The organism is Mycobacterium sp. (assembly GCF_035697385.1).
Taxonomy (GTDB): Bacteria; Actinomycetota; Actinomycetes; order Mycobacteriales; family Mycobacteriaceae; genus Mycobacterium.
The window spans coordinates 1-49,678 of sequence record NZ_DASSCY010000034.1; the positions used below are offsets into that span (position 1 = coordinate 1).

The 49,678-nt window shown below is 65.9% G+C and carries 55 protein-coding genes and 2 pseudogenes; 25 read left to right on the plus strand and 32 right to left on the minus strand.

The genetic code is table 11. The features are described from left to right. Both VFH65_RS03275 and VFH65_RS03280 read right to left on the minus strand, forming a co-directional pair. Positions 1-1,139: ComEC/Rec2 family competence protein (locus VFH65_RS03275; protein ID WP_353319700.1), on the minus strand; the 1,139-nt coding region annotated here is incomplete at its 3' end. A gap of 5 nt (positions 1,140-1,144) precedes the next feature. Beyond that, a complete protein-coding gene (locus VFH65_RS03280) occupies positions 1,145-1,963 on the minus strand; it encodes a ComEA family DNA-binding protein (protein WP_353319701.1) in 819 nt (272 codons plus the stop codon). A 108-nt stretch (positions 1,964-2,071) separates the two neighbouring features. Between VFH65_RS03280 and VFH65_RS03285 the strand changes: the two genes are divergently transcribed. Then, complete coding sequence (locus VFH65_RS03285) at positions 2,072-2,764, plus strand: hypothetical protein (protein ID WP_353319702.1); 693 nt, start codon at positions 2,072-2,074, stop codon at positions 2,762-2,764. Here VFH65_RS03285 and VFH65_RS03290 read toward each other — a convergent pair. The 9 genes from VFH65_RS03290 to VFH65_RS03330 form a co-directional block, all read right to left on the minus strand. Next, positions 2,761-3,627, minus strand: a complete 867-nt coding sequence (locus VFH65_RS03290; RefSeq protein WP_353319703.1) for a phosphogluconate dehydrogenase C-terminal domain-containing protein — start codon at positions 3,625-3,627, stop codon at positions 2,761-2,763. The genes VFH65_RS03285 and VFH65_RS03290 overlap by 4 nt on opposite strands. Then, positions 3,624-4,421 carry a sugar phosphate isomerase/epimerase family protein gene (locus VFH65_RS03295; RefSeq protein ID WP_353319704.1) on the minus strand — a complete coding sequence of 266 codons (798 nt, stop codon included), beginning with the start codon at positions 4,419-4,421 and terminating at the stop codon, positions 3,624-3,626. The genes VFH65_RS03290 and VFH65_RS03295 overlap by 4 nt, the downstream gene beginning before the upstream one ends. Further along, positions 4,406-5,191: a triose-phosphate isomerase family protein gene (locus VFH65_RS03300; protein WP_353319705.1), complete on the minus strand. Its 786-nt coding sequence runs from the start codon at positions 5,189-5,191 to the stop codon at positions 4,406-4,408. The genes VFH65_RS03295 and VFH65_RS03300 overlap by 16 nt, the downstream gene beginning before the upstream one ends. After that, positions 5,192-5,668 (minus strand): ribose-5-phosphate isomerase, encoded by a 477-nt coding sequence (locus VFH65_RS03305; RefSeq protein WP_353319706.1) that lies wholly within the window; start codon positions 5,666-5,668, stop codon positions 5,192-5,194. A gap of 25 nt (positions 5,669-5,693) precedes the next feature. Continuing rightward, the gene (locus VFH65_RS03310; RefSeq protein WP_353319707.1) at positions 5,694-7,430 is read right to left on the minus strand and encodes a dihydroxyacetone kinase family protein; all 1,737 of its coding nucleotides are present in this window, start codon (positions 7,428-7,430) and stop codon (positions 5,694-5,696) included. Next, positions 7,427-8,812 carry an MFS transporter gene (locus VFH65_RS03315; RefSeq protein WP_353319708.1) on the minus strand — a complete coding sequence of 462 codons (1,386 nt, stop codon included), beginning with the start codon at positions 8,810-8,812 and terminating at the stop codon, positions 7,427-7,429. The genes VFH65_RS03310 and VFH65_RS03315 overlap by 4 nt, the downstream gene beginning before the upstream one ends. Before the next feature lie 185 nt (positions 8,813-8,997). Beyond that, complete coding sequence (locus VFH65_RS03320; RefSeq protein ID WP_353319709.1) at positions 8,998-9,945, minus strand: sugar-binding transcriptional regulator; 948 nt, start codon at positions 9,943-9,945, stop codon at positions 8,998-9,000. Then, the gene (locus tag VFH65_RS03325) at positions 9,942-11,639 is read right to left on the minus strand and encodes a dihydroxyacetone kinase family protein (RefSeq protein WP_353319710.1); all 1,698 of its coding nucleotides are present in this window, start codon (positions 11,637-11,639) and stop codon (positions 9,942-9,944) included. Before VFH65_RS03325 ends, VFH65_RS03320 begins: the two co-directional genes overlap by 4 nt. Positions 11,640-11,724: 85 nt before the next feature. Beyond that, positions 11,725-12,825, minus strand: a complete 1,101-nt coding sequence (locus VFH65_RS03330) for a hypothetical protein (RefSeq protein WP_353319711.1) — start codon at positions 12,823-12,825, stop codon at positions 11,725-11,727. Between the two features lie 117 nt (positions 12,826-12,942). On the opposite strand from VFH65_RS03330, the gene nthB reads away from it, so the two are divergent. Genes nthB through VFH65_RS03345 form a run of 3 tightly spaced genes read left to right on the plus strand, consistent with a single transcriptional unit; the run spans position 12,943 to position 14,448 of the window. Then, on the plus strand, positions 12,943-13,578 hold the full coding sequence (gene nthB, locus VFH65_RS03335; protein WP_353319712.1) for a nitrile hydratase subunit beta: 636 nt from the start codon (positions 12,943-12,945) through the stop codon (positions 13,576-13,578). Beyond that, entirely contained in the window at positions 13,568-14,161 is a 594-nt protein-coding gene (gene nthA, locus VFH65_RS03340; RefSeq protein ID WP_353319713.1) for a nitrile hydratase subunit alpha, read from the plus strand. The genes nthB and nthA overlap by 11 nt, the downstream gene beginning before the upstream one ends. Then, entirely contained in the window at positions 14,158-14,448 is a 291-nt protein-coding gene (locus tag VFH65_RS03345) for a nitrile hydratase accessory protein (RefSeq protein WP_353319714.1), read from the plus strand. The genes nthA and VFH65_RS03345 overlap by 4 nt, the downstream gene beginning before the upstream one ends. Positions 14,449-14,452: 4 nt before the next feature. Here VFH65_RS03345 and VFH65_RS03350 read toward each other — a convergent pair whose 3' ends face one another. From VFH65_RS03350 to VFH65_RS03370, 5 genes are read right to left on the minus strand one after another with little or no spacing between them, the layout of a single operon-like run. Then, positions 14,453-14,854: a hypothetical protein gene (locus VFH65_RS03350; RefSeq protein ID WP_353319715.1), complete on the minus strand. Its 402-nt coding sequence runs from the start codon at positions 14,852-14,854 to the stop codon at positions 14,453-14,455. A 16-nt stretch (positions 14,855-14,870) separates the two neighbouring features. Continuing rightward, a complete protein-coding gene (locus VFH65_RS03355) occupies positions 14,871-15,353 on the minus strand; it encodes a DinB family protein (RefSeq protein ID WP_353319716.1) in 483 nt (160 codons plus the stop codon). A 58-nt stretch (positions 15,354-15,411) separates the two neighbouring features. Then, positions 15,412-16,323: an SPFH domain-containing protein gene (locus VFH65_RS03360; RefSeq protein WP_353319717.1), complete on the minus strand. Its 912-nt coding sequence runs from the start codon at positions 16,321-16,323 to the stop codon at positions 15,412-15,414. 47 nt (positions 16,324-16,370) lie between these two features. Continuing rightward, positions 16,371-16,796, minus strand: a complete 426-nt coding sequence (locus VFH65_RS03365) for a RidA family protein (RefSeq protein WP_353319718.1) — start codon at positions 16,794-16,796, stop codon at positions 16,371-16,373. After that, complete coding sequence (locus VFH65_RS03370) at positions 16,793-17,824, minus strand: acetamidase/formamidase family protein (protein WP_353319719.1); 1,032 nt, start codon at positions 17,822-17,824, stop codon at positions 16,793-16,795. Before VFH65_RS03370 ends, VFH65_RS03365 begins: the two co-directional genes overlap by 4 nt. 191 nt (positions 17,825-18,015) lie before the next feature. Between VFH65_RS03370 and VFH65_RS03375 the strand changes: the two genes are divergently transcribed. The 7 genes from VFH65_RS03375 to VFH65_RS03405 all read left to right on the plus strand — a co-directional run bounded on the left by VFH65_RS03375 (position 18,016) and on the right by VFH65_RS03405 (position 25,420). Next, positions 18,016-18,342: a hypothetical protein gene (locus VFH65_RS03375; protein WP_353319720.1), complete on the plus strand. Its 327-nt coding sequence runs from the start codon at positions 18,016-18,018 to the stop codon at positions 18,340-18,342. 163 nt (positions 18,343-18,505) lie between these two features. Continuing rightward, entirely contained in the window at positions 18,506-19,369 is an 864-nt protein-coding gene (locus VFH65_RS03380) for an alpha/beta fold hydrolase (protein WP_353319752.1), read from the plus strand. A gap of 94 nt (positions 19,370-19,463) precedes the next feature. Next, on the plus strand, positions 19,464-20,645 hold the full coding sequence (locus VFH65_RS03385) for an acyl-CoA dehydrogenase family protein (RefSeq protein WP_353319721.1): 1,182 nt from the start codon (positions 19,464-19,466) through the stop codon (positions 20,643-20,645). An 18-nt stretch (positions 20,646-20,663) separates the two neighbouring features. Then, on the plus strand, positions 20,664-21,572 hold the full coding sequence (gene bphC, locus VFH65_RS03390) for a biphenyl-2,3-diol 1,2-dioxygenase (RefSeq protein ID WP_353319722.1): 909 nt from the start codon (positions 20,664-20,666) through the stop codon (positions 21,570-21,572). Beyond that, positions 21,569-23,038, plus strand: coding sequence for an FAD-dependent oxidoreductase (locus VFH65_RS03395; RefSeq protein ID WP_414688346.1), 1,470 nt, complete (start codon positions 21,569-21,571; stop codon positions 23,036-23,038). The genes bphC and VFH65_RS03395 overlap by 4 nt, the downstream gene beginning before the upstream one ends. Beyond that, the gene (locus tag VFH65_RS03400) at positions 23,035-24,582 is read left to right on the plus strand and encodes an FAD-binding protein (protein WP_353319724.1); all 1,548 of its coding nucleotides are present in this window, start codon (positions 23,035-23,037) and stop codon (positions 24,580-24,582) included. Before VFH65_RS03395 ends, VFH65_RS03400 begins: the two co-directional genes overlap by 4 nt. A gap of 31 nt (positions 24,583-24,613) precedes the next feature. After that, the gene (locus VFH65_RS03405) at positions 24,614-25,420 is read left to right on the plus strand and encodes an SDR family NAD(P)-dependent oxidoreductase (protein WP_353319725.1); all 807 of its coding nucleotides are present in this window, start codon (positions 24,614-24,616) and stop codon (positions 25,418-25,420) included. Between the two features lie 7 nt (positions 25,421-25,427). On the opposite strand, the gene VFH65_RS03410 is transcribed toward VFH65_RS03405, so the two are convergent. Both VFH65_RS03410 and VFH65_RS03415 read right to left on the minus strand, forming a co-directional pair. Continuing rightward, the gene (locus VFH65_RS03410) at positions 25,428-26,603 is read right to left on the minus strand and encodes an Nramp family divalent metal transporter (protein ID WP_353319753.1); all 1,176 of its coding nucleotides are present in this window, start codon (positions 26,601-26,603) and stop codon (positions 25,428-25,430) included. A 131-nt stretch (positions 26,604-26,734) separates the two neighbouring features. Further along, the gene (locus tag VFH65_RS03415; protein WP_353319726.1) at positions 26,735-27,673 is read right to left on the minus strand and encodes a dihydrodipicolinate synthase family protein; all 939 of its coding nucleotides are present in this window, start codon (positions 27,671-27,673) and stop codon (positions 26,735-26,737) included. Between the two features lie 170 nt (positions 27,674-27,843). Between VFH65_RS03415 and VFH65_RS03420 the strand changes: the two genes are divergently transcribed. Next, positions 27,844-28,890 (plus strand): LacI family DNA-binding transcriptional regulator, encoded by a 1,047-nt coding sequence (locus tag VFH65_RS03420; RefSeq protein WP_353319727.1) that lies wholly within the window; start codon positions 27,844-27,846, stop codon positions 28,888-28,890. Positions 28,891-28,948: 58 nt separating this feature from the next. Beyond that, the gene (locus VFH65_RS03425; protein ID WP_353319728.1) at positions 28,949-29,995 is read left to right on the plus strand and encodes a dihydrodipicolinate reductase; all 1,047 of its coding nucleotides are present in this window, start codon (positions 28,949-28,951) and stop codon (positions 29,993-29,995) included. Positions 29,996-30,001: 6 nt separating this feature from the next. Here VFH65_RS03425 and VFH65_RS03430 read toward each other — a convergent pair whose 3' ends face one another. Genes VFH65_RS03430 through nadD form a run of 8 tightly spaced genes read right to left on the minus strand, consistent with a single transcriptional unit; the run spans position 30,002 to position 34,764 of the window. Continuing rightward, positions 30,002-30,622, minus strand: coding sequence for a maleylpyruvate isomerase family mycothiol-dependent enzyme (locus tag VFH65_RS03430; RefSeq protein ID WP_353319729.1), 621 nt, complete (start codon positions 30,620-30,622; stop codon positions 30,002-30,004). Beyond that, on the minus strand, positions 30,619-31,110 hold the full coding sequence (locus VFH65_RS03435) for an SRPBCC family protein (protein ID WP_353319730.1): 492 nt from the start codon (positions 31,108-31,110) through the stop codon (positions 30,619-30,621). The genes VFH65_RS03430 and VFH65_RS03435 overlap by 4 nt, the downstream gene beginning before the upstream one ends. Next, positions 31,107-31,427 carry an ArsR/SmtB family transcription factor gene (locus VFH65_RS03440; RefSeq protein ID WP_353319731.1) on the minus strand — a complete coding sequence of 107 codons (321 nt, stop codon included), beginning with the start codon at positions 31,425-31,427 and terminating at the stop codon, positions 31,107-31,109. The genes VFH65_RS03435 and VFH65_RS03440 overlap by 4 nt, the downstream gene beginning before the upstream one ends. A gap of 50 nt (positions 31,428-31,477) precedes the next feature. Further along, the gene (locus VFH65_RS03445; protein ID WP_353319732.1) at positions 31,478-32,317 is read right to left on the minus strand and encodes a DegV family protein; all 840 of its coding nucleotides are present in this window, start codon (positions 32,315-32,317) and stop codon (positions 31,478-31,480) included. Between the two features lie 2 nt (positions 32,318-32,319). Beyond that, positions 32,320-33,057, minus strand: coding sequence for a diglucosylglycerate octanoyltransferase (octT, locus tag VFH65_RS03450; RefSeq protein ID WP_353319733.1), 738 nt, complete (start codon positions 33,055-33,057; stop codon positions 32,320-32,322). Beyond that, a complete protein-coding gene (gene gpgP / locus VFH65_RS03455) occupies positions 33,047-33,715 on the minus strand; it encodes a glucosyl-3-phosphoglycerate phosphatase (RefSeq protein WP_353319734.1) in 669 nt (222 codons plus the stop codon). Before gpgP ends, octT begins: the two co-directional genes overlap by 11 nt. After that, on the minus strand, positions 33,712-34,080 hold the full coding sequence (rsfS, locus tag VFH65_RS03460) for a ribosome silencing factor (RefSeq protein ID WP_353319735.1): 369 nt from the start codon (positions 34,078-34,080) through the stop codon (positions 33,712-33,714). The genes gpgP and rsfS overlap by 4 nt, the downstream gene beginning before the upstream one ends. Before the next feature lie 60 nt (positions 34,081-34,140). Continuing rightward, positions 34,141-34,764, minus strand: coding sequence for a nicotinate-nucleotide adenylyltransferase (gene nadD, locus VFH65_RS03465; RefSeq protein ID WP_353319754.1), 624 nt, complete (start codon positions 34,762-34,764; stop codon positions 34,141-34,143). Between the two features lie 89 nt (positions 34,765-34,853). Between nadD and VFH65_RS03470 the strand changes: the two genes are divergently transcribed. Together VFH65_RS03470 and VFH65_RS03475 are read left to right on the plus strand one after the other, a co-directional pair. Then, the gene (locus VFH65_RS03470) at positions 34,854-35,087 is read left to right on the plus strand and encodes an AbrB/MazE/SpoVT family DNA-binding domain-containing protein (protein WP_353319736.1); all 234 of its coding nucleotides are present in this window, start codon (positions 34,854-34,856) and stop codon (positions 35,085-35,087) included. Then, positions 35,071-35,499, plus strand: coding sequence for a type II toxin-antitoxin system VapC family toxin (locus VFH65_RS03475; protein WP_353319737.1), 429 nt, complete (start codon positions 35,071-35,073; stop codon positions 35,497-35,499). The genes VFH65_RS03470 and VFH65_RS03475 overlap by 17 nt, the downstream gene beginning before the upstream one ends. 214 nt (positions 35,500-35,713) lie before the next feature. On the opposite strand, the gene VFH65_RS03480 is transcribed toward VFH65_RS03475, so the two are convergent. From VFH65_RS03480 to VFH65_RS03490, 3 genes are read right to left on the minus strand one after another with little or no spacing between them, the layout of a single operon-like run. After that, positions 35,714-37,162: a vWA domain-containing protein gene (locus tag VFH65_RS03480; protein ID WP_353319738.1), complete on the minus strand. Its 1,449-nt coding sequence runs from the start codon at positions 37,160-37,162 to the stop codon at positions 35,714-35,716. After that, the gene (locus VFH65_RS03485; protein ID WP_353319739.1) at positions 37,162-38,037 is read right to left on the minus strand and encodes an AAA family ATPase; all 876 of its coding nucleotides are present in this window, start codon (positions 38,035-38,037) and stop codon (positions 37,162-37,164) included. The genes VFH65_RS03480 and VFH65_RS03485 overlap by 1 nt, the downstream gene beginning before the upstream one ends. Positions 38,038-38,049: 12 nt before the next feature. Then, entirely contained in the window at positions 38,050-39,297 is a 1,248-nt protein-coding gene (locus tag VFH65_RS03490; RefSeq protein WP_353319740.1) for a glutamate-5-semialdehyde dehydrogenase, read from the minus strand. Between the two features lie 105 nt (positions 39,298-39,402). On the opposite strand from VFH65_RS03490, the gene VFH65_RS03495 reads away from it, so the two are divergent. From VFH65_RS03495 to VFH65_RS03525, 7 genes are all read left to right on the plus strand, one after another. Continuing rightward, the gene (locus VFH65_RS03495; protein ID WP_353319741.1) at positions 39,403-40,284 is read left to right on the plus strand and encodes a ribokinase; all 882 of its coding nucleotides are present in this window, start codon (positions 39,403-39,405) and stop codon (positions 40,282-40,284) included. Continuing rightward, positions 40,281-41,108, plus strand: a complete 828-nt coding sequence (locus VFH65_RS03500) for an enoyl-CoA hydratase/isomerase family protein (protein WP_353319742.1) — start codon at positions 40,281-40,283, stop codon at positions 41,106-41,108. Before VFH65_RS03495 ends, VFH65_RS03500 begins: the two co-directional genes overlap by 4 nt. Positions 41,109-41,348: 240 nt before the next feature. Then, positions 41,349-42,389: a PE-PPE domain-containing protein gene (locus VFH65_RS03505; protein ID WP_353319743.1), complete on the plus strand. Its 1,041-nt coding sequence runs from the start codon at positions 41,349-41,351 to the stop codon at positions 42,387-42,389. A 42-nt stretch (positions 42,390-42,431) separates the two neighbouring features. Further along, complete coding sequence (locus VFH65_RS03510; RefSeq protein WP_353319744.1) at positions 42,432-42,758, plus strand: ArsR/SmtB family transcription factor; 327 nt, start codon at positions 42,432-42,434, stop codon at positions 42,756-42,758. Further along, positions 42,758-43,363 (plus strand): cation transporter, encoded by a 606-nt coding sequence (locus VFH65_RS03515; RefSeq protein ID WP_353319745.1) that lies wholly within the window; start codon positions 42,758-42,760, stop codon positions 43,361-43,363. Before VFH65_RS03510 ends, VFH65_RS03515 begins: the two co-directional genes overlap by 1 nt. Before the next feature lie 14 nt (positions 43,364-43,377). Beyond that, positions 43,378-43,983: a methyltransferase family protein gene (locus VFH65_RS03520; protein ID WP_353319746.1), complete on the plus strand. Its 606-nt coding sequence runs from the start codon at positions 43,378-43,380 to the stop codon at positions 43,981-43,983. Positions 43,984-44,032: 49 nt separating this feature from the next. After that, a complete protein-coding gene (locus VFH65_RS03525; RefSeq protein WP_353319747.1) occupies positions 44,033-44,224 on the plus strand; it encodes a hypothetical protein in 192 nt (63 codons plus the stop codon). Between the two features lie 6 nt (positions 44,225-44,230). On the opposite strand, the gene VFH65_RS03530 is transcribed toward VFH65_RS03525, so the two are convergent. Then, positions 44,231-46,273 (minus strand): NAD(+) synthase, encoded by a 2,043-nt coding sequence (locus VFH65_RS03530; protein WP_353319748.1) that lies wholly within the window; start codon positions 46,271-46,273, stop codon positions 44,231-44,233. A gap of 42 nt (positions 46,274-46,315) precedes the next feature. Between VFH65_RS03530 and VFH65_RS03535 the strand changes: the two genes are divergently transcribed. From VFH65_RS03535 to VFH65_RS03545, 3 genes and pseudogenes are all read left to right on the plus strand, one after another. Next, positions 46,316-46,855: a cysteine hydrolase family protein gene (locus tag VFH65_RS03535; RefSeq protein WP_353319749.1), complete on the plus strand. Its 540-nt coding sequence runs from the start codon at positions 46,316-46,318 to the stop codon at positions 46,853-46,855. 118 nt (positions 46,856-46,973) lie between these two features. Beyond that, positions 46,974-47,405: pseudogene (locus tag VFH65_RS03540) on the plus strand (Hsp20/alpha crystallin family protein); the annotation flags it as partial. A 125-nt stretch (positions 47,406-47,530) separates the two neighbouring features. Continuing rightward, positions 47,531-48,367: an NAD-dependent protein deacetylase gene (locus VFH65_RS03545; RefSeq protein WP_353319750.1), complete on the plus strand. Its 837-nt coding sequence runs from the start codon at positions 47,531-47,533 to the stop codon at positions 48,365-48,367. On the opposite strand, the gene proB is transcribed toward VFH65_RS03545, so the two are convergent. Both proB and VFH65_RS03555 read right to left on the minus strand, forming a co-directional pair. Further along, positions 48,364-49,467, minus strand: a complete 1,104-nt coding sequence (proB, locus tag VFH65_RS03550) for a glutamate 5-kinase (protein ID WP_353319751.1) — start codon at positions 49,465-49,467, stop codon at positions 48,364-48,366. The genes VFH65_RS03545 and proB overlap by 4 nt on opposite strands. After that, a pseudogene (locus VFH65_RS03555) lies at positions 49,464-49,678 on the minus strand (GTPase ObgE); the annotation flags it as partial. The pseudogene VFH65_RS03555 and the gene proB, both read right to left, overlap by 4 nt.

Below are 49,678 nucleotides of genomic sequence, written 5' to 3' on the forward strand. Positions count from 1 at the left end.
GTCACGAGCTGCGCGGCGACCGCGACGCTCACGGCGTCGGCCAGCGGCTTGGGCCAGCCGCGCCCAGTCAGGCGTCGCGACCACATCGGGGCGAGGACGACAAGCGCCGCCGTCGCCGATGCCGACAGTGCGAATCCCACATCGACGGCGAGCTCGGGCGCCGCGATCATCAACACGATCACGCTGGCGGACAGCACGGGGATGGCTTGCCGGCGACGATGGGACACCACCGCCATCAAGGTGATGCCGCCCATCACCGCGGCGCGCAGCACACTCGCGGACGGCTGGACCACGACGACGAACGCCACCAGTGCCAACGCCGCGAACGCGACCGCCACGCGCGGACCAACCAGCGCGGCGCTGAGCAACACCGCTCCGCACACGATGGTGACGTTGGCCCCCGACACCGCCGTCAGATGAGTCAATCCCGACGCACGGAACTCCGCGGTGGTCTGTCCGGTCAATGTCGAGGTGTCGCCCAATACCAGCGCGGGCAGCATGGCCGCCTGATCGACGGGCAGTGCCGCGCGCGCCGCATCGCCGAACCCAGTGCGGACGTGATCGGCGACCCGCAGAATCGGCGCCGCCTCCCCCAGTGTCGGTTCGCCGGTAGCCGACAACACCGCGACGGTCAGGTCGCGCCGAGTCGGTGCGCCGATGCGGGCGCGGAACCTCACCGGTTGGCCCGCAGCCAGGTTGGCGAAGCGGGCCGACGCGAAAACCACCGTGCGGCCGGATATTTCATGGCCCTCGAGCATCTTCAGTGTTGCGCGGAACATCGTCCGGCTACCGCTCAGCGAACGTGGACTCTCCGTGGGCGTGACGACCACGGTGGCGACCGTGCCATAGCGCTCGACAATCGGATGATCGCGCAACTCGTCAACGCGCAGCCCGATCGCGATGGCGAATCCGGCGCCGACCACGGCGACGGCCACGACGCCCGCACGAAGCGCCCGGATGTCGGCCTCGCCGTCGTGGCGGCCACCAAACCACCCTCCAGCGGCGGTGATCGTCGTCGCTGCGATCACCGCCGCAATCGAACCGCCTACCTGCCAGAGGATTCCTGCCGCGGTGACCGCCCAACAGGTCAGCGCGGCGGGAACCAGTCGTAGGTCGAGCCTGGCTGTGGCGCCGTCCACCGACGTCAGACATGGACGAGGTCGCGCAGCTTCTCCAGCCGCGCGGGCCCGATGCCGTCGACCTCGCCGAGTTGATCCACGCTGGTGAACTTTCCGTTGGCAACCCGCCACGCGACGATCGCCGCTGCGGTCACAGGACCGACCCCTGGCAAGGTGTCGAGCTGTTCCACGGTCGCGGTGTTCAGATCCACCAAACCGCCTGGCGCCGAGGCACTTCCAGTCGCCGACGGGCCACCGGCCGATGGAGCGGTGCCGGGCTCGGGACTGATCGAGCTTCCCATCGCGGCTGGCTGGCCCGGCGGCCCAGCGATTCCGACGATGATCTGCTCCCCGTCGGTGAGCCGACGCGCCATGTTCAGCCCCATCAGGTCGGCACCGTCCAACGCGCCGCCCGCCGCGGTCAGAGCATCGGCGATCCGCGCGCCGGGTTTCAGCGTCACCAGCCCCGGCTTGTGGACGAGTCCCACCACGCTGATCACGACCGACTCATCGAGACTGGGCGCAGCGCCCGGTGTCGGATTGGTAGACGAAACCATCTGCACCGGAGGCAGTTTGGCCGATACCACCGGCGGCGGTTTGTCACGCACCAGGGTGAACACCGTCACCAGCACAGCGATCACCCCAACGGCTGCCAACGCGATGACACCGGCACGGCCGGGGTCGGCCCGCACTCCCGCCATCCAGCTGGTGGCCCCTCCCGCCTTGTTGTCCGGTAGCCACCGCGACAACGAGGTGTCCGGGGGCTCGTCCTCGGCGCCCGGCTCGGAATCGGTTCCTCCGCCGAGACGACGATGCAGACGCTCGGCCGGCAGTTCGGTTCGCATGCGCTGAACGTAGGCTCGCGGCCAGACGGGATTGCACTCCTCCCGCGACGCGCCGACGGACCTGTGGATGAAATCGAGTCTGTGGATAGCGGTCTACGATCATTTGCTATGGATCGTCGTACTCCGATGATCGCTGGCATCGCATTTGCGGTTCTGTTCACCGCTGCGCTGCTGATGGTTCCGACGCTGCCCGGAATCGACAAACCGGGCTACGACATCGTCTCGTACTTCAGAGAGCATTCCGATGCGATGCGCACGCAGGCGCTGATGATGACGTTCGGGTGTTTGGCATTGGTGGTGGTGCTCGGTTATGCCCGTGACCGGCTGAGCGGCCCAGCGGCATACGTGTTCACCATCGGCTCGGCTGTCGTGCTGGTCGAAACGAGCATCGCGATGTGGTTCACCGCCGGCCTCGCGCTTCATCCAGACCAGCTCGGGTCGGCGACTGCCCGCACCCTTGCGGACATCGTCGCCATGTGGGGCCCGATCTTGACCGCAGCCGACATCATGGTGGCGGTGCCAATTCTGTTGGCAGCCAATGCCGCCCAGTTCCCGCGATGGCTCGGCATTATCGCCGCTGTCTTCGCGGTCCAGCAGCTGATCGAGACGATCACCATCATCGGTCCGCCAGGCAGCTTCATTTCACCCGGCGGCCCGATGAACTTCTACGTGGGCGGGCCGCTGTTCGTCGTGTTCTTCCTCGCCCTTGGCATCGCGCTGTCGTTGGAGGAAGAACCGGTCGAAGCACCGACGACGGCCGAAGACGAACCGGACGCCGCGCCAAGCGGTGATGAAAACTAGACCGCCGCGCGGTTTATCTGATCGATGCGCAACATCCGCGTGATGACTTTGTCGAGCTCGGAATCGTCGAAGATCTTTTTCCAATCGTCGCGAACAATGCTCTCCCGACCGTAGTCCATCGCGATCAGGCAGGCATCCGAGAACGGATTCGAGCCCCGAAGCGTGTTCGCCAGCGCAACTTGCACATGCCCGAAAAGCATTGCCTTGGCGGCCGCTTCGGGCACACCCACGGTATGCACCGTCTCGTGCAGGGCCTCCTTGAGCAGCCCGCCGACCATGCAGGCGACGGTTTCCACCAGCGTCGGTTCGAGTACGGCGAGTTGTTTGACCGTCACCCAGTGGACGTCGAGAACCGGGCCGTAACCCACCCGCACGACGCCTTCGACGACGTCACGGGCGGCCTCGTCACCGTTCTCGAACGCGGCGACAACCTCCTGCGGTGCGGCGATGCCGCCGAACGTATCGGCATGCTGCTCTTTGGTGGTGCGCTCGAGGAACACCGACGGATGGCATGGGTGCGCGACCGCATAGGCGATGTCGTCGCGCCGATGGAGCAAGTTGGCGTATGCGGCGGCAGGATCCAGCGTCAGCACAATGGCACCGGACTTCATCAGCGGCACGACGCCGGCGGATACCTTGCCCAACACCACATCCGGCACCGCCAGGATCACGACGTCTGCGCGGGATGCGGCCTCGTCGGTGTCGGTGAGCTCGCGCCCCAGACCCAGCACCAGTTCCCGGCCCTGCGGCGAGTTCTCGCAGTAGAGCACCCGGTACTCGCTCTTGGCGAGATTGTTCGAAATCCGCTGGCCCATTTTGCCTCCCGCGCCTATGACGGTGACGGTGGCTGACTGGTCGGTCATGTCCTACTCCTCAGATAGTTGATACTGTGTTCTGTCCATTGGGCTTCGAGTGAACAGGTGGTATCGGCGTCGTCCTGCCACGGAAGCCAGTGCTCCACGATTTGGTTGATGCCTCGCGATTCCGGATCCACGACGGTGATCATCTCGTCGTAGTCCAGCAGCCCTTCCCCCAGCGGGCAGCCTGCCAGCGTGAACCCGACCCAGCCGGGCTGCCTGGTGAAGGCGAAGTCCTTGATATGCATGTTCTTCACGTGCGGCGCGGTCCGTTCGACGACATCGTGCGGCAGCTCCAGGCCTGCCACACAGTTACCCGGGTCGAGGCAGATCCCCAGCGCATCGGATCCAACACCCTCGACGACCTCTAGCAGGTCGGCAGTCCGCACTTGTTCGTAGGTCTCCAAAGCCAGTTCCACGCCCTGGTTTTCGAATGCCCGCATCGCGGTCTTGAGTAACGCAACAGCGTCGTCAGGGGCGGGTTTGTGCGTGGCGGTGTGCAGCATGGACCGGATCAGTGTCGCGCCAAGGGGCTCCGCGATCTCGAGGTAGCGGTGCAGGTGAGCGGGATCGATGCCCCGCGTGCCCAATTCGATCTCGATGCCGAGGTCTACCGCCACGTCGTGTATGTCGAGCAGTTCTGAGGGAGTGAGCGTCTCGACAGCCGGGTAGTCGCAGATCTGCAGCACGGTGCAGCCCAGTTCGTTGGTCTGTTTGACCATGTCGTGCAGCGAGAGCGGCGCGACGACCTTGGCCGAGGTACGCCAGAAGAACGCGTAGGTGCTCAGGCCGATCGCCATTGTGGCCTCCCATCGACGGCGAGGCCGACGGCCTCGTCGAGAATCGTTGCGACAGCGGCAGGATCGTGGGCGAAGCGACCGAGAAACAGCCCGTCCACGCCGAATTTCAGTTGGGTCAAGAGTCCTGGCTGGGCACTGCCACCGTAGACGATTTGGCTGCCGGTGAACGGTGTCCGTGACAACTGGGCACGAAGTGCCTCGCACACCGCTGTGATGTGGTGCGGTGAAGCGGGTTCGGCGGCACCGATCGCCCACTGCGGCTCATAGGCCACCACGACGGGTCCCGCGATGTCCTGAGCGGTGGCTAGCGCCGAGGTCAGTTGCGCACCACATTCGGCGGCAGCACCGTCAACCGAAGATCGATTCGCCTCGCCGACGCACACCAGCGGCGTCAGCCCGTTGCGAAACGCGGCAGCAGTCTTGGCCGCGATCACGGCGTCGTCTTCGCCGAAGATTCGCCGCCGCTCGGCATGCCCGATTTCGGCGTAGTCACAGCCAAGTTCGCGCAGTTGCGTGCCGCTCACCTCGCCGGTGAAGGCGCCGCCGTCCTCCCAGAACAGATCTTGGCCGCCGATCTGCACGGGCGTGGCCGAGAAGATGCTGCGCGCCTCAAGAAGATACGGGTGCGACGGCAGCACCACCAGCCTCACATGTCCGTCGGTGACGGCCGGATGCGTGCTCGCGATGTCGGCGACCGCGCGGCACCAATCGGCCGTGCGGAATCGCCCGAAGTACATCTTCAGGCTGACACCGATGAACAGAGAAGGCATCTAACAGGAACCGCTCATCTCGTAGGAGGCCAGCACCTGCAGTTTGTCGGCCGACGCCGAGGTTTCGTCGAATCGGTACGTCAGCCACTCGCGGGTGAGTCGTCGCGCGAGTTCCAGACCGATCACGCGCTGGCCGAGCGTGAGGACCTGCGCATTGTTGCTCAGCACCGACCTTTCAACGGAGAAGCTGTCGTGGGCGGTGACCGCGCGGATGCCAGGCACCTTGTTGGCCGAGATCGCCACCCCCAGCCCGGTGCCGCAGACCAAAAGGGCCCGGTCGGCCTGCCCGGAGGCGACGAGTTCGGCTGCGGCAACCGCGACACGCGGGTAGGGCTGGTGATCGTCCGCGCCGACACCGACATCCACCACCGACTCCACGAGCGGGCTGGCCGAGAGGTCGCGTTTGAGCGCCTCCTTGTATTCGAAGCCGGCGTCGTCGGATCCCACCACGATGCGCAATCTTTCGGTCAAGATCATTCCTCTTCTTTCATGACGATATGCCTCAGCAGATGCCCACGAGCGCGTTGCGTACGGCGCCGAACGCCAGCGCCATCGAGACAGCGCCAGGATCCGGTGTGCCCCTGCTCTTTTCGGCGAGCGGCCGCGCGCGGCCTATTCTCGGCAGCAGCGCGCTGGTTGCGAGCGCAGCGTCCTCGGCGACGAGCGCGGCGTTGTCCATGGCGGCACCGAGACTTTGGCCACTAGCCACCGCTCGGCTCAGCGCTTCGCTTGCCGGTGCCAACACGTCGACCAGCGTCTTGTCGCCGAGTTTGGCCTTGCCGACCTGCTGAATGCCGCGCAGCGCGGCGGCGATCCCCTCACTGACAGCTCTTGCGTCGGGCTTGTCCTCATCACCCATCGCAGATCCTATGGCGCGCAAGCCAATTCCCCACAACGCCCCGGATGTGCCGCCCGCGCGATCTGACCATGCGTCACCGGCGAGGGTGAGCACGGTGCCGGCCCCTGCTCCGTTGTCGAACGCGGCGGTTGCGGCGTCGACGGCGGCCTTCGCGCCGCGCTGCATCCCGATGCCGTGGTCACCGTCGCCGGCCACCGCATCGATGTCGCCCAGCCGCTCGGCGTTCTCGTCGATGACGTCGCGGACGGCGACCAGCGCCGCGAGCACGGTCCTGGCCACTTCATGTGACGCATCGCTGCCGGGAATGACTTCATCCGCGAACGGCGCCGACAGTGCATCCACCTGCCCATCGACAGTGGGCGCGGCCAAGGCGACGCCGCCCTTGCGGAATGCCGCCGTGTGCACGGGCAGCGTCCAGTAGCGCTCGAGTTCGTCGTCAAGCCAGAACAGCGTCAGCGACAACCCGGCTAGGTCGTAGCTGGTGACGAACTCACCGACCTCGGGGTGCACGATCTCCACTCCCTCACCGGCCAGCAGTTGCGCGACCCGCCGGTAGACGACGAAGAGTTCTTCGTGCTTGACGGTGCCTAAGCCGTTGAGTACCAATCCGACTCGCGCGCCGCGCACGGACGCCAAATCAGCGGGCAGGTCGTCCAGCAGCCGGGAAACGAGCATCACCGCCAACGCATCCGCGGTCGGTACGGCCACCTCACCGATGCCGGGCTCGCCATGAATTCCGAGGCCGACGGCCATCCGGCCCGGTGTCACGGTGAACAGGGGGTCGGTCGCACCCGGCAGGGTGCATCCGGAGAACGCGACGCCGAAGGAGCGGGTCCGATCGTTGGCGCGCGATGCGACGCTCTGCACCTCGTCCAGTGACCTCCCCGCCTCCGCCGCGGCCGAGGCGGCCTTGAACACCGCCAGATCCCCCGCGATGCCGCGGCGCTTGCCGATCTCGTCGGTACCGGCGCTGGCGATGTCGTCGGTGACGGCCAATGTCCTTGTGGGGACACCATTTTGGGTCAACAGCGCAGCGGCCTCGGCGCAGTGCAGAACATCTCCTGCGTAGTTCCCGTAACACAGCAACACCCCGGCGCCTGCCGACACCGCGCTGGCCACCGAGCAGATCTGTCGCGCCGACGGGGAGGCGAAGATGTTGCCGACGGCGGCACCGTGCGCCAAGCCGGGGCCTACCAGACCGGCGAAAGCCGGATAGTGGCCGGCACCGCCCGCCACCACGACCGCGACTTCGCCAGGCTTGGGCGCCGCGGCCCGGACTACGCCTCCTGCCACGCGGCGGACCAGCTCACGATGGGCGGCGACGAAACCGTCGAGAACCTCATCGGCAAAAGCGGCCGGGTCGTTGAACAAGTGGGTCATCGGGCCGGCTCACTGGTGGTCGCACCCACGATCGCCATATCCTCGGCCTGCGCGGCGGCGGATGTTGCGTCCTGCGACGTTTGGTCGCGCCGACTCAGCGCCACCATCAGTGCACCCGACAGCAGCATGAGCCCACCGACGACGAACATCGGCACCACGTACGAACCGCTGAAGTCCTTCAGCCATCCCGTCACATAGCCGGCCGCGAATCCGGCGATGTTGCCGAATGTGTTGACCAGTGCGATGCCGACGGCCGCGGCCGCCCCGGTGAGGAACTTCGCCGGGACCGTCCAGAAGTTCGGCAGCGCCGCGAAGATGGCGCACGCCGTCACGGTGATCACGGCGATCGTCGCCGCAGGCGAACCCATGAACAGCGCCAGCGGCACACTCAGCCCGCCGACCACTGCTGGTCCGGCGATGTGCCAGGTCCTTACGCCACGACGGGTGGCGTCGCGTGACCACAGCAGCAGTACGACCGCGGCGGGAAGGTACGGAATCGCTGTGATGAGGCCCTTTTCGAACACGTTGAACGTAGTGCCGAACTGCTCCTGGAAGCCCGCGATGATCGTCGGCAGGAAGAACGCCAACGCATACAGCCCATAGATGAAGCCGAAGTAGATGAACGCCAGCGTCCACACCCGGCCGCTGCGGACGGCCGCGAGCATTGCGCCTTTGCCGCCATGGCCGGTCTTGGCCTGCTCCTCGGCGACCAGCTCACCCGTCAGCCACTTCTTCTCTTGCGGGGTAAGCCATTTCGCGTCGGCCGGCTTGTCGGTGAGGTAGAACCACGCGACGATGCCGATGACAATCGCAGGCAGTGAAACGCACAGGAACATGAACCGCCAGCCCTCGAGACCGAAGACGCCGTCGGCCGAGATCAGCGCACCGGCCAGCGGTGCGCCGATGACCGTCGTCAGCGGCTGCGCCACGTAGAACAGTGCCAGCACCTTGCTGCGGTAACGGGCGGGCACCCACAGCGACAGGAACAGGATCGCGCCGGGAAAGAACCCGGCTTCGGCGATACCCAGGATCACCCGCAGCGCATAAAGCCCTTCGACGTTCTGCACGAACGTGAACAGCAGCGAGACGATGCCCCACGACACCATGATTCGGGCCAGCCACTTGCGCGCCCCGAACTTGTGTAACGCGATATTGCTGGGAATCTCCAGCAGGATGTAGCCGATGAAGAACACGCCGGAGGCCAGGCCGAACTGGGCCGCGGTCAGGCCGAGGTCCTCGTTCATCCCGTTGGGGCCCGCGAAGGAGATGGCGGTGCGGTCGAGGTAGTTGATGAAGAACATCAGCGCGACGAACGGAACCAGCCGCACGGCGATCTTGCGGATGGCCGACCGTTCCACGGCCGACGGGGCCGGTGTGCCCATTGGTGACTCCTACAGTCCTGGTGGGTATGAGGTACTGCGCGCGGAGTGATGCTAGACACACCGTTTCCAGACCGAACAGCCCGCGTGAACGAAGTTGCAGACACGTTCAGCAATGAGCTGCATCGACACAGTTACAGCGCCGCTAATTCGTTGGCCACCGGCGGCTGGAGTGAGAATCCGTTCAGTCAGCTGACGAGCATTTCGGCCGCGGCGTCGTCGACGACGAGGTCGGTGATCGCGCCGGCCAGCAGGGCCGCACGGATGATCGGGGCCTTCGCAGCGCCTGCGGCCACGCAGATCCGGCGCCTGATGCGCCTGAGCGACTCGATGGGCAGACCACTCGAGCGGGCGTTGATGTCGACGGATTCGCTCGAGCCGTCCGCGCGCAGGAATACGGTGCCCAACTCCCCCACGACACCGCGCCTGGCGAGGTCGCGCAGGTCGTCGCGCTGCAGGTAGCCGGCGCGGTACAGGTGCCCGGGTATCCGGCTCTCCAGCGCGCTCACCGAGAACACCGCGAGGTTCGCCTGCTCCTGCAAACGAAGCACCCGCTGGACACTGCGCTCGCCCCACAGTGTCTCGCGAGCCGACGCCCGATCGAAGAACGCAGGCACCGGGAACTGGTGGACACGCGCGCCGAGCGCAGCACCGAACCTGCCGAGCGTGCCCGCCGCATACTCCGCACCGGATGAGAACGTGTTACCCGCCCCGCTCATCTGGACGACCTGCAGTCCCGGCACGACTCCCGGCGTCAGGCTGCGGGCCAAGGTGGCGATGGTGACGCCCCACGCGACCGCGATCGACAGGTCGGGCGCCAGGCTCGCCCGTAGAACCGTGCCGGCCTGTGCCGCCGCGTGCCGCAGCCGGTCCGTATCGTTGGCATTCTCCGGCGGGGCCACCACGGTTACGTCGACGTTGTAACGCTCGGCGATCAGGGTCTCGAGCGTGGCAGCGGCGCGACGATGTCGATGCACGGTGATCTCGACCAGTCCCAAAGCTCTTGCCTCGCCGATCATTCGGGACACCGTGGCCCGTGAGCAATTCATCGCGTCGGCGATCGCGTCCATTGTCTGATGCTCGAGGTAATACATCTCGGCGGCCCGCATCACTACGGCACTGCGCGAACGGGTCACGCGAAATGTTCCGAGACTGCAGCCATCGCGATGGCGAAGGACACCGCCCCGGGATCGGCATGTCCGAGACTGCGGGCCGCCAGCGGCCGGGCCCTGCCCAGCCTCGGCGTCAACGACGACGTGGCGTCGGCCGAACGTGCGGAGGCTGCTGCCGCGTTGACCCACGCCGCGCCCACAGGCAGACCCGCGAGGATGTCGACCTCGAAACTCTCGACGAAGGGCAGGAACGCGTCGACGAGCGTCTTGTCGCCCAGTCTCGCGTTGCCGTAGGCGGTCACCGCGTCCAGTGCCGCGCGTAACGCGGTGGTGGCGATGCCCGAGGGCACCTCGTCGTCGGACATCACTCGCGCGGCGGCCCGCAGGCCGGCACCCCACAGCGCTCCCGACGTGCCGCCTGCGCGGTCGCTCCACGCATCGGCGGCCAGCAGCAGCGTGGTCGCAGCGCCGGCGTCGTCGGCCACCGCCCGCCGCGCTGCCGCGACGGCCGCCCTTGCGCCGCGTGTCATCACCCGGCCGTGGTCGCCGTTGCCGGCGAACGCGTCGAGTTGACCGAGTTCACCTTCGTGCTCGGCAAGCGACTCGGCTACCGATTCCAGCGCTACCACAATGCTTTTCGCGACGAGACGGGAGGCCGCTGACGCGGCGGGGATGCTCCTTGCGGCGGGCAACCGAACCGCCCGCGACGTCGCGGTGACCGGTTCCATCGTGATCTTGCGGTACGCCGGAGCATTGGCGGGCGCACTCCACAAGACGCGGGTCTCGTCGTCGAGCCATCCGATGGTCAACGAGACGCCGGCCATGTCGAGGCTGGTGACCAGCTCACCCACTTCGGGGTCGATCATCTCCACATCGGCGGCCTCCAGTCGTGGCGCCACCTCGTGCCACAGCACGAACAGTTCCTCGTAGCGGGTGGCGCCCATCCCGTTCACCAGGACCGCGGCCTGCGTCGCGTCGTCGGGGCGTTCGGCCAGAATGCGGGCGACGAGCAGCTCTGCCAGATCGGCGGCGCGCAGCACCGGTTCCTCCGAAATGCCGGGTTCGCCGTGCAGGCCCATCCCGACCGCCATCTGACCGGGCGCCAATGTGAACAGCGGCGCGTCGGATCCCGGCGGTGTACACCCGGAGAACGCCACGCTCAGCGACGAGGTGCGCCTGTTCACTCGCCCCGCGACAGCGGCGACGGTGTCGAGGTCATAGCCCGCCTCTGCCGCGGCAGCCGCCACCTTGACGACGATCAAGTCGCCTGCCGTGCCCCGCCGCAGCGTCCGGTCCTCGGGCGGAGCGGAGGCCAGGTCGTCGGTGACCACAACGGAGCGGGCAGGCACTCCGGTGGCGATGAGTTCGTCGCGCGCGGCGTCGAAGTTGAGCACGTCGCCTGCGTAATTGCCGTAACTCAGAAAGATGCCGCCGCCTGCGTCCGCGGCCAGCGCCACCGACACGATCTGCTGCGCGGACGGTGACGCGAAGACATCGCCGACGACCGCGCCGTCGGCCAGTCCCGGACCCACCCATCCGGCGAAGGCGGGATAGTGCCCCGTGCCACCGCCGACGACGACGGCAACCTTGCCAGGGGTCGGCGGGCTGGCGCGCACCACGCCACCGGGGACCTGCTGGACGTATTTCGGGAAGGCGCGGGCGAATCCCGACAATGTCTCACCAGAGAAGTCGGCCGGATCGTTGAAGATCTTCGTCATTTGGGCGCGATTCTATGGCCAAAGCCTGCCGAACAAGGCCGATGATGTTGTCCGGCAATTGGCCCTCTGGGTGACGCCGATAGTGCTACTCGGACCTCTGCGAGTCAGAACCGTCGTCGTCATGATCAGACTTGCCCGGGCTGTCGCTCGGTGAGTCGTGCTTCGGCTTCTCCTCGGTTTGTTCGTCCGCCTCACGCGGAACCTCGCGCGAGACATCGCGCAGACCCTCGCGCGAAAATTCGCTTTCGCTGTCTGAATCCTTTTTGTCGCTTCGCTTTTCGGTGGGCTTGTCCGAGTCGGGTTTCACTGGTTCGTCATTGACAGCAACGGCGGTACTCGTGACCTCTGGCGGGGTCGCCGACGGGAACGGATCGTTGAGAGAATTGCGGATGTTCGTCACCGCGGTGTCGACGGCAGTAGCGACGATTCCAGCGGACTGGTTGATGACCTTGCCCGCCTGTGCGGCACCGGCCGACAGCGCCGCCCCCGGGTCTCCAGATTGCGCCAGTTCCTGCGCGACTGCGTCGGCGGTCTGGATGACGCCGAGCAGAAGCAGTTCGCCCGCCTGGAATGCGATAGCCGTCACGACGTTGACCGCCTCGACGGTTACGACCTGCAATATGTTCCTGGCGCCCGTCGGGGTCGTTGGCGGCCCCACTGGTTGATCGAGGGCACCGAGAATGTTGGTGCGCGCGTTCTGGATCGCCTGCAGTAACTCACCTGGCGTGAATACCGCTGCACCGACGTTGAACGCCTCGACGATGGCGACATCAAGCGCGTGGAACGCCTTCGGCACCACCAAGAACACGTCGTTATTGAAGAGCGGAGTTGCCGCAGCGTTTGCCGGCCCGGTCACCGACGCCGCGGCAGTCCCGATCGCCTTGAAAAGCGAACCCGAAGACGCGAGCGAACCGAGAAACGTGGCTGGAGCCTGCGCGGCGGCGATCGGCACCGTGATCGCGCCCTGCACGGCGAACGGGCAGATCAGGCTGCAGTACTCGAATTGGTTGCGGATAAACGCCGCCGGGATGGCACCCAGCGCAGGCGCTGCGGTCAACCTGACGTCACGGACCGCGGTCGGCGGCGCAGTCGACTCCGGCGGTGGCGCCAGTGGTGTGATGGCGAGTGCCGCCACTCCCGCAACGGCAATACCGGCGATGACAGACGAACGAATATGCGCACGCATATCGACCCCAATGCGGTGGTTTTCGCAACGTATCCATCCATGACACGATGCGCGGCGCCGAAAGGTTCGATTGCTGAACAAGGTTTGCCGATAATGCGATCGCCGTAAGATCACGGCGTGGACGGTGTGCACGACCTCGGCGGCATTGACGGCTTCGGGCCGGTCGAACACCAGCACACCGAACCCTATTTCGCCGAGGACTGGGAGCGCCGGTCCTTCCGGCTGATGGTCGGCTCAGTTGGTCCTCTCGGCGGCAACGGCGGCATGTTCCGTCATTCGATCGAACGGATGGATCCGGCGCATTACCTGTCGTCGTCGTATTACGAGCACTGGCTCACCGGCGTCACGACCCTGGCCGTCGAGGCAGGCGCGGCATCGGTCGACGAACTCGAGCGCCGCGCAGGCGGCCGGTTTCCGCTGTCTCGGCCCGACCGCGGTGTACTGCCCGATGACCTCACGCCGCGCACCGAGCCGCGCTACTCCGTCGGCGACAACGTCCAGGTTCGTGAGTGGCATCCACCGGGGCACACCCGCGCGCCACGCTATGTGCAGGGCAAGCGCGGGACCATCGTGCGCGTCGACGCTGCGGCCAACGTCGCCGACATCGAGGCGCACGGCGGCGGATTCGTGACGGACCCCATTTATTCGGTGCGCTTCACATCGCGCGAGCTGTGGGGAGATGGCGGCGCCGACGGCGAAGTCATGCACGTCGATCTGTACGAGCGCTACCTGCAGGAGCCTGATGTCCACTGATCACCACCACCCCTCGCAGCTGGCGCCGATCGAGGCACGGGTCGCCGCAATCGAATCCGTGCTCGTCGAGAAGGGGATCCTCGACACCGGTGCGGTCGACGAGATCGTCCGGCATTTCGAGGACAATCTCGGTCCGATGAACGGCGCGAAGGTCGTCGCCCGCGCGTGGACCGACCCGGCGTACAAGGAGCGCCTCCTGGCCGAGGGCACCGCCGCCGTCAAAGAACTGGGCTTCGAAGGGCCAGAAGGCAGCCACATCGTCGTCGTGGAGAACACCCCTGCCGTGCACAACCTCGTGGTGTGCACGTTGTGCTCCTGCTACCCGTGGCCGATTCTCGGCCTGCCGCCCAAGTGGTACAAAGCGCCGGCCTACCGCGCACGCGCCGTGCGCGAACCCCGCAAGCTGCTCGCCGAACTGGGCACCGATCTTGGCGACGAAATCGAGATACGGGTGTGGGACTCGAGCGCCGAGGCGCGCTACCTCGTGCTACCGATGCGCCCGCAGGCATCCGCGGAACTCTCGGAAGAGCAGCTCGCCGAACTGGTGACCCGAGACGCGATGATCGGGGTGCAGCGGCTGTGAAACCTGAACCGCTCGAAGATGATTCGCTGCCCCGCAACAACGGCGAGCTCGTGTTCGACGAGCCATGGCAGGCGCGGGCCCTGGCGATCGCCGTCGCACTGATGCAAGGCCTCGATCTGCCGTGGGACACGTTTCGCCGACGGCTGATGGACGAAATAGCCGACGACCCGATGCGCCCGTACTACGAAAGCTGGGGCAGGGCACTGGAGTCGATGGTCGTCGAACTCGAACTCACCACACCCGCGGCACTCGACGCCGCAATGCCAACCGAACGCGCCCCGCTCTAGCGCGTCACTGCCCCTGGACGGCCAGCACCGCGATCCGAAGACCGGCAACGTCGTCGGTGAGCAGGTAAGTTATTGCCGGGCAACCGATCTCGGACTCGTCGGCGTTGCGCCGCGACATCGTGCCTCGATAGAGCGCCGACGTCGAATTGAGAACTATCACTTGGGAATGCAGTACCACGGTGTGGTGATAACCCATCGCCCGCAGGCCATCGATCTGGCTTTGCATCACCGCTGCGGCTTCGTCGTCGGTCATGAGCGCGGTGACACCGTCGTCGGTGGTGAGGATCAGCGGGACCCCGTAATAACCGAGCAGCGAGGAGATTTCCCGGTCGCCGCGGGCGCAGGCAGCGAAGACGTCGAGGTATTGGTCGAACCAGCGGTTCACCGCGTCGGCGTCGACGGACATCCATCGATCATCCCATTCAGCGGCCGACGGCACCGTCGATCTGTTCGCGCAGGATGTCGGCGTGTCCCGCGTGCCGCCCGGTTTCCTCGATCATGTGCACCAGGACCCAGCGCATCGACGGTGCCGATTGCCGTCGCGGGGCCTTCGGGGCGGGCTGCGTGAGGTCGGTGCAGGCCTCGATGACCTGGTTGGCTCGCCAGACGGCCTCGCGGTAGTCGGCGAGGACACCGCCGATCGTTTCGTCGGGGGTCGGATGCAAAGTGGCTTTCCAGTCATCGACGTCCTCGCCAAGGAAGTAGAACCGCTCGACGCAAGTGAGGTGCTTGACCAGTCCCAGCAGGCTGGTGCCCGAGGGCACACCGGGAGTCCGAATCTGTGGCTCCGGCACACCTTGGGTCTTGGCGGCGATCGCGCCGCGCAGGTACTCGAGGAAGCCCAGCAAGGTGGCCTTCTCCTCATCGCCGGTGTGCGGGGGCCGGGTGTCTGTGTTGTTGGGCATCGTGTCGTTTCGTTTCGGAGCCGCCATCGCCTGTATTGGACGTGGCGGCTCACCCACGCTACGTGTTCTGGCCCGAAGGCCGCCGTATCAGCGGTTCCTCCAATGCGATGCTACGGGCGTCGTCGGGCACGGTCGGCGCCGTCAGTTCCGGCGTCTTCTCGTCGGAATCCGGTGACGTCACCGCCTCGTCGGTGCGCTCGGACGCGTCAGGTGTCGACCGTTCGAGGAACCGCAACAACTCGACCGGGAAAGGCAGCACGAGTGTCGAGTTCTTCTCGGCCGCGACCTCGACGACGGTTTGCAGGAGACGCAGTTGCAGCGCCGCAGGTTGCTCGGACATCACCCCTGCGGCCTGGGCAAGCTTTTCGGAGGCCTGCAACTCGCCGTCGGCGGTGATCACACGGGCGCGGCGTTCACGCTCGGCCTCGGCCTGGCGGGCGATCGACCGCTTCATCGAGTCCGGCAGCACCACGTCCTTGATCTCGACGCGATCGATGTGGATACCCCAGCCCAGCGCGGGGCAGTCGATCAACAACTCGAGACCCTGATTCAGCCGCTCGCGGTTGGACAGCAGGTCGTCCAGATTGCTCTTGCCGATGATGGAGCGCAGCGACGTCTGCGCAACCTGCCCGATAGCGGACATGTAGTCCTGCACGTCGACGGCCGCGCGCACCGGATCCTCGACGTTGAAGTAGATGACCGCGTCGACGCGCACGGTCACGTTGTCGCGGGTGATGCCGTCCTGCGCGGGCACCGGCAACGTGATGATCTGCATGTTCACCTTCTGGAGGCGATCAGCGAGCGGAATCAGCATCGTCAGCCCCGGTTGCCGCACCCCCGGTTGAACCCGACCGAAGCGGTAGACGACACCGCGTTCGAACTGCTTGATGACGCGGATATTCTGTGCCGCCAGCCAGATGACACCGAAGAAGGCGGTTGCGGCGAGGGTGAATGTGTAGAGGGCGCTCATGGTGTTCTCCTCAACGGATCAACCCGCGGCGCTGGAGCCCCGCGGGCTCATGATCCGATTGTGGTCCCCCAGCCGCCGCTGCGCCAGCAGACCCAGTCGATCTCGACGCGGGCACCGACCGCGAGGCCGGTGACGCCGACGCAGGTGCGCGACGGCAGCCGGTCGGGGAACCAGGCCGCGTAGGCGGTATTGAATGCGCCGTAGTCCTCCCAGTCGACCAGGTAGGCGCGGACCGCCACGACGTCGGCCAGTCCCCCACCGCATAATTCGGTCACCCGCGCCAAGTTGCGCAGCACCTGGTCGGTCTGCGTGGCGACGTCGGCGCCCACCACGGCGCCCGTGACGTCGGTGGGCATCTGGCCGGTGACATACAGCGTCTGGCCCGCGGAGGTGGCATGGGCGAAGGGCGCAACGGCCGGTGGGACGCCGTCGTCAGGGGTGAACGTGAACGCACGAATTCCGTTGTCGCTCAAGCGGGAACTCCGTGCCAGCGTGGGAAGCAGCGCTTGTCGATGCGGCCGTGCACGCCCTGGCGCTGATCGACGACCTGAGTGACGGAGAAGTCCACGGCGACCGACATGAACGAATAGGCGTCGGCGCGGGAGAGACCGAAGTAGCTCTGCAGAATCTGATGAGTGCGTAGCGCCGCGGCTTTCATCGCATCGTCGAGGGTGTCGCCGAAGCCGTGGATCAGCAGCTCGGTCGCGGTCTCCAGGACCGGCACGCTGAACGGGAGGTCACGGCGAACCGTCAGGCGCAGCAAGCCGTTTAGCGACGATTCCAGCGCGGTGCCACTGATTTCACCGTCGCCCTGGGAGACGTGGGGATCACCGATCGACAGCAGCGCACCGGCGACCTGGATCGGGTAGTACATCCGTCCGCCGGCCCCGATGCGCCAGTTGTCGACATTGCCGCCGTGGTCACCGGGCGGCACCGAGGACACCCGCTCGGCGTTGGCGGGCGCGACGCCCATGGTGCCGAAGTGCGGACGCAGTGGGACGACGACGCCCTCCAGCGCGGGTTCGCGCGCATCGGTATCGGGCGCGACGATCGTGCCAGGCGCATCAGCGAGCGGCGTGGCCGTCCAGTCGTAGCCGAACAGCGCCCGGCCGAGCTGTGCCTGTACGTCGAGTTCGTAGATCGTCACTCGCTCGACCGGAATCTCGCGGTAAAGGTGACCCCAGTGCGCGGCGAGGTTGGAGCCGTACGGCAGCCGCGGCGTGGCTTCGAGAATGTCGACCTGCAGCACGTCGCCGGGACGAGCCCCTTCGACGGCGATGGGGCCGGTGAGCAGATGGGGCCCCGGCCCGCGGTCCTGCACGGCGTCGAAGACCTCGGCGATTCCCGGGTCCATCAACAGGTCCGGCGCATCGCCTGCGTGGTGCGTCAGGGTTTCGATCGCCACCAAATCGCCCGACACGACGGTGAGTACCGGGTGCAGGCGCGGATCGAAGTAGCCCCAGTGCACCGTCGACGGCGTCGCAGGAAGCTGGTGGACCATCGACCGATCATGCCAGCCTGCAGAGGTGACGTCGCCTCGACAGACGCGTTACTGCCACTTGTCAATCAAATACTGCCAACGGAATTAAACCCCTGACCCGTTGGTTTACAAGATCAGGCGCAGCGTCCGAACCGAAGATTTCGAGCGACGGCTCGAAGCAAAAGACGAAACAAGAAGAAGAAGGCACCCCCATGAACAAGTTCGGAATCGCTTCCGGAGCCGCCGCGGCGGCGACATTGAGCTCTGTGCTTGCCGGCGGGCTGGCCGCCGCGGTTATCGGTCTGGCCTCTCCGGCCGCCGCCGCACCGTCCGGTCCTGGCAACGCCCAGGACACCATCAGCCAGCTCGAACAGCAGGGCTACAACGTGATCGTCAACCGTATCGGCGATGCCCCGCTTGATCAGGCCACCGTGGTTGCGGTCCGGCCCGGTCAGACGCACGAGACCACGGACTCGCGCGGCGGCGGCTCGATCAAGACGACCGTGACGTCGGAAACCGTGTACGTCGACGTCAAGTAACACCTCCCCAACACAAGGGGCACCCTCACAAGGGGTGCCCCTTTGTGTTGCAAGGCCAACTACACCAGCGAGACTCGCCCGCTGATCGGGACAGCGGTGCCGAATCCGTGTGCCACGATGCCACTCTGAAAACTTGACCCACTTGGCAGCGACGGGATCGGTGATGGCAGAAGAATTGACCTACGACGGCACGCTCCGTGAATTGTCTACCGACGCCGGTGTCCTGCGCTATCACGAGGCCGGCGACGGAGCTCCCCTGCTGCTTCTCCACGGCTCCGGTCCGGGTGTCACCGGCTGGCGAAACTTCAACGGCATACTGCGCACGTTCGCCGAGCATTTCCGTTGCCTGATTGTGGAATTCCCCGGCTTCGGCATCAGCGACGACTTCGGAGGCCACCCGGTGCTGACCGCGCAGGGTGCCGTGGGCACCTTTGTCGAAGCATTGAGACTCGACGCCGTTGACGTCATTGGCAATTCGATGGGTGGCGGTGTCGGCATCAATTTCGCGATCCGTCACCCGGCCAAGGTTCGACGCCTCGTCACGATCGGCGGAATCGGCACCAACGTCTTCACGCCCGGTCCGAGCGAAGGCATCAGACTCCTGCAGGAGTTCACCGAGAATCCGACTCGCCAACGGCTCGTCGACTGGCTGCACTCGATGGTTTATGACCCGGCGCTGGTGACCGAGGACCTCATCGAGGAGCGTTGGGCGTTGGCGACGGATCCGCCGACGCTGGAGAGCGCCCGGCGGATGTACGGCAAGGCGGCCTTCGCCGCGATGATGTCGGCGATGCGAGCTTCGGACGCCCCGATGCCGTGGGCAATGATGCACAAAGTGCAGGCGCCGACGTTGCTGACCTGGGGCCGTGATGACCGGGTGAGCCCGCTGGACATGGCGTTGATCCCGATGCGCACGATTCCCAATGCCGAGCTGCACGTGTTCCCCAACTGCGGGCACTGGGCGATGATCGAGGCCAAGGACGCGTTCGAAGACACCGTGCTGAACTTTTTGCTTCGACGCGGCTAACGCCAGCGATTCCGTTCCACTGATCGGGACCGCACGCCATGATGACATCGGGCGTGCCCATCATCTCCTTACGCCGACAGAACAGGGACACATCATGGCCGAACGTGTGCTCGACAGGGTGATGGCGATCGCCGACCGCTTACGCGAGCAGGCGGCCGAGGCAGAGCGGCTCGGCCGACTACCCGACGAGACCGTGAAGGACCTCAAGTCCGTCGGCGCGATCCGGCTGCTACAGCCCAAGCAGTACAACGGGTTCGAGGTACATCCGCGCGAATTCGCGGAAACTGTAATGGCAGTCGCTTCGCTCGATCCCGCGTCAGGCTGGATCTGCGGTGTCGTCGGCGTGCACCCCTACCAACTGGCATATGCCGATCCTCGGGTGGCCGAGGAGATCTGGGGCGCCGACACCGATACCTGGGTGGCCTCGCCCTATGCGCCCCAGGGTGTGGCCAAGCCGGTTGACGGCGGCTACATCTTCAACGGCCGATGGCAGTTCAGCTCTGGGACCGACGCGTGCGACTGGATTTTCCTGGGGGCCATGGTCGGTGACGCCGACGGCAGGCCCCTGATGCCTCCGCAGATGCTCCACATGATCCTGCCGCGCAAGGATTACCAGATCGTCGAGGACTCCTGGAATGTGGTGGGCCTGAGGGGAACCGGCTCGAAGGATGTCATCGTCAAGGATGTGTTCGTGCCGGATTATCGCGTAATGAATGCCACCGAGGTGATGGACGGCACCGCCCAGCACAATGCCGGCATGACGGAGACGCTGTACCTGATGCCGTGGTCGACGATGTTCCCGCTGGGCATCACGTCAGCGGTCATCGGGATCGCCGAAGGCGCGTTGGCCGCCCACCTCGACTATCAACGCGACCGGGTCGGCGCCGCAGGGACCGCGATCAAGGACGACCCGTACGTCATGTACGCCGTCGGTGAAGCCGCTGCGGATATCAACGCGGCCCGGCAGGAACTGCTCGCCAACGTCGACCGGATCTACGACATCGTCGACGCCGGCAACGAAGTGTCGTTCGCGGACCGCGCTGCCGGGCGCCGCACGCAGGTGCGGTCTGCATGGCGTGCGGTGATGGCTGTCGACCAGATCTTCTCGCGCTCGGGCGGCAACGCACTACGGATGGATAAACCATTGCAGCGCTACTGGCGTGACGCGCACGCCGGACTGGCTCACGCGATCCACGTGCCCGGCACCACCTTTCATTCCTCCGCGCTGAGCTCGCTCGGCATCGAGCCCGAAGGTCAGCTGCGGGCGATGATCTGATCGGAACAAGGAATCACCATGAGCGACATCAAGAGCCTCGGCTACATCAAGGTACAGACCAACGACATCGACCGATGGCGCAGCTTCGCGTTCGATGTGCTCGGATTCGCCAACGGAGCCGGTCCGGACGCGTCAGCCCTATACCTTCGCATGGACGAACGCGCCGCCCGGATCGTCGTGGTCCCAGGGGAATCCGACGAGGTCGTCGCCGTCGGGTGGGAGGTGCGCGACCGGCCGGCGTTGCTCCGCCTCCAGGAGACGCTGCAGTCCGCTGGTGTCGGCGTCAAACCGCTGCCACAGGAAGAGGCCGATGCACGCCGGGTCGAAGAGGCGATCACGTTCTGCGACCCGACCGGCACCACCGTCGAAGTGTTTCACGGCGCTCTTCTGGACCACAGTCCTGTCGTGACACCCTTCGGCGCCCGGTTCGTCACGGGCGCACAGGGACTGGGTCACGTGGTCTTGCCCGCAACAGATCCCAACGCCGCCTTCGACTTCTACACCGACGTACTGGGTTTCCTATCCCGCGGCGCGTGGCGAGTGCCGGCTCCACCGGAGTTCGGTCCGGTACGGATCCGATTCCTCGGCGTCAACGAACGGCACCACAGCATGGCAATCGTTCCCTCGATGCGCGGCGGCGCGCCCGGCCTCATCCATGTCATGGTCGAGGTCGACAGCCTCGACGCGGTCGGAATGGCGTTGGACCGAGTGAATGCCGAGGGCTTCCAGCTGTCCTCGACGCTGGGCAGGCACACCAACGACAAGATGGTGTCGTTCTACGTGCGGGCACCGGGCGGGTGGGACATCGAGTTCGGCACCGACGGCATGCGCGTCGACGAAACTTACTACACTGCAGAGGAAATCACCGCCGACAGCTACTGGGGCCACCAGTGGAGGGGCGAGCTTCCGGTGGCGATGCGGCCGTGACCAGCGACGTCCACCCCCGGTCTGCCGACACGGTCCAACACTGGGACCACGAAGCCGATGTCGTCATCGCCGGATACGGCATAGCGGGTGCCGCCGCGGCAGTTGAAGCAGCTCGCGCCGGCGCGGACGTTCTGGTGCTCGAGCGCACGGGCGGCTGGGGCGGGGCGGCCGCGATGGCCGGCGGATTCATCTACCTTGGTGGCGGCACCGGCCTCCAACGAGCCTGCGGTTTCGACGATTCCGTCGACAACATGGCGAGCTTTCTGAACGTGGCGATGGGGCCCGGCGCGGACGAGAAGCGGATCATTGACTACTGCGCGAACAGCGTCGAGCACTTCGATTGGCTGGTGCGTTGCGGGGTTCCGTTCAAGCCGGTGTTCTGGGGCGAACCAGGTTGGGAGCCGCCTGCTGACGAAGGCCTGATGTACACCGGCGGGGAGAACGCCTATCCGTTCAACACCATCGCCACGCCGGCGCCGCGCGGCCATGTTCCGCAGATGGCGAACAAGCGAGCCGGCGAGGCAAGTGCCGGTTACATGCTGATGAAACCGTTGGTCGACACGGCGACATCCCTTGGCGTGCAGGCAGTCTACGACGTTCACGCACAGTCTCTGGTCGTACAGTCCGACGGCCGGGTCGCCGGGTTGACCGCCCGCCAGTACGGCCAGTCGATCACTGTCCGCGCGCGGCGGGGGGTTGTGCTCGCCTGCGGCAGCTTCGCGTACAACGACGCGATGGTCACTCAGTACGCGCCCCGTCTGGCGGGCCGGCCGGCAGCCTCGATCGAGCAGCACGACGGCCCGGCCATCCGGATGGCCCAGGCGCTCGGCGCGGACCTTGCCCATATGGACGCCACCGAGGTGGCGTTCCTGATCGACCCTCAACAAACCGTCCGGGGCATTCTCGTCAACGGGCGGGGCCAGCGTTACGTACCCGAGGACACGTACTCAGGTCGAATCGGCCAACTCACGCTCTATCAGCAAGACGACACCGCGTTCCTGATCATCGACAGCGATGCCCAGGACGATGCCATGGCCGCAACGTCCGCAACACCATTCCTCAAGCGCCAGGCCACCTGGGTCTGCGAAACCGTCGCCGAACTCGAACACCAGATCGGTCTGCCAGACGGATCACTGCAATCCACAGTCACCGCCTATAACGTCGCCGCCGAGCGTGGCGAGGATCCGTTGCTGCACAAGAAATCCGAATGGGTGAAGCCAATCGGCAGGCCGGTCGGCGCGATCGACTTGCGGGGCAGCTGCGCGGGATTCACCCTCGGGGGGCTGCTGACGACCCTTGACTCCGAGGTGCTGCATGTCAGCGGCATGCCGATCCCCGGACTGTTCGCGGCCGGGCGCGCCACCTCCGGACTGGCCGCGTGGGGGTACGCCAGCGGCATCTCTCTCGGGGACGGCAGTTTCTACGGCCGCCGCGCAGGACGGTCAGCGGCTAAGGGCCGGCCTTGACGAGCTGGGACGACGAAACCGACGTCATCGTCGCCGGAACGGGCGGTGGGCTGGCAGGCGCGTACACCGCGGCCCGCGAAGGGCTGTCGGTCATGGTGGCCGAGGCCAGCGACCAGTTCGGCGGCACCACCGCCTACTCCGGCGGCGGGGGCATGTGGTTTCCCTGCAATCCGGTGCTGCAGCGCGCGGGTTGCGACGACACCCTCGACGCCGCGTTCGCGTACTTTCATGCCGCGGTCGGCGACCGCACCCCGGTCGAGCTGCAACTCGCCTACGTCTACGGCGGCACCGAACTGATCGCATACCTCGAAGAGGACGATCATTTCGAGTTCGACATGCTGCCCTGGCCCGACTACTACGGCCAGCTGCCGCACGCCCGCCTCGACGGTATGCGCCACACCGTGATGAAACCCCTTGCCGCCGAACGCCTCGGCGAAGTAGCACAACACATCCGCGGACCGCTGGACCGAGAACGCCTCGGCGCCGAGGCACCGAACTACCTCATCGGCGGGCGGGCGCTCGTCGGCCGCTTCCTGGCGGCGCTCACCACGTATCCGTCCGTGTCCCTTCATCTCAATACCCCGCTGGTCGAGTTGGTCACCGAGAACGACGGCGTGGTCGGTGCCGTCGTCGAGCAGGACGGCCGTCGCCGCACAATCCGCGCCCGCGCCGGCGTGCTCCTCGCGGCAGGCGGCTTCGAGAACAATCCCGCGCTGCGCCAACGCTTCGGCGTGCCCGGCGATGCGCGGGACACCATGGGCGCGCCCGCGAATCTCGGTCTCGCGCTCCAGGCAGCCTTGGCCGCGGGCGCCGCGACCGACCTGATGGACCAGGCCTGGTGGTCACCGGGACTCACCCACCCTGACGGCCGCTCGGCATTCGCGCTGTGGTTCACCGGAGGGATCTTCGTCAACCAGGACGGTAAACGATTCGTCAACGAATCCGGTCCCTACGATCGGATCGGCAAGGTTATCATCAACCAAATCGACTGCAGTGCAATGACATTACCGTTCTGGATGATCTATGACGACCGAGAGGGTCTCGTTCCGCCAGTGAAGGCCACGAACGTTTCGATGGTCGAGCCCGAACGCTACGTCGAGGCCGGCCTGTGGCATACCGCGGGCACCCTGCCCGAGCTGGCAGCCAAGATCGGTGTGGATGCCGAGAATCTGGTGTCGACGGTGAAGCGGTACAACGAATTCGTCGCGGCGGGCACCGACGAGGACTTCGGCCGGGGCGACGAAGCCTATGACCGCGCGTTCTCCGGCGGTCGGTCACCGATGGTGCCGATCGAGACCGCTCCGTATCACGCCGCTTCGTTCGGACTTTCGGATCTGGGCACCAAAGGCGGGCTGGTCACCGATAGCCACGCCCGCGTGCTCGACGCCGGCGGCAATCCGATCGGTGGGCTCTACGCCGCGGGCAACACCATGGCTGCGGTCAGCGGAACCGTCTATCCCGGCGGCGGTAACCCGATCGGAGCGTCGATGCTGTTCAGCCATCTCGCCGCCCTCGACATGACCGCCAAAACCACAGATAGCTGACAAGCACGAACTCACCCAGGAGGATCTGCCCATGACATCTCTGCAGCGCTACAGCGACCGTCGAGTTCTGATCACCGGCGGTGGTTCCGGAATCGGGCAGGCAACCGTGCTGCGCATCCTGGCCGAAGGTGGCCTAGTGGTCGCAGCCGACGTCAGCGAATCCGGGTTGAAGGACACCGTGGCCAGGGCCGAACCGCACCGAGATCGCCTCAGCACGGTGGCCATCGACGTCGCCAGCGAGCAGTCGGTCAAGGACGGGGTGGCTCAAGGCGTCGAGGCAATGGGCGGCCTGGACGCGCTTGTCAACGCAGCCGGGATCTTGCGGTCAGCACATTTCATGGACACCACACTCGCCGACTTCGAGCAGGTGCTGCGCATCAACCTCATCGGCACCTTCCTGATGACCCGGGAGTGCATCCCGGCGCTGCGCAACGGCAACGATCCCGCCGTGGTCAACTTCAGTTCCACATCGGCGACGTTCGCGCACCCATACATGTCCGCCTACGCCGCGTCCAAGGCAGGAATCCAGGCGATGACTCACGCGCTCGCGCTGGAGTTCGCCAAGGAAAGGATCCGGTTCAACTCGGTTCAGCCCGGCTCGATCTCCTCCGGAATGACCGACGGCACAGGCGAATCCAAACAAAGCATCGGGCCAGGACTGCCAACGGATGCGGACTTCTCGCTGTTCGGCAAGATCACCCCGGTGCTGCCCCTCGACGACGGCGGGATGTTCGCCAAGCCGGACGCGGTCGCGGCGGTCGTCGCGATGCTGGGCTCGTCGGACGCCTATTTCGTCACCGGAACAGAGGTGCGTGTCGACGGCGGAACTCACATGTAGCCGGGTATCAAGCCAGCAATTCGTAGACCAGCAGCGCCGACAGGCCCAGGACCGAGCAGAATCCGAGGACGCCGAACACGTTTTGCCACCAGGTATTTCGCAGGTTCCCCATCAGCGGTCCCTTGTTGCTCATGACGAGCATCAGCAGCGCCAGCATCGGTGCGACGATGATCGTCAGCGCCTGTGCGACGACGATGAGCTGAACCGGTGACTTCTGGAACGCCAACGTCACCACCAAGCCGAATACCAGGATTACAGCGCTCGTGGTCTTCGCGACGCGTGTGCTCGGCGACGGTCCCTTGCCTCGGGCATCGGAGAGCATGGTGCCGCCTGCGGTGGCGTTGGCGATCATCGACGAGAACGCCGCACCCGCCAAGCCGACGGCGAAAAGGAACGAACCCACCGGCCCGGCAAGGGGTTCGAAGACCTTGGCGAGCTGTCCCATCGAGGACGCTTCGGTGTTGGTTCGTCCCAGTACAGCGGCCGCGACGACGATCACCAACGCGGTCATCACGCCAGGTGCGACGATGCCGGGAATGGTATCGGCGATCGTCGTCTGACGGTATTCGTCGCGGTTTCGACGCCGCTCATGGATGCCATAGGAAGTGAAGAACGCGGCGTTGATCGAGAAGTTCGTGCCGACCAATGCGACGACCAGTAGTTGGCTGTCGGCAGGCACGGTCGGCACGAGGCCCCCGAAAGCCGTGAACCAATCGGGTTTGGCAATCACCGCACTGGCAACGAACGCGATGCCCATCACCGCGACGATGACGAGGAGCACCTTCTCGATGACGCCATAGACGTTGCGGAACAACAGAATCAGTCCAACCACAACGGTGCAGACGACGGTCCAGACCACCGGCGAGCCGCCGAACGCCATCGACAGTCCCAGACCGGAGCCCACGGCGTTACCGACCGAGAACATGAGGGTTATGAAGAAGACCCCCAGACCCGCGGCGAGACCCACCCGCCGACCGAGTAGGTCCTTGATCGAAGAGATGAGTGAGACCGGCGTGCAAATGCCCAGCCGCACACTCATGTCGGCGTAAAACAGCATGAACACAGTTGAGACGGCGATGACCCAGATGAGCCGGTAGCCGTACTCGCTGCCGGACTGGACCGCCGTGGTGAGGTTGCCTGGCCCAAACTGCCAAGCGCCGACGACGAACGCCGGCCCGGCCATGGCCAGGGTCTTGACCCATGACGTGCTTCGGGCCGGTGTCGACGCATCGCCCCGGCGCGGAGTCAGTGGTGTTGTGCGACTCATCAATGAGTTCCTTCCGGGGTGATTGTTCCTCGTTGGCCGCTGGTGGCCTACGCGAACGCCGCGACGGTGGAGAGCCCGGCGGCGTGAAGCGCGCGGGTGATTTCGTCGGAGGCGCCCTCGGGCAGGGGCAGCAACGGCGACCGGACGGTGGCGTGCTCGAGAATGCCCCGCGCGACGAGCCCTTCCTTGAGCGCGACGGTCCCTTCCATGTGGGAACCGCGGTGGTACACGGTGCGCGTCACTGGCAGCAGTCGATCGTGGATGGCTCGTGCGGCTGGATAATCCTTGGCCTTGCCTGCCGCGATCAATTCAATCAGCGGTTCGGGCGCCAGACCGCCGTATCCGACGAGAGCGCCATCGACGTCGAACATTGTGTGAAGCAGGTACTCGTCATGGCACGTCAGGATCTGCAGCTCGGGGTTTTCTCGTCGCAGCACCGGGATCTCGGTATCCCAGCGGCGCATGTTGCGAACGCCGTTCTTGGTGGCGAAAACGCCGGGCTGGGCGGCGATTTCGAGTTGGGTGTCGAGGTCGTAGGTGGCTTTGGTGGCATCCGGGTACTGGAACAGGATCAGCGGCAGGCCCGACTCTTCATGGATCTGGCGATAGCGATCCTGTGGCGCGCCCGCCTGGAAGCCGAATCGCAGCCAGCCGTGCGACGGGTAAACCAATCCCGCTGCGGCGCCCGCGGCGACGGCGCGCTGCGCCTCCCGCGCCGCGACCGTAGTTCCTTCGCCCGTGATGCCGGCGATGATCGGAATGCGGTGCTCGACGGCTTCGCAGAACGCAGTGATCACGGCGGTCTGTTCATCAGTGGTCAGGAAGGTCCCTTCACCGGCGTGCCCTAAGACGACCAGGCCCTTGACGCCATCGATGCTGGCCAGCCAGGAGCCGAGCCGGTTGATCGCAGCGAAGTCGACTGATTCGTCGCGATCGAACGGGGTGACGGGCGCGGGCACGAGGCCGCGGAGGTCCAGGGTGCTCATCAGGCATTTCTCTTTCGTATCGGTTGTGAGAACGTATCCGGGAACGTTCCCGCGAACGTTCTCAGTATCGGTACGATGATGTTGTGTGTCAAGGGTCACGCCGAGCCTGCGATGTGACGTGACGCGCTCAGGTGAAGATGGACAGGCGCAGGCGAATGGAGCGGAAGGCGATGGAGACGGATGACAACGCTGCCTCGAACTCCCCGGCCGCGACCGTGACTCTGCGGGAGGTCGCCAAGGCTGCCGGGGTCAGCGTGTCAACAGCGAGCCGAGTTCTTGACGACCGGGTCGCGCCTTCACAAACCGCGACCGCGCATCGGGTCCGCGCCGCCGCGGAGGCCCTCGGTTATCGCCGAAACACGTTCGCGTCCAGCTTGCGCCGCGGCCAGGCTGCGACGATCGGAGTGCTGGTGCCCCGCCTCAGCGACACCGTGATGGCGCTGATGTTCGAAGCGATCGGCCGCGCGGCCGAACAACGCGGCTACTTCGCCGTCGTCGCCACGGCCGGTGACGATCCAGCGCAGGAAGAGAAAGCCGCTCAGACGCTGCTCGGGCGAAATGTCGACGGGCTCATCATCGCCTCCAGCCGGCGCGATGACCCGCTACCCCGGCAATTGCGCGACCAAGGTGTGCCCCATGCGCTGGTGCTCCGCACCGACGGCATCAGCCCGTCCTCTGTTGGCGATGACGAGCTCGGCGGCTATCTCGCGACGCGCCACCTTATTGATCTCGGCCACAGCGATATCGCGGTGCTGCCAGGTCCGCTTTTCACGTCAACGGCGGCCGGACGTCTCGAAGGAAGCACCCGCGCACTCCGCGACGCGGGTCTGGTGCCGAACACCGACTGGATTGTCGAAACCGGCTTCGGCGTCGAGAGCGGCATGGACGCCGGTAATCGCCTGTTCAGCGCGACACCTCGACCTACGGCCGTCTTCGCCGCAAACGACAACCTGGCGCTAGGCGTCATGGCAGCGGCTCACCAGCACTCGCTCGCCGTCGGCGTGGATCTCGCGCTCGTCGGGTACAACGACATTCCACTCGCACACCTGCTACCTGTCCCGCTGACGTCCGTGCGGACACCATTCGATCAGATTGCGACCACGGCAATGGATTTGATGCTGCGACGAGAACCTCTCGACAATCCGATCCGCCGTGCGCTACCCACACTGATCCCCCGCAAGTCATCAGGGCAACCGAGGGTGACCGCCGCCAAGTAGGTATATACATTCGCTCGATAGTGTCTACTGCGCACCGGACACTCATCGAGGAGATGCCATGACTGACCAGCCGCTTCGCGTCATCCAGTGGACAACCGGCAACATCGGGCGGCGATCGCTGCACGCGATCATCGGGCGCGACGACATGGAGTTGGTCGGCGTCTACGCGCACGGCGCCGACAAGGTCGGCGTCGACGCCGCAGAGTTGTCCGGCTGGCCTGAGCCCACCGGTGTGACGGCCACAAACGACATCGACGCGCTGCTCGCCCTGGAGCCCGACGCCTGCTGTTACAACCCCCTGTGGCCCAACATCGACGAACTGGCGCGCCTGCTCGAATCCGGGATCAACGTGTGTTCGAGCGCCGCGTGGATCACCGGAGGTAAGCAGTCGCCCGAGGACCTGGAACGCATCCGAAAGGCTTGCGAGAAGGGCAATTCCACGATTTTCGGCAGCGGAGCCCATCCGGGCATGACCAACTTGGTCGGGATGGTGCTCAGCGGATCATGCGAACGGGTCGACGAGATCCGCATCACCGAGTCGGTCGACTGCTCGACGTACGAGTCGGCGGGCACCCAAACCGCGATGGGCTTCTCGCAGGATCCCGATACCCCCGGGCTGTCCGAAAGCGTCCGTCGCGAAAGCGAGGTGTTCGCCGAATCCGCGGCGATGATGGCCGATGCGATCGGCGCCAAGCTCGACCGGATCACCTTCGACGTCACGTTCACCGCAGCCACCGGCGACACCGACCTGGGCTTCATGCAGATCCCGAAGGGCACAGTGGGCGGTGTGTACGGCTATCACCGCGGCTGGGTCGGCGACCGCAATGTCGTCAGTGTCGGATTCAACTGGACCATGGGTGACCACGTGACTCCGCCGAAGCCGCTCGAGCACGGCCACGTCATCCAGGTGTTCGGGCTGCCCAATATGCGCACCGTTCTGCATTGCCTACCGCCGAAGGATTGGACCGAGCCAGGGTTCATGGGCCTGGGCATGATCTATACCGCGATGCCCGTCACCAACGCCGTGCCCGCGGTCGTGGCGGCGCCGCCAGGAATCGTCACGCTCAAGGATCTGCCACCGGTCACCGGACGCTCGGCCGGGTAACCGACCTCAAACGCGTTGTGCCAGTTTGGTCTTGCCCGGACCATCGACATCGTCTAAAGCCGCCCGCCGGCCGGCCATCGCCATGAGTAGCGCCTCGCCCGGACCCCGCACCTCCGAACCGCGGCCGTAGCTCCAATCGAGATCGGTGGCCACTAGCTGCACTCCGCGGGCGCGCAAGGCACCGAGGATGCGTGGTGCAAACTTGGAGAAATCCAACGCGACGCGCAACCGCTCAGAGTCAATGGTGCGTGGTTTGCCGAGCGGCCGGCGGATATCCTGTTGGTGAATCATGCCGTCAGTGAGCGCAATTCGGCCGCCGAACCCGGCAGTCAGTCCTTGAGGAACGGCGTACTGACGTACCAACGCGGTGAGTTCTTCTGGTGACTTGTCGACATAGTCGGCCACTCCGACCGCGTTCGCACCGCCTCGAGTAACAAGGCCTTTGGCCATCCGACGCATCAGATGCAGGCGGCTCAACGGGTCATAACCGATGACATGGGCCACGACGTCGCGGACCCGCCACTTTTCGCAGAGAGTCGGGCTCTCCCACTGCTGCGGCGTCAGTCCTTCCAGCAGTGCGGCGAACTCTTCGCGTTCCTCGCGCGCCAGTTGGTCGGTGGCCGTCACGGCTGCGGCGCCCCGCTTTCGAAGAGACTGAAGTAGCGCCGCAGGTACAGCGGCCACCCGGCCTCGCCGTCGACTCCGGCGGCGACGGACTCCCAGCCCTCACCGTGCCGTTCGATATGACGGTGCTCGAGTTCGACCCTGGTGCGCCCGTCAGACTCGGCGTAGAAGCGGACCTCGACTTCACTGGTGCGTGTGAGATCGGTCTCGAGCTGCCACGTCGGACCGATGTCCCAGGTGAAGACGACGCGGGTCGGCGGCTCGTAGGCCAGGATGCGTGCCCACCTGCACAGGCTGCCGTCGACCCCACGGTCGTATATGTGCCCCCCGACGCGGGGCTCGAATACCGTCTCGGCAATAGGAACACTCAGCAGATTGTGCTCGCGGGGCTTGAAATCGCCGAACTGCTCGGTGAACACCCGGAACGCCCGGTCGACAGGCGCGTTGACGACAACGTCATGGCGGACGGTTGACGATTGGGCTCGGGTCATCGTTCGTCTCCTTCTTGACGTTCGACTGTTTCTTTGAATCCGGCCAGAGTCTGGCTCCAGAACCGGTCGAGATATTCACGCACCGCCATCAATCCCGCCTGATTGATGCGGTAGAGCCGCCGCGTCCCGGCCACCGATTCGACAACGAGGTCGGCCTCCTTGAGGACACGCAGATGTTGCGAGACGGCGGGCCGGGAGATCGGTAATTGTTCGGCGAGCACCCCCACGGCGACCGGGCCGTCGGCCAACTTCTCGAGGATCGACCGGCGGGTCTTATCACCGAGCGCGTCTAGGACGGCGGAGGCAGCTGCAGGCACACTGGTAAGTTACAACTTACGGTAAGTCTATGTCAACCGTTAGCACTGACTTACTGATCGGCGATCTGCACGACCACACCGACCGAACCGCCACCGACGTGAACCGAAAGAACCGGGCCCATGTCCGCGACGGTGAGCGACTCGATCTGAGGAAGCCGCGTCGTGAGTGCCGCGCCGACTTCGTCTGCGGCGTCGTGGTTGTCGACGTGGTGCACTGCGATGGCGGCCCTGCTGTCGCCGACGAGCTCCACAACGCGATCGACCATCGCCGCATGCGCCTTGGTGATGGTCCTGATGCGTTGATCCAGCACCAGCCGCCCATCCACGTCGAGACACAGCAGCGGCTTTAGCGAGAGCGCCGTACTCAGCCATGACGCCGCCGTCCCGATCCGGCCGCTGCGCCGCAGGTTGTCCAATCGATGAACGACGACGAAAACGTGGCCGCGGTCGATGGCCGAACGAGCCACGGCTTCAACAGTATTCAGATCAGCACCCGATGCCGCCGATTTCGCCGCAGCCAGCGCAACAAATCCGACACCCATGGCCGCCGACCGGGAATTAACCACTCGCACCGACGGTCCGAACTCGCGCGCCACTGAAACCGCCGAGCTGAAGGTGCTCGATAGCGCTGCCGAGAGGTGGACCGCCACCACACCGTCACCATCACTGTCAGCCAGCGCCCGCCGGTATGCGTCGGCAAGTTCGGCGGGCGACGCGCCTGACGTGCTGACCCGGGGGCGGTCATGGATGTCGTAGGGCACGTCGTCGACACCGTCGCGCATGTCATCACCGTCGACAAGCACATGCAACGGCACCTGGCGAATGTTCCAATGCTTGAGGTCATCTGAACCCAAGCGCGACGATGAGTCCGTCACCACCACGACAGCCATAGCTAGCCGCGTGAATCTCCAGGCAGCACACCGGCTTCGGCCAGTGCCTTGAGTGTCAGCTCGGCCACTGCCTGATGCGCCTCGAAGTTCCAGTGAATCCCGTCCGGGTTCCCCCGACCGCTCAGGATGTGCTCGCCCACCGCCGCCTTCTGGTCGACCAGTGGGACATCGTGCTGCTCGGCCCATTCGGTGATGGCTCTCGCGGTGCCTTCCCGCCCGTGGTGAGCCTTGCCGTAGGTCGCCGCGATGTGCACGGCTGGCAGCGACGCCACAATCGGAATACCGGGTCGATTGAAATCGATTGCATTGCGGGTCATTTCGAGATATTCGGCGGTCAGTTGCGGGGGCAGCGCCGCCCGGGCCAGCGGCGAGAACCGCGGCTGGGCCCACCCGTAACCGTCGCGCACCCATCGCCGCAGCCACGGTGGGCGAACATAGCGGATCAGCTCACGTAGCGCGGTAGGCAGCGGCGACGGCAGCGAGTCCATCCCACCTGTCGCGAAGATCACCGCGCCTGCCCGCGGCAGCGCCGCCCAGGCCCGCGGATCCTGGGTGGCCGCCCACCACACGTCGCGGCACGTCCAACCAATCCGCCCGATCAATTCCAGGTCCCAACCCAGTTGACTGGCAACGATATTCGGCCAGATACGCGGGTCGTCGGACGGCAGCCCGCCGGTCGGGCCGTAATAGGACAACGAGTCGCAGAATACGAGCAGGGTAGGCCGCGAGTCAGAGGACATCGTTGGCGACCTGTGCCGAGGCGTTCCACACGTCGAGCCGCCACCCGATGTCCTCTGGCGCGGCATCGGGTGCCCCGTGTCCGGACAGCTGCACCCAACTGGCGTTGCCCATGCCGCCCAGGATCGGCCAGTTATCGACCGGCAGGCCCAGCAGCGCGGCCGTAAGCGCCGCGATCAAGCCGCCGTGCGCGACCAGTACTACCGGCCGCTCCGGTTCATCGACGCCCCACTCGGTTTGTTCGGCGATCAGTTCTGCCATCAGCGGCTTGCTGCGTGCGGCGACGTCGACCCGGCTCTCGCCGCCGTGCGGCGCCCATCGCGCGTTTTCCCGCCACGCCAGCCGCGCGCCCGGTGCGACAGCATCGACCTCGAGATGGGTCAGCCCCTGCCAGTCGCCCAGATGTGTCTCACGCAGCCGGGGGTCGACCAGCACCGGCTGCCCGGACCGCTCGCCGAGCGCAACGGCGGTGTCCAGCGCTCGCCGCAGATCCGAGGACACGATGAGCAACGGTTGCCGCTTGGCCAGCACCTCGGCGGCCGCCGCGGCCTGCTCGCGGCCCAGGTCAGTCAAGTCGGTGTCGAGCTGGCCCTGCATCCGGCTGCCGGCGTTGTACTCGGTCTGCCCGTGCCGCAGCATGACAAGGCGGCGGATCCTCATGACTGGCCGTCCAGATCTACCGGCACGACGGGGCAGTCACGCCACAGCCTGTCCAGGGCGTAGAAGTTGCGTTCGTCCTGATGCTGAATGTGCACGACGATGTCGACGTAGTCGAGCAGCGTCCACCGGCCCTCGCGGGCGCCCTCGCGGCGTGCCGGTTTGTAGCCGGCGACGCGCATCTTCTCTTCGACCTCGTCGACGATGGCGTTCACCTGACGTTCGTTGGACGCCGACGCGATGACGAAGCAGTCGGTGATGACCAGCTGCCCGGACACATCGATCACGACGACATCCTCGGCGAGTTTGGCTGCGGCTGCCTGGGCGGCCACCGTCGCCATGCCGATCGCTTCCTCGGAGGCGCTCATCGCTGCCCTCTGCTCTTCGCGCAAGCGCTCATCGCTGCCCTCTGCTCTTCGCGCAAGCGCTCATCGGAACTCCCCCTTGGTCGCCACCGGCTCGGCGGCGTAGAGCTTGCGCTTGGACACGTACTGCACCACACCGTCGGGCACCAGGTACCAGATGGGCCGCGACTCCTCGGCCCGCTTGCGGCAGTCGGTCGACGATATCGCCATCGCAGGCACCTCGACCAAGGTCAGGGCGTCAGCAGGCAGCTCTTCCATCGCGGCCGCGATGTGCTTGCCGTCCAGCTCGTAACCGGGCCGGCTCACTCCCACAAACCTCGCGATGGAGAACAGTTCCTCCCAGTTCTGCCACGACAGGATCGATGCCAGCGCGTCGGCGCCGGTGATGAAGTACAGCTCGGCGTCCGGGTTGAGGGCACGCAGGTCGCGCAGGGTGTCCTTGGTGTAGGTGGGGCCGGCACGGTCGATGTCGACGCGGCTGACGGAGAACCGCGGGTTGGACGCGGTCGCGATCACTGTCATCAAGTAACGGTCCTCTGCCGCGGTGACGTACCGGTGATGCTTCTGCCACGGCTGGCCCGTCGGGACGAATACCACTTCGTCGAGCTCGAACAGATCGGCAACCTCGCTGGCCGCGACCAGGTGGCCGTTATGGATGGGATCGAACGTCCCACCCATCACGCCCAGCCTGCGTCGAGAAACCACGATTAGCCAGCTTACGGCAGTGACACAGGCCACTCGACCGGCGGGAGACAGTGCGTTGGTATCGTTCAGGCATGCGCGCAACCATTGATAAGGCAGGCCGATTGGTCATCCCAAAACAGCTGCGCGAACATCTCGGGCTGCGACCGGGCGAGGTTGAGGTAACTGCCGACGGCGCTGGACTTCGCGTCGAACCTCTCGCGAGCGACAGGCTCGAGGAGCGGGATGGCATGCTCGTGATCCCCGCGGCGGGACTGGTTATAGACGCCGAAATGGTCCGGTCAGTGCGAGATGCCGGCCAGCGCTAAAGCAGCACCCGTCCTGGTCGATACCAGCGCCGCCGTCGCGCTCGTGCTCACCGACCACGAGTTGCATGAGGCGGCATTGGCGTCGCTTCGTGCTCGGCCTCGTGGCCTCGCCGGACACGCGGCCTTCGAGACGTTTTCGGTACTCACGCGTCTGCCTGCGCCGGCCCGCCTGACCGCTGCCGCAGTCACGCGCCTTTTTGCAGCGACCTTCCCCGAAACAAAGTTCCTCAGCGCATCAGCTGCAGCGTCGCTGCTCGCTCAGCTTGGTACGGCAGGCATTTCGGGTGGCGCGGTATACGACGCGCTCGTCGGCGCTTCGGCCAAGGAGCACGGGCTACCGCTCGTTACCTGCGACCGCCGTGCGCTTGACGTGTATCGGGCGCTAGACGTCGACGTCGAGCTGTTGGCCTGAGCCGGGAAACTAGACCGGTCGTTTAGGTCAGTCTTGCGTCTCTCTCGAAAACGGGCCATATGCCCTGGGTGGACGCTGTGCGGTGGCAGGGCATCGCGAGAGTAGGGAAGATGACGGAATCTGCACCGGATCCCGTCATCTTTCCTACTCTCGGCGCGATTTTCTTCCTGGACCGCGGAGCGAAGCTCCCCTGGCTGCTGCTCGCGCAGAGAAATTAGACCGGCAGCAACGCGTCGATCACCGTCGCCAGCTGCTTGGCCGACCGGCATTCGTGCATGGTGATGACGTCTGTATAGCGCGGCACCGCCGAGTCACCACTGCCCCACAGGTGCTTGGGTTCGGGGTTCAGCCAATGCGCGTGGCGACTGGCGTTGACCATGTGCGCAAGCAGGTCGGTCTCCGGATTCCGGTAGTTGTTGCGGCCGTCACCGAGCACCAGCAATGAGCTACGTGGCGAAAGCACGTTCGGCCAGTTCGCCATGAACGACGCGAACGCATTGCCGTAGTCGGAATGGCCGTCGCGGGTGTACACGCCGGCCTCGCGCGTAATCCGCTGCACGGCAACGGCGAGGTCCGCGTCGGGCCCGAACAACTCGGTGACCTCGTCAGTGGTGTCGATAAACGCAAAGACCCGAACTCGTGAGAACTGCTGTCGCAGCGCGTGCACCAGCATCAGCGTGAAGTGGCTGAACCCTGCCACCGACCCGGAGACGTCGCACAGCACCACCAGCTCCGGGCGCGCCGGATGCGGCTTCTTCAGCACCACATCGATCGGCACTCCGCCGGTGGACATCGACTTGCGCAGCGTCTTGCGCATATCGATCTCGCCGGCTCGCGACCGCCTCCGCCGCGCGGCCAGCCGCGTCGCCAGCGTGCGGGCCAGCGGCGCCACCACCCGGCGCATCTGACGCAGCTGCTCCCCCGAGGCGCGCAGAAACTCGACGTTCTCGGCGAGCTGGGGCACGCCATACATCTGGACGTGATCGCGGCCGAGCTGCTCGGCGGTGCGACGCTTCGTCTCTGCCTCGACCATCTTGCGCAGCTGCGTGATACGTTGGGCGGCAAGTGCTTTAGCGATCTGCTCCTGCGTTGGGGTGGGCTCGTCCCCGTACGGCGCAAGTAACCCCGCGAGCAGCCGGCCCTCCAGGTCGTCGAGGTTCATCGCCTTGAGCGCCTGATACGACGAGTACGACGGTCCGCGGCTGGAGTTGTACCGGCCGTATGCCTCGACGATCTGGGCGATCATCGCCGCCAGCCGGTCATCCAAGTTGGCCAGGTCGGCGTTGTCGGCCAACATGTCCAGAAGGGCCGCACGCATCGCTTCGACGTCCTCAGGCGGCAGGCCCTGAGGGCGGTCTTCGGCGTCGTCGTCATCGTCGAGTAGAACCGTCTTCGCCCCGAGCGCCGCGGGGAACCACAGGTCGAACATCGCGTCGTAGGTGTCGCGGTGATCAGGGCGGCGCAGCACCGCACACGCGATGCCCTCGCGCAGCACCTCCCGATCGCCGAGGCCAAGCACCGACATCACCCGCCCGGCATCCACCGTCTCCGACGGTCCCACCGAAATCCCTTGCCCGCGTAGCGCTTCGACGAAGCCGACCAGATGGCCGGGGATGCCATGCGGCGCCAGGGGCTGCGGCGGGCGGGTGCGGCGGACTGCCATCAGTTCAGCCTTAACTCCGCGGACGCTTTGATTTGGTCCGATTGATGTTTGAGCACCACACCCAGGGTGGCCGCGATCGTCGCATCGCTGATGGTGTCCATCCCGAGCGCCAGCACCGTGCGCGCCCAGTCGATGGTTTCGGCCACTGACGGCAGCTTCTTGAGTTGCATGGCGCGCAGCACCCCGATGATGCGCACCAGCTCCTCGGCAAGGTGTTCGGGCAGCTCCGGTACGCGTGACAGCAGGATGCGGCGCTCGAGTTCGGGGTCGGGAAAGTCGATATGCAGGAACAGGCACCGGCGCTTGAGCGCCTCGGACAGCTCCCGGGTGGCGTTGGAGGTCAGCAAGACGAATGGGGGACGTTCGGCAACGATGGTGCCGAGTTCGGGCACCGTCACCGCGAAGTCGCTGAGCACCTCGAGCAGCAGCCCCTCGATCTCGATGTCGGCCTTGTCGGTCTCGTCGATCAGCAACACGGTCGGTTCTGTACGGCGAATCGCCGTCAGCAGAGGACGCGTCAGCAGGAATTCCTCCGAGAACACATCGGTTTTCGTCTGATCCCAGTCGCCGTGCCCGGCCTGGATCCGCAGGATCTGCTTGGCGTGATTCCACTCGTAGAGGGCGCGGGCCTCGTCGACACCCTCGTAGCACTGCAGCCGCACCAGCCCAGATCCGGTGGCCTGCGCGACCGCCCTGGCCAATTCGGTCTTGCCGACGCCGGCGGGGCCTTCGACCAACAACGGTTTGCCGAGTCGATCGGCGAGGAAAACCGCTGTGGCGGTTGCGGTATCGGGCAGATAGCCGGTTTCAGCCAGTCGCCGCGCGACATCGTCGATGTCGGCGAACATTGGCGCCGGGCGGGCGGGGACGCTCACGAACTACTCCTGTTAGGCCGGGCGGGTGTGGCCGTCTCCCCACACAATCCACTTGGTTGACGTCAATTCTGGCAGACCCATAGGCCCGCGGGCGTGCAGCTTCTGTGTGGAGATGCCGATTTCAGCGCCGAAACCGAACTGCTCGCCGTCGGTGAACGCGGTCGACGCGTTGACCATCACTGCCGCAGCGTCCACCCGTTCGGTGAAGCGTTGCGCGGCAGCAAGATTCGTCGTCACGATGGCTTCGGTGTGCCCGGTGCCGTACTCGTTGACGTGTGCGATCGCGGCGTCGATGCCGTCAACCACCGCCAGCGCGATGTCCATCGACAAGAACTCGGCGCGCAGCTCTTCCTCGGACGGATCGGTGTGCACCGTGACGCCTGCGTCCTGCAGCGCCTTCGTCAGCCGGGGCACCGCACGGTCGGCGATCGACGAATCGATCAGCAGCGATTCGGCCGCGTTGCACACGCTGGGCCGTCGGGTCTTGGCGTTGAGCAGGATGCGTTCGGCCACGTCGAGGTCGGCCGATTCATGAACGTACACATGGCAATTGCCGACACCGGTCTCGATCGTCGGCACCTGCGCGTCGCGCACCACCGCGTCGATCAGACCGGCTCCCCCGCGTGGGATGACGACGTCGACGAGACCGCGCGCCTGGATCAGGTGCGTGACGCTCGCGCGGTCGTCGCTGGGCAGCAGCTGCACGGCGTCGCACTCGAGGCCCTCGGTCGCCAGCGCGGCGCGAAGGGCGAATACCAGTGCCGCGTTCGAGTGCGCCGCCGACGAGCTGCCGCGAAGCAAGACGGCATTGCCGGACTTGAGGGTCAACCCGAACGCGTCGACGGTCACGTTGGGCCGGCCTTCGTAGACAATTCCGACCACGCCGAGCGGAACGCGTTGCTGACGCAGCGCGAGGCCGTTGGGCAGGGTGCGGCCACGGATCTGCTCGCCGATGGGATCGGGTAGACCCGCGACCTGTCGCAGCCCGTCGGCGATGCCGTCGATGCGGTTCGGGTTCAGCGCGAGCCGATCGAGCATGGCGTCGGGCGTACCGGCTGCGCGGGCGGCGTCGAGGTCCCGCTTGTTGGCCTCGAGGATGCTGCGGGTGTGCATGAGCACATGGTCGGCGGCGGTGTTCAGCGCGCGATTCTTGACCTCGGTGCTCAGCGTGGCGAGCGTGCGGGCTGCGACGCGCGCTCGGCGGGCGGCGTCGTGGACCTGCTGGCGCAAGTCGGCAACCGGCGATGCTTGCAGACTCATTAGCCCAGCGTATCGGACCTGCTTGCGGGGCTCGACAGCTGTCAGGTCGCCACGCGCCCCGCCGCTGAGGCAGCGCGGGCCGCCGCTGGTCTACTTTTGATGATTATGGTGGCGCGAGTCTGCGTGGTGGGCAGTGTCAACGCCGATCTGACGTTCACAGTCGATGCCCTGCCGCGGCCGGGACAAACCGTTCTCGCATCGTCACTCTCGTCGTCGCCGGGAGGCAAAGGCGGCAATCAAGCCGTTGCCGCCGCCAGGGCCGGTGCGTCTGTGCAACTCGTCGCGGCACTCGGTACAGATTCGGCGGCCGAGCAACTGCGGACGCACCTGCGCGCCAACGACGTCGGGCTCGACGGGGTGGTCACCGTGCCCGGGCCGAGTGGTTCGGCGGTTCTGGTGGTCGACTCGTCGGCCGAGAACACGATTGTGGTGGCACCCGGCGCGAACGCGCATCTGAGCCTGAACTCCGCTGACATTCGCGCGGTGATCGCCGACAGCGACGTGGTGCTGTTGCAGTTGGAGATCCCGGTCGCGACTGCCGTCGCCGCTGCAGGGGTGGCGCGAGCCGCGGGCGCGGTTGTCATCCTCAACGCCTCTCCTACGGGCGCCAAACCTCACGAGCTGCTAGGGCTGTCCGAGCTGGCCGACGTCGTCGTCGTCAACGAGGCCGAGGCCCGCGAATGGCATTGGCCGGTGCCGCATCTGGTGATCACCCGCGGTGCGCGCGGCGCGAGCTATCTCGGCGCGGATGAACGTTTCGACGTGCCGTCGCCCCCAGTCGAGGCGATCGACACCACCGGCGCGGGTGACGTGTTCGCCGGCGTCCTGGCCGCCGGGTGGCTCGACGGGCACGAGGACGCGCTGCGCCGGGCGTGCGCGGCCGGTGCCTTGTCGACGCTGGTGCCGGGGGCGGGCGACTGCGCGCCGTACGCGGAGGCCATCGATGACGCTGTTTCCAATAGAGAGGCTCGGGACCGACAGATATGACGACCACCACCAGCACACCGCGTCCGCCGGATGGCGACTGGCTCGGCACGCCGTATCTACGCTTCACGCGGGAGGGGCCGTTCGGTGTGTGCACGCTGGACCGCCCCGCGGCCCGCAATGCGATGACGCCGGCGATGTACTTCGGTATCAGGTACGCGGTTCGGCACGTCGACGCCGATCCGGATCTTGCTGGTCTGCTCATCACCGGCACCGGCGACGTCTTCGCCCCCGGCGGCGACATGGGCGGCGGCGACGGCTCGGACAACTGGCTGACGTTCGGGTCAGCGCTGGGCATGGACGTGACACCGTTCGAGACGCTGCGCCAGTCGGTCAAACCAGTGGTGTCCGCCGTCAACGGGCTGTGTCAGGGCGGTGGACTGCAGATCGCGCTGTGCAGCGACATGGCCGTTGTCAGCGACCGCGCGACGTTCCGGGTGCCCGAGTTGTTGCGCGGCATCGCCGACACGTATTACAGCCAGATGCTGGCGCGCCTGATCGGGCCGGTGCGCACCCGCGACCTGATGTTCACCGGCCGCACCCTGTCCGCGCAGGAGGCGCTGGACTGGGGCATGGTCGCCCGGGTGATTCCGCACGACGAACTGCTTGCCGGTGCGCGCGAGGTGCTCGGCCAGTGCTGCCGGACGGCGCCGGGAGCCCGGGGAGTGGTGAAGTCGAGCCTGGACAATTACCTCGGCCTGTTCGACCGCATCGGCATGCAGGCCAGCTACTCCTCGCCCGAGGCGCTCGAAGGCTTCCTGTCGTTCAAGGAGCGGCGGTCACCCGACTGGGTGCACCCAGAGTTGCGGGTCGACGGGCGGCTCTGAGCCACGTCGTTCTCACGGCCGTTCTGTTGCCGATTCAAGTACCGGCGGGCGCTCAACCTCGTACGGTGTCCGCATCACGACTCGTCAGTCCGGGCCGCCTAACGCTCGAGGAGATCGGTTATGTACGCCTCCGCGCCCATGGTCTTGGCGAGAGTCACTGCGCCCCTAGTTGTCTCTCTTGCGATATTCGTCTCATTCATAGCCCCGGGAATCCAATTCACTCCCGCTGCAACGGTTCTGATGATCGGCGGTAAGGGTCAGCCCGTCCTCAGCGATGCGGAAATGGCGGCCGTCCTCGGCGGCCGCTATGCCGATGACACCAGGGTGAGCGTCGAGTGGCCGGCCCAGGCGTGGCCGCTGACCGGGTTGACCTCGCTCACGGTGGGCCAGTCCGTCGCCGTCGGAATTGAGCAGCTCGAAGAAGCCATGGCCGAATCGTCGGGTCCCACGGTCGTGCTCGGCATATCGCAAGGCTCGCTCGTAGTGGACGCGGTGCAGCGGAGGCTGGCGGCCAACGGGACCAACTCGCAGCTCTCATTCGTGACGATCGCCGGCATGAACCGCGGCAACGGCGTCTTCACCCACTTCAGGGGCGTGTACATCCCGATAATCGATTACACGCCCCAGCCCGAACCGGTGACCCCGGACGACACCATCGTGGTCGCCAAGGAGTACGACGGCTGGGCACACTTCCCCGACAGGCCATGGAATCTGTTGGCGACGCTGAACGCCATCGCGGGCTCGGGCGTCATCCCCGGTTTCTCAGGAGTGCACGACGCCACTGTGACGGCTGACCTGTCGCAGGTGCCCCCGAAGAACATCACGACAACTGTGAATTCCCGAGGCGGTACCACGACGTCCTACCTGCTGCCGACACACGACCTGCCACTGCTGCAGCCGCTGCGCGATTGGGGGGTGCCCAAACCCCTCGTCGATGCCGTCAACCAACTGTTGAAACCGGTCGTGGATGCCGGCTACAGCAGAAACGACAGCCCCAGTGTCGCGTCGACTGCGTTGCCGCCATCCGCGAGCACACCGAAACCGTTGACGAACGTGGTCAGGCAAAGCCCCAAATTCGACCCCCTTTCCGGCGCCGATCCGGTTGGGGCGCCCCGAAATGAGTCGCTGGACAGCGTCGCCGACGTCTCCGACGCGACTGACAGCGGCGACGCCGATCCGGACAAATCCGGTGGATCGCAAGACGGCCCGTCCGCGACCGAGCCGGATGACAACGCATCGAGCGGAAGTGCGACCTCCGAATCGACAGGCGCGGAGCAATAGTTCAGCCTTTCTTGAATACAGAATTTGATGTACTGTCTGCGCATGCAGACCGTGACCTATAGCGACGCCTTGTCGCGGTTCGGATACGCGTTGTCGGACGCCACCCGCGCCGAGATCCTTCTGACGCTGCGGGACGGGCCGGGTTATCCCTCCGAGCTGGCAGAGAAGATCGGTGTGTCGCGGCAGATCCTGTCCAACCACCTCGCGTGCCTGCGAGGCTGCGGCCTGGTCGTGGCCCAGCCGGAAGGCCGGCGTAGCCGCTACGAATTGGCCGACAAGCGCATCGCCCACGCGCTTGGTGACCTTCTGGGACTCGTCCTGGCCGTCGACCCGGCGTGCTGCCCCGCCGAGACCGAAGACTGCTGCTGATGTCCGTGACAGCGACTCGTCGCGATGCCCTCACACGTCGAGTCCGTTGGCTGGTGGCCGCGACCATCACCTACAACGTCGTCGAGGCGGTCATCGCCCTTGCCGAGGGCACTCGGGTGTCGTCGTCGGCGCTGATCGGTTTCGGCCTGGATTCGGCGATCGAGGTGTCGTCGGCCGCGGCTGTGGCGTGGCAGTTCTCGGCCAAGGATCCCGAGTCCCGGGAAAAGGCGGCGCTGCGGTTCATCGCGTTCTCGTTCTTCGCGCTAGCGCTCTACGTCAGCGTGGACGCGGTGCTGTCGCTGGCAGGACGGGGCGAAGCGAGCCACTCTCCGATCGGCATCGGGCTCGCGGCGGTGAGCCTGCTGATCATGCCGGTGCTGTCCGTGGCACAACGGCGTGCGGGTCGCGAGCTGGGCTCGCAGTCGGCGGTCGCCGATTCCAAGCAAACGCTGCTGTGCACGTATCTGTCCGCCGTCCTGCTGATCGGCTTGATTCTCAACGCGTTGTTCGGTTGGTCCTGGGCGGATCCCGTTGCGGCGCTGGTGATCGCCGCGATCGCGGTCCGCGAGGGACGAGATGCGTTGCGGGGTGACCCGTGTTGCTGACGAAAGGAACTGCGATGCCGTTCGTCGCGCTTATTCTGTTCGCCGTTTTCGCCGTACTTGGATTCGGTTGGCGCAGTTGGGAACAGCGGCGCCGCACCGGATCGACGGGATTTCGCGGGGTGAGCGGCCGACTGGGCTCGGCCGAGCGGTTCGCCGGAGTTGGGTTCGTGGTCGCGCTGATCGCGGCCGTCGCCGCGCCGGCGCTGCAATTGGCAGGTGTGGTGTCGCCGCTGACCGTCCTCCAGGCCGCGTGGATCCAGCTCACCGGTGCGGTGCTGGCGATCGTCGGCATCGCCGCGACTGTGTACGCACAGCTCGATATGGGCGATTCGTGGCGGATCGGCGTCGACCCGAGCGAGACAACGACACTCGTCCGCAGCGGAGTGTTCGGCTGGGTGCGCAACCCGATCTTCACCGCGATGCTGGTATTCGGCCTCGGAATTGCCTTGGTGACGCCAAACGTCGTCGCCGTTGTCGGTTTTCTCTTGCTTCTCGTGACGATCGAACTTCAGGTCCGCGTCGTCGAAGAGCCTTATCTGCTGACGGTGCACGGTGACGCCTACCGCGATTACCTCGCCACAGTCGGCCGCTTCATCCCCAGTATGGGATTGAGCTTGTAGGCACGACCTAGCCGCCACTGCCGATGACGGCCGCGCTAGCGTGGGTCAGGTGGCACGCAAGCAGATGAACAGCAAGCAAGAAGCAAGCTGGCTCTGGGTCCCGTTGATCATCGGTCTGATCATCGGCGTGACAGTGGCCGGGATGACAGGTCAGTGGTGGTGCTCGACGGTCGGGGTGCTGGTCGGAGCGGCGGTGGGCGCCGCGGGCGCAGGCAAATTGCGCTGGCCCGGCTCCGGTTAGCGGCTTCTAGTCTTCGGGGACTTCGCGTTCAATCTCGTCGAGCCAGGTGCGCGCCGACATGTCCGACGGTGCTCGCCAGTCACCACGCGGTGAGAGCGAACCTCCGTGTGAGACCTTGGGCCCGTTCGGCAATGCCGACCGCTTGAACTGAGAGAACGAGTAATAGCGCTGCGCAAAGATCTGCAGCCAGTGCCGAATCTCCTTGAGCGAGTAGGACGGTCGCTTGTTCTCGGGGAAGCCGACAGGCCAGTCGCCGCGCTCGGGATCGCTCCACGCATGCCAGGCCAGGAACGCGACCTTCGACGGCCGGAAACCGAACCGGAGCACCTGGAACAGCGAAAAGTCCTGCAGCACATACGGCCCGACCTTGGCCTCGCTGCTCTGGATCTCCTCGTCCTCACCTGTCGGGACCAGCTCGGGGGTGATCTCGGTGTCGAGCACGGACTGCAGTACTTCGTTGACCGCATCGTCGAACTCGTGTGACGAAATCACCCAGCGGATCAGGTGCTGGATCAGCGTCTTCGGCACGCCGCCGTTGACGTTGTAGTGCGACATCTGGTCGCCGACGCCGTACGTCGACCATCCCAACGCCAGCTCGGACAGATCCCCGGTGCCCAGCACGATTCCGCCGCGCTGGTTGGCGAGCCGGAACAGGTAGTCGGTGCGCAGCCCGGCCTGCACGTTCTCAAAGGTGACGTCGTACACCTTCTCGCCGCGGGAGAACGGGTGGTCCATCTCGCTGAGCATCAACTCTGCCGTCGACCTGATGTCGATCGTCTCGAACGTGATGCCCAGCGCTTCGGCGAGCCGTGTGGCATTGCCCTTGGTGCGTTCGCCGGTCGCGAAGCCGGGCAACGTGAACGCCAGAATGTCGCTGCGCGGCCGCTCTTCCCGGTCCATCGCCCGCGCCGCGACGATCAACGCATGCGTGGAGTCCAGGCCACCCGAAAGGCCAAGCACCACCTTCGGGTAGTTCAGCGCTCGCAGCCGCTGCTCCAGGCCTGAGACCTGAATGTTGTAGGCCTCGTAGCAATCGTGTTCCAGTCGTTCCTCATTCGACGGGACGAATGGGAACCGCTCGACCTCACGCAGCAGACCGATGTCGCCGGACGGCGGATCAAGCGCAAACTCCACCCGCCGGAACGACTCCGCGGTGATCTCGTGGTGGCGGGCGTTGTCGTCGAACGTGCCCATGCGCAGCCGCTCCGAGCGCAGCAGCTCCAGGTCCACGTCGGCGATCGAGCGTCGCTCCCCCTTCGGGAACCGTTCGGATTGCGCCAGACACACGCCGTTCTCCCACACCATCGTCTGGCCGTCCCAGGCCAAATCGGTTGTGGACTCGCCCTCCCCCGCCGCTGCGTAGACGTAGGCGGCCAGGCAGCGCGACGACGCCGAGCGCGCAAGCAGACAGCGATCCTCTGCCCGGCCGATGGTGATCGGGCTGCCGGACAGGTTGGCCAGTACCGTCGCCCCCGCCAAAGCCGCCTCCGCACTCGGTGGCACAGGAACGAACATGTCCTCGCAGATCTCGACGTGCAGCACGAAGCCGGGCAGATCGGTCGCGGAGAACAACAAGTCAGGGCCGAACGGGACATCCGCGTCACCGATCCTGATGGCGCCACTCATGTCGTCGCCGGCCGCCATCTGGCGTTTCTCGTAGAACTCCCGGTATGTCGGCAGGTAGGACTTCGGCACCACGCCTAGCACCCTCCCGCGGTGGATGACCACGGCGGTGTTGTAGATCCGGTGCATATACCGCAGGGGCGCGCCGACCACCAAGACCGGCATCAGTTCGGAGGAGGCGACCACGACGTCAAGCACGGCGTCCTCGACGGCGTCGAGCAGGGCGTCCTGCATCAGGATGTCCTCAATCGAGTATCCGGACAGCGTCAGCTCGGGAAACACCGCGAGCGCGACGCTGTCGTCGTGGCAGTCGCGCGCCATCCGCAACACCGACTCGGCGTTCGTCACGGGGTCAGCGAGCGTCGTGTGGTGGGTGCAGGCTGCCACGCGCACGAAGCCCTGCCGGTACGCCGAGTAGAAATCCATGCCTCATTGTTGCCCGAAAACCGAACTGGGTATGCAAGTCCTATGAGTGAAACCGCCGTGCTGGTCATCGACATGCTGAATACGTATCGGCACGAGGACGCAGACCGTCTGGCTCGCAACGTCGCTGAGATGGTGCAACCTCTGGCTGGACTCATCTCCCGCGCCCGCGAACGAGACGATGTCGACCTGATCTACGTGAATGACAACTACGGCGATTTCACCGCCGATTTCGACGAACTCATCGCCGCAGCGCTGGACGGTGCCCGGCCGGACCTCGTAAAGCCGATCGCTCCGGACGAAGGCGGCCTACGGGTGTTGAAGGTGCGCCACAGCGCGTTCTACGCCAGCTCGCTGGACTATCTGCTCGGCAGGCTGGAAGCCCGGCGACTGATCCTCACCGGCCAGGTCACCGAGCAGTGCATCCTCTACAGCGCGCTCGATGCGTACGTGCGGCACTACTCGGTCGTCGTGCCGCCGGATGCCGTTGCCCACATCGAACCTGAACTCAACGATGCCGCGCTGACGATGATGCAGAAGAACATGCACGCCGAGATCGTCCCGGCCGCCGACTGCCTGGGCTGACCGTCGAGACCTCGTGTTGGCCTGTCGTTCGCCCGCCCGCACCACGCCCGATCCTCCGATTTTTCCTGCGGGGCGCATCGTCGAGTTACGTCACTTCGCGCAATGATCCCCTGGAGGAATCGTGAATAAGCTTGCCGTTCAACGTCAGTCGCGGCCGTTGCTGCCCGAGCTCTCTGAGCTCTTTAGCGGCTTGCCGACGTTCGCGGGCCTTCGGCCTCTGTTCGACGGCAATCTGATCCGGGTCGAGGAAGAGACGAAAGACGAGCACTACGAACTGCGGGCCGAGCTGCCCGGAGTCGATCCGGTTGAGGACGTCGAGATCACCGTGCGCGACGGCCAGCTGACGATCAAGGCCACCAGGACGCAGACCAGCGAGTCGGATGCACGCTCGGAGTTCTCGTACGGATCGTTTACCCGGACGGTGACGCTGCCGGCAGGCGCCGACGAGGATGAAATCCACGCGGTGTACGACAGGGGCATCCTCACCATCTCGGTGCCGCTCGGCGACGATGAGGCCATCGAGAAGCACGTCGAGATCATCGAGACGGTTCTGCTGGACGACGACGCCGATGATGACGACGACGACCTGGACGATGACGACGATGACCAGGACGAGGGAGCAGACGAAGCCGGCGATCGAAGTGAGCAGCCGGAAGCAGCCGTACCCTCGTAGACGTGGAAGCACCTGAACTCGTCGCCCTGCTGCAGGGCCGGCGCGTCGCGGTGCTCACGGGCGCCGGGATGTCCACGGATTCGGGAATCCCGGACTACCGCGGCCCTGACTCGCCGCCCAGCAATCCGATGACCATTCGCCAGTTCACCTCCGACCCGGCGTTTCGGCAGCGGTACTGGGCCCGCAACCACGTCGGCTGGCGGCACATGGACGAAACGCTGCCCAACGCCGGGCACCGGGCCCTTGCCGCGCTCGAGCGTGCGGGCGTGGTGTCCGGGGTGATCACGCAGAACGTCGACCTCCTGCACACCAAGGCCGGCAGCAGCACGGTGATCAACCTGCACGGCACCTACGCACAGGTCATCTGCCTGGCCTGCGGGCATACCATGTCGCGCGCTGCACTGGCCGACCAACTGGAAGCCGCGAACCCGGGCTTTATCGAACGCGCCGAGGCCGTCGGCGGGATCGCGGTCGCCCCGGACGCGGATGCCGTCATCGGCGACACCACGTCGTTCCGGATCATCGACTGTCCAAGTTGCGGCGGCATGCTCAAGCCCGACATCGTCTACTTCGGCGAAAATGTGCCGAAAGACCGTGTCCAGCAAGCATATTCACTGGTCGATCGGGCCGACGCGCTGCTGGTGGCGGGATCTTCGCTTACGGTGTATTCGGGTTATCGGTTCGTGCGGCACGCCTCAGCGCTGGGCCTTCCGGTCGCAATCGTCAACCGCGGCCGCACCCGCGGCGACGACCTGGCGGTGGTGAAGGTCGACGCCGGATGCTCCCCGATGCTCGCCTTGCTGGCCGATGAACTGCCAGCGCTGGCAAGCTCGGCTTAAATAGCGACCAGATCGTCGGCATGCACTGCCGGGCGCCGCATTTCGGCGGGCAGGTCCGACGTCGACCGGCCCAACATGCCGGCCAATTCAGTAGCGTCGTAAGCCACCACCCCGCGGGCCACCATCGTGGCGTCCTGGGCGCGCAACTCCACCACGTCACCGCCATAGAACCGGCCCGACAACGCGGTGATGCCCGCAGGCAATAGTGAACGTCGTTGCCGCACAACCGCTCGCACCGCACCGTCGTCAAGCGTCAACGCACCCGACACCTCGGCGGCGTATCGGACCCAGAACCTGCGCGCCGACATGCGTTCTTGGCGGGGGGCGAACACCGTGCCCACCGACGCGTCGGCCAACGCCGTCGCCGCGTCCGACGCCGCGGCAAGCAACACGGGCACACCTGCGTCGGCGGCCAGCAGTGCCGATGACAGCTTCGACGCCATTCCGCCGGTGCCAAGATGGCTACCGCGGCCTGCAACGACGCCGTCGAGATCCGACGGTCCATCGACCTCGGAAATGAAGCGCGCGTTACCTTTTCGCGGGTCGGAGTCGTATAGCCCGTCGATGTCCGACAGTAAGACCAACGCATCGGCGCCGACGAGATGCGCGACCAGCGCCGAGAGCCTGTCGTTGTCGCCGAACCGGATCTCGTTGGTGGCGACGGTGTCGTTCTCGTTGACGATCGCCACCGCATGCAGCGCCCGCAGCCGGTCCAGGGTGCGTTGAGCGTTGGTGTGCTGCACCCGCATCGAGATGTCGTGCGCCGTCAGCAGCACCTGTCCCACCGTGCGCTGATAGCGGGCGAATGCCGCGCTCCACGAGTTGACCAGCGCCACCTGACCGACGCTGGCCGCCGCCTGCTTGGTGGCCAGGTCGGCGGGACGTTTCGTCAGCCCAAGCGGCTCGATCCCAGCGGCGATCGCGCCCGACGACACGATCACCACATCCGAACCGGCCTTCATCCGGCTCTCGATGGCCTCGGCGAGCGTGGCGAGACGGCTGGCGTCGAACACACCGGACGGCGTGGTCAGCGCGGTGGTGCCGACCTTGACGACGACGCTGCGAGCGGTCCGCACGGCCTCCCGGCGCGGGCTAGTCACGACTCATCGCCGCGACGGCGGCGCTCCCGACGGGCGGTCTTACGGTCGGCGGCCCCGACCCGATCGGTCTGCTCAAGCCGTATGTCGGTGCCGCGCCCGGACAACGGCACGTCGACGCCCGCTGGCGTTTGCGGCTCCCAGTCGAAGGTCATGTCGCCGATGGTTACCGCGCAGCCGGGCCGGGCGCCGAGCCGCAGCAGTTCGTCTTCGA

What these genes read in the sequence shown, in the direction of transcription:
- rsfS (WP_353319735.1), bottom strand. Translation starts at nt 34,080, where the DNA reads ATGAGCGCCTCCGAGGAAGCGATCGGCATGGCGACGGTGGCCGCCCAG.
- VFH65_RS03490 (WP_353319740.1), bottom strand. Translation starts at nt 39,297, where the DNA reads ATGAGTCTGCAAGCATCGCCGGTTGCCGACTTGCGCCAGCAGGTCCAC.
- VFH65_RS03495 (WP_353319741.1), top strand. Translation starts at nt 39,403, where the DNA reads ATGGTGGCGCGAGTCTGCGTGGTGGGCAGTGTCAACGCCGATCTGACG.
- VFH65_RS03285 (WP_353319702.1), top strand. Translation starts at nt 2,072, where the DNA reads ATGGATCGTCGTACTCCGATGATCGCTGGCATCGCATTTGCGGTTCTG.
- VFH65_RS03435 (WP_353319730.1), bottom strand. Translation starts at nt 31,110, where the DNA reads ATGACCCGAGCCCAATCGTCAACCGTCCGCCATGACGTTGTCGTCAAC.
- VFH65_RS03325 (WP_353319710.1), bottom strand. Translation starts at nt 11,639, where the DNA reads ATGACGAAGATCTTCAACGATCCGGCCGACTTCTCTGGTGAGACATTG.
- VFH65_RS03515 (WP_353319745.1), top strand. Translation starts at nt 42,758, where the DNA reads ATGTCCGTGACAGCGACTCGTCGCGATGCCCTCACACGTCGAGTCCGT.
- VFH65_RS03385 (WP_353319721.1), top strand. Translation starts at nt 19,464, where the DNA reads ATGGCCGAACGTGTGCTCGACAGGGTGATGGCGATCGCCGACCGCTTA.
- VFH65_RS03480 (WP_353319738.1), bottom strand. Translation starts at nt 37,162, where the DNA reads ATGGCAGTCCGCCGCACCCGCCCGCCGCAGCCCCTGGCGCCGCATGGC.
- VFH65_RS03505 (WP_353319743.1), top strand. Translation starts at nt 41,349, where the DNA reads ATGATCGGCGGTAAGGGTCAGCCCGTCCTCAGCGATGCGGAAATGGCG.
- VFH65_RS03520 (WP_353319746.1), top strand. Translation starts at nt 43,378, where the DNA reads ATGCCGTTCGTCGCGCTTATTCTGTTCGCCGTTTTCGCCGTACTTGGA.
- VFH65_RS03310 (WP_353319707.1), bottom strand. Translation starts at nt 7,430, where the DNA reads ATGACCCACTTGTTCAACGACCCGGCCGCTTTTGCCGATGAGGTTCTC.
- VFH65_RS03305 (WP_353319706.1), bottom strand. Translation starts at nt 5,668, where the DNA reads ATGATCTTGACCGAAAGATTGCGCATCGTGGTGGGATCCGACGACGCC.
- VFH65_RS03280 (WP_353319701.1), bottom strand. Translation starts at nt 1,963, where the DNA reads ATGCGAACCGAACTGCCGGCCGAGCGTCTGCATCGTCGTCTCGGCGGA.
- VFH65_RS03470 (WP_353319736.1), top strand. Translation starts at nt 34,854, where the DNA reads ATGCGCGCAACCATTGATAAGGCAGGCCGATTGGTCATCCCAAAACAG.
- VFH65_RS03290 (WP_353319703.1), bottom strand. Translation starts at nt 3,627, where the DNA reads ATGACCGACCAGTCAGCCACCGTCACCGTCATAGGCGCGGGAGGCAAA.
- VFH65_RS03300 (WP_353319705.1), bottom strand. Translation starts at nt 5,191, where the DNA reads ATGCCTTCTCTGTTCATCGGTGTCAGCCTGAAGATGTACTTCGGGCGA.
- VFH65_RS03350 (WP_353319715.1), bottom strand. Translation starts at nt 14,854, where the DNA reads ATGTCCGTCGACGCCGACGCGGTGAACCGCTGGTTCGACCAATACCTC.
- bphC (WP_353319722.1), top strand. Translation starts at nt 20,664, where the DNA reads ATGAGCGACATCAAGAGCCTCGGCTACATCAAGGTACAGACCAACGAC.
- gpgP (WP_353319734.1), bottom strand. Translation starts at nt 33,715, where the DNA reads ATGAGGATCCGCCGCCTTGTCATGCTGCGGCACGGGCAGACCGAGTAC.
- nthA (WP_353319713.1), top strand. Translation starts at nt 13,568, where the DNA reads ATGTCCACTGATCACCACCACCCCTCGCAGCTGGCGCCGATCGAGGCA.
- VFH65_RS03330 (WP_353319711.1), bottom strand. Translation starts at nt 12,825, where the DNA reads ATGCGTGCGCATATTCGTTCGTCTGTCATCGCCGGTATTGCCGTTGCG.
- VFH65_RS03425 (WP_353319728.1), top strand. Translation starts at nt 28,949, where the DNA reads ATGACTGACCAGCCGCTTCGCGTCATCCAGTGGACAACCGGCAACATC.
- VFH65_RS03380 (WP_353319752.1), top strand. Translation starts at nt 18,506, where the DNA reads ATGGCAGAAGAATTGACCTACGACGGCACGCTCCGTGAATTGTCTACC.
- VFH65_RS03535 (WP_353319749.1), top strand. Translation starts at nt 46,316, where the DNA reads ATGAGTGAAACCGCCGTGCTGGTCATCGACATGCTGAATACGTATCGG.
- VFH65_RS03510 (WP_353319744.1), top strand. Translation starts at nt 42,432, where the DNA reads ATGCAGACCGTGACCTATAGCGACGCCTTGTCGCGGTTCGGATACGCG.
- VFH65_RS03475 (WP_353319737.1), top strand. Translation starts at nt 35,071, where the DNA reads ATGCCGGCCAGCGCTAAAGCAGCACCCGTCCTGGTCGATACCAGCGCC.
- VFH65_RS03500 (WP_353319742.1), top strand. Translation starts at nt 40,281, where the DNA reads ATGACGACCACCACCAGCACACCGCGTCCGCCGGATGGCGACTGGCTC.
- VFH65_RS03370 (WP_353319719.1), bottom strand. Translation starts at nt 17,824, where the DNA reads ATGGTCCACCAGCTTCCTGCGACGCCGTCGACGGTGCACTGGGGCTAC.
- VFH65_RS03410 (WP_353319753.1), bottom strand. Translation starts at nt 26,603, where the DNA reads ATGGCCGGGCCGGCGTTCGTCGTCGGCGCTTGGCAGTTTGGGCCAGGC.
- VFH65_RS03415 (WP_353319726.1), bottom strand. Translation starts at nt 27,673, where the DNA reads ATGAGCACCCTGGACCTCCGCGGCCTCGTGCCCGCGCCCGTCACCCCG.
- VFH65_RS03445 (WP_353319732.1), bottom strand. Translation starts at nt 32,317, where the DNA reads ATGGCTGTCGTGGTGGTGACGGACTCATCGTCGCGCTTGGGTTCAGAT.
- VFH65_RS03315 (WP_353319708.1), bottom strand. Translation starts at nt 8,812, where the DNA reads ATGGGCACACCGGCCCCGTCGGCCGTGGAACGGTCGGCCATCCGCAAG.
- VFH65_RS03360 (WP_353319717.1), bottom strand. Translation starts at nt 16,323, where the DNA reads ATGAGCGCCCTCTACACATTCACCCTCGCCGCAACCGCCTTCTTCGGT.
- VFH65_RS03355 (WP_353319716.1), bottom strand. Translation starts at nt 15,353, where the DNA reads ATGCCCAACAACACAGACACCCGGCCCCCGCACACCGGCGATGAGGAG.
- VFH65_RS03530 (WP_353319748.1), bottom strand. Translation starts at nt 46,273, where the DNA reads ATGGATTTCTACTCGGCGTACCGGCAGGGCTTCGTGCGCGTGGCAGCC.
- VFH65_RS03295 (WP_353319704.1), bottom strand. Translation starts at nt 4,421, where the DNA reads ATGGCGATCGGCCTGAGCACCTACGCGTTCTTCTGGCGTACCTCGGCC.
- VFH65_RS03375 (WP_353319720.1), top strand. Translation starts at nt 18,016, where the DNA reads ATGAACAAGTTCGGAATCGCTTCCGGAGCCGCCGCGGCGGCGACATTG.
- octT (WP_353319733.1), bottom strand. Translation starts at nt 33,057, where the DNA reads ATGTCCTCTGACTCGCGGCCTACCCTGCTCGTATTCTGCGACTCGTTG.
- VFH65_RS03405 (WP_353319725.1), top strand. Translation starts at nt 24,614, where the DNA reads ATGACATCTCTGCAGCGCTACAGCGACCGTCGAGTTCTGATCACCGGC.
- VFH65_RS03420 (WP_353319727.1), top strand. Translation starts at nt 27,844, where the DNA reads ATGGAGACGGATGACAACGCTGCCTCGAACTCCCCGGCCGCGACCGTG.